52 protein-coding genes (2 of these 52 cut by a window edge) are annotated in these 57,671 nt (G+C 45.2%); 39 read left to right on the top strand and 13 right to left on the bottom strand.

Annotated elements, in window-relative coordinates; translation table 11 throughout:
• The 3 genes from MHI37_RS22640 to MHI37_RS22630 form a co-directional block, all read left to right on the top strand.
• A protein-coding gene (locus MHI37_RS22640; protein WP_076337991.1) for a COX15/CtaA family protein crosses the window boundary here: on the top strand, positions 1-765 show its 3' portion. The gene continues 171 nt to the left of window position 1, outside the view; the window shows 765 of its 936 coding nt (coding positions 172-936); the start codon falls outside the window, past its left edge; its stop codon occupies positions 763-765.
• Between the two features lie 243 nt (positions 766-1,008).
• Positions 1,009-1,722 (top strand): Cthe_2314 family HEPN domain-containing protein, encoded by a 714-nt coding sequence (locus tag MHI37_RS22635; protein WP_076337990.1) that lies wholly within the window; start codon positions 1,009-1,011, stop codon positions 1,720-1,722.
• A 21-nt stretch (positions 1,723-1,743) separates the two neighbouring features.
• Complete coding sequence (locus MHI37_RS22630; protein WP_076337989.1) at positions 1,744-2,526, top strand: SDR family oxidoreductase; 783 nt, start codon at positions 1,744-1,746, stop codon at positions 2,524-2,526.
• A gap of 117 nt (positions 2,527-2,643) precedes the next feature.
• Here the strand turns inward: MHI37_RS22630 and MHI37_RS22625 are convergent, their stop codons facing one another.
• Positions 2,644-2,889, bottom strand: coding sequence for a NifU family protein (locus tag MHI37_RS22625; protein WP_054026871.1), 246 nt, complete (start codon positions 2,887-2,889; stop codon positions 2,644-2,646).
• 86 nt (positions 2,890-2,975) lie between these two features.
• On the opposite strand from MHI37_RS22625, the gene MHI37_RS22620 reads away from it, so the two are divergent.
• Entirely contained in the window at positions 2,976-3,248 is a 273-nt protein-coding gene (locus tag MHI37_RS22620; RefSeq protein WP_076337988.1) for a YuzB family protein, read from the top strand.
• 15 nt (positions 3,249-3,263) lie between these two features.
• Here the strand turns inward: MHI37_RS22620 and MHI37_RS22615 are convergent, their stop codons facing one another.
• Together MHI37_RS22615 and mqnE are read right to left on the bottom strand one after the other, a co-directional pair.
• Positions 3,264-4,331 carry an FAD-dependent oxidoreductase gene (locus tag MHI37_RS22615; RefSeq protein WP_076337987.1) on the bottom strand — a complete coding sequence of 356 codons (1,068 nt, stop codon included), beginning with the start codon at positions 4,329-4,331 and terminating at the stop codon, positions 3,264-3,266.
• A 63-nt stretch (positions 4,332-4,394) separates the two neighbouring features.
• Positions 4,395-5,498, bottom strand: a complete 1,104-nt coding sequence (gene mqnE / locus MHI37_RS22610; protein ID WP_076337986.1) for an aminofutalosine synthase MqnE — start codon at positions 5,496-5,498, stop codon at positions 4,395-4,397.
• Between the two features lie 244 nt (positions 5,499-5,742).
• Here mqnE and MHI37_RS22605 point away from each other — a divergent pair, with 244 nt between their 5' ends.
• The 9 genes from MHI37_RS22605 (at position 5,743) to MHI37_RS22565 (ending at position 14,210) form a co-directional block, all read left to right on the top strand.
• A complete protein-coding gene (locus tag MHI37_RS22605; protein ID WP_076337985.1) occupies positions 5,743-6,105 on the top strand; it encodes an iron-sulfur cluster assembly accessory protein in 363 nt (120 codons plus the stop codon).
• 127 nt (positions 6,106-6,232) lie between these two features.
• On the top strand, positions 6,233-6,625 hold the full coding sequence (locus tag MHI37_RS22600) for a hypothetical protein (protein WP_076337984.1): 393 nt from the start codon (positions 6,233-6,235) through the stop codon (positions 6,623-6,625).
• 573 nt (positions 6,626-7,198) lie between these two features.
• Entirely contained in the window at positions 7,199-7,648 is a 450-nt protein-coding gene (locus MHI37_RS22595) for a GAF domain-containing protein (RefSeq protein ID WP_076337983.1), read from the top strand.
• 99 nt (positions 7,649-7,747) lie between these two features.
• The gene (locus MHI37_RS22590) at positions 7,748-8,404 is read left to right on the top strand and encodes a response regulator transcription factor (protein ID WP_076337982.1); all 657 of its coding nucleotides are present in this window, start codon (positions 7,748-7,750) and stop codon (positions 8,402-8,404) included.
• A gap of 88 nt (positions 8,405-8,492) precedes the next feature.
• Positions 8,493-9,518 carry a PAS domain-containing protein gene (locus tag MHI37_RS22585; RefSeq protein WP_083676378.1) on the top strand — a complete coding sequence of 342 codons (1,026 nt, stop codon included), beginning with the start codon at positions 8,493-8,495 and terminating at the stop codon, positions 9,516-9,518.
• Between the two features lie 29 nt (positions 9,519-9,547).
• On the top strand, positions 9,548-10,288 hold the full coding sequence (locus tag MHI37_RS22580) for a response regulator transcription factor (protein WP_076337980.1): 741 nt from the start codon (positions 9,548-9,550) through the stop codon (positions 10,286-10,288).
• Positions 10,285-11,382, top strand: coding sequence for a sensor histidine kinase (locus MHI37_RS22575; protein WP_076337979.1), 1,098 nt, complete (start codon positions 10,285-10,287; stop codon positions 11,380-11,382). The genes MHI37_RS22580 and MHI37_RS22575 overlap by 4 nt, the downstream gene beginning before the upstream one ends.
• 124 nt (positions 11,383-11,506) lie before the next feature.
• Entirely contained in the window at positions 11,507-12,283 is a 777-nt protein-coding gene (locus MHI37_RS22570; protein ID WP_076337978.1) for an ABC transporter ATP-binding protein, read from the top strand.
• Positions 12,258-14,210 (top strand): ABC transporter permease, encoded by a 1,953-nt coding sequence (locus MHI37_RS22565; RefSeq protein WP_076337977.1) that lies wholly within the window; start codon positions 12,258-12,260, stop codon positions 14,208-14,210. Before MHI37_RS22570 ends, MHI37_RS22565 begins: the two co-directional genes overlap by 26 nt.
• 109 nt (positions 14,211-14,319) lie before the next feature.
• Here the strand turns inward: MHI37_RS22565 and MHI37_RS22560 are convergent, their stop codons facing one another.
• From MHI37_RS22560 to MHI37_RS22535, 6 genes are all read right to left on the bottom strand, one after another.
• Positions 14,320-14,724: a transporter gene (locus MHI37_RS22560; RefSeq protein ID WP_076337976.1), complete on the bottom strand. Its 405-nt coding sequence runs from the start codon at positions 14,722-14,724 to the stop codon at positions 14,320-14,322.
• A 74-nt stretch (positions 14,725-14,798) separates the two neighbouring features.
• The gene (locus MHI37_RS22555; protein WP_144023729.1) at positions 14,799-15,551 is read right to left on the bottom strand and encodes a VCBS repeat-containing protein; all 753 of its coding nucleotides are present in this window, start codon (positions 15,549-15,551) and stop codon (positions 14,799-14,801) included.
• Positions 15,552-15,698: 147 nt separating this feature from the next.
• A complete protein-coding gene (locus MHI37_RS22550) occupies positions 15,699-16,370 on the bottom strand; it encodes a metallophosphoesterase family protein (RefSeq protein WP_076337974.1) in 672 nt (223 codons plus the stop codon).
• A 284-nt stretch (positions 16,371-16,654) separates the two neighbouring features.
• Positions 16,655-17,869, bottom strand: a complete 1,215-nt coding sequence (locus tag MHI37_RS22545) for an ABC transporter ATP-binding protein (protein WP_083676374.1) — start codon at positions 17,867-17,869, stop codon at positions 16,655-16,657.
• On the bottom strand, positions 17,866-19,548 hold the full coding sequence (locus MHI37_RS22540) for an ABC transporter permease subunit (RefSeq protein ID WP_076337973.1): 1,683 nt from the start codon (positions 19,546-19,548) through the stop codon (positions 17,866-17,868). Before MHI37_RS22540 ends, MHI37_RS22545 begins: the two co-directional genes overlap by 4 nt.
• A 3-nt stretch (positions 19,549-19,551) precedes the next feature.
• Complete coding sequence (locus MHI37_RS22535) at positions 19,552-20,664, bottom strand: extracellular solute-binding protein (RefSeq protein WP_076337972.1); 1,113 nt, start codon at positions 20,662-20,664, stop codon at positions 19,552-19,554.
• Between the two features lie 171 nt (positions 20,665-20,835).
• Between MHI37_RS22535 and MHI37_RS22530 the strand changes: the two genes are divergently transcribed.
• The 5 genes from MHI37_RS22530 to MHI37_RS22510 all read left to right on the top strand — a co-directional run bounded on the left by MHI37_RS22530 (position 20,836) and on the right by MHI37_RS22510 (position 28,828).
• The gene (locus tag MHI37_RS22530) at positions 20,836-21,738 is read left to right on the top strand and encodes a LysR family transcriptional regulator (protein WP_076337971.1); all 903 of its coding nucleotides are present in this window, start codon (positions 20,836-20,838) and stop codon (positions 21,736-21,738) included.
• 106 nt (positions 21,739-21,844) lie between these two features.
• A complete protein-coding gene (locus tag MHI37_RS22525; protein WP_076337970.1) occupies positions 21,845-22,432 on the top strand; it encodes an NAD(P)H-dependent oxidoreductase in 588 nt (195 codons plus the stop codon).
• Positions 22,433-22,621: 189 nt separating this feature from the next.
• On the top strand, positions 22,622-22,879 hold the full coding sequence (locus MHI37_RS22520; RefSeq protein WP_076337969.1) for a hypothetical protein: 258 nt from the start codon (positions 22,622-22,624) through the stop codon (positions 22,877-22,879).
• 128 nt (positions 22,880-23,007) lie between these two features.
• Positions 23,008-23,421, top strand: a complete 414-nt coding sequence (locus MHI37_RS22515; RefSeq protein WP_076337968.1) for a VOC family protein — start codon at positions 23,008-23,010, stop codon at positions 23,419-23,421.
• Positions 23,422-23,875: 454 nt separating this feature from the next.
• Entirely contained in the window at positions 23,876-28,828 is a 4,953-nt protein-coding gene (locus MHI37_RS22510; protein WP_076337967.1) for a family 43 glycosylhydrolase, read from the top strand.
• A 168-nt stretch (positions 28,829-28,996) separates the two neighbouring features.
• Here MHI37_RS22510 and MHI37_RS22505 read toward each other — a convergent pair whose 3' ends face one another.
• Positions 28,997-30,067, bottom strand: coding sequence for a helix-turn-helix transcriptional regulator (locus tag MHI37_RS22505; RefSeq protein ID WP_076337966.1), 1,071 nt, complete (start codon positions 30,065-30,067; stop codon positions 28,997-28,999).
• A gap of 288 nt (positions 30,068-30,355) precedes the next feature.
• On the opposite strand from MHI37_RS22505, the gene MHI37_RS22500 reads away from it, so the two are divergent.
• The 4 genes from MHI37_RS22500 (at position 30,356) to MHI37_RS22485 (ending at position 33,749) form a co-directional block, all read left to right on the top strand.
• Entirely contained in the window at positions 30,356-31,087 is a 732-nt protein-coding gene (locus tag MHI37_RS22500; protein WP_076337965.1) for a class I SAM-dependent methyltransferase, read from the top strand.
• Positions 31,084-32,202, top strand: a complete 1,119-nt coding sequence (locus MHI37_RS22495; RefSeq protein WP_076337964.1) for a saccharopine dehydrogenase NADP-binding domain-containing protein — start codon at positions 31,084-31,086, stop codon at positions 32,200-32,202. Before MHI37_RS22500 ends, MHI37_RS22495 begins: the two co-directional genes overlap by 4 nt.
• Positions 32,203-32,286: 84 nt before the next feature.
• Positions 32,287-33,396, top strand: a complete 1,110-nt coding sequence (locus tag MHI37_RS22490; RefSeq protein ID WP_076337963.1) for a hypothetical protein — start codon at positions 32,287-32,289, stop codon at positions 33,394-33,396.
• Between the two features lie 20 nt (positions 33,397-33,416).
• The gene (locus tag MHI37_RS22485) at positions 33,417-33,749 is read left to right on the top strand and encodes a protein tyrosine phosphatase (RefSeq protein ID WP_076338018.1); all 333 of its coding nucleotides are present in this window, start codon (positions 33,417-33,419) and stop codon (positions 33,747-33,749) included.
• 772 nt (positions 33,750-34,521) lie between these two features.
• Here MHI37_RS22485 and MHI37_RS22480 read toward each other — a convergent pair.
• Positions 34,522-36,132 carry a helix-turn-helix domain-containing protein gene (locus MHI37_RS22480; RefSeq protein ID WP_076337962.1) on the bottom strand — a complete coding sequence of 537 codons (1,611 nt, stop codon included), beginning with the start codon at positions 36,130-36,132 and terminating at the stop codon, positions 34,522-34,524.
• Between the two features lie 259 nt (positions 36,133-36,391).
• On the opposite strand from MHI37_RS22480, the gene MHI37_RS22475 reads away from it, so the two are divergent.
• The 5 genes from MHI37_RS22475 (at position 36,392) to MHI37_RS22455 (ending at position 41,055) form a co-directional block, all read left to right on the top strand.
• On the top strand, positions 36,392-36,880 hold the full coding sequence (locus MHI37_RS22475) for a hypothetical protein (protein ID WP_076337961.1): 489 nt from the start codon (positions 36,392-36,394) through the stop codon (positions 36,878-36,880).
• Between the two features lie 29 nt (positions 36,881-36,909).
• A complete protein-coding gene (locus tag MHI37_RS22470) occupies positions 36,910-38,196 on the top strand; it encodes a stalk domain-containing protein (protein ID WP_083676372.1) in 1,287 nt (428 codons plus the stop codon).
• A gap of 103 nt (positions 38,197-38,299) precedes the next feature.
• A complete protein-coding gene (locus MHI37_RS22465) occupies positions 38,300-39,313 on the top strand; it encodes an iron ABC transporter permease (RefSeq protein WP_076337960.1) in 1,014 nt (337 codons plus the stop codon).
• Positions 39,310-40,350, top strand: a complete 1,041-nt coding sequence (locus MHI37_RS22460; protein ID WP_076337959.1) for an iron ABC transporter permease — start codon at positions 39,310-39,312, stop codon at positions 40,348-40,350. The genes MHI37_RS22465 and MHI37_RS22460 overlap by 4 nt, the downstream gene beginning before the upstream one ends.
• Positions 40,351-40,392: 42 nt before the next feature.
• The gene (locus tag MHI37_RS22455) at positions 40,393-41,055 is read left to right on the top strand and encodes a hypothetical protein (protein WP_076337958.1); all 663 of its coding nucleotides are present in this window, start codon (positions 40,393-40,395) and stop codon (positions 41,053-41,055) included.
• Positions 41,056-41,309: 254 nt separating this feature from the next.
• Here the strand turns inward: MHI37_RS22455 and MHI37_RS22450 are convergent, their stop codons facing one another.
• Positions 41,310-42,458: a metallophosphoesterase gene (locus MHI37_RS22450; RefSeq protein WP_076337957.1), complete on the bottom strand. Its 1,149-nt coding sequence runs from the start codon at positions 42,456-42,458 to the stop codon at positions 41,310-41,312.
• A gap of 244 nt (positions 42,459-42,702) precedes the next feature.
• Here MHI37_RS22450 and MHI37_RS22445 point away from each other — a divergent pair, with 244 nt between their 5' ends.
• The 3 genes from MHI37_RS22445 (at position 42,703) to sda (ending at position 46,266) form a co-directional block, all read left to right on the top strand.
• Positions 42,703-44,877 carry a DNA topoisomerase III gene (locus MHI37_RS22445; RefSeq protein ID WP_076337956.1) on the top strand — a complete coding sequence of 725 codons (2,175 nt, stop codon included), beginning with the start codon at positions 42,703-42,705 and terminating at the stop codon, positions 44,875-44,877.
• 115 nt (positions 44,878-44,992) lie between these two features.
• Positions 44,993-45,664, top strand: coding sequence for a YheC/YheD family protein (locus tag MHI37_RS22440; protein ID WP_076337955.1), 672 nt, complete (start codon positions 44,993-44,995; stop codon positions 45,662-45,664).
• A gap of 458 nt (positions 45,665-46,122) precedes the next feature.
• Positions 46,123-46,266, top strand: coding sequence for a sporulation histidine kinase inhibitor Sda (gene sda / locus MHI37_RS22435; RefSeq protein ID WP_076337954.1), 144 nt, complete (start codon positions 46,123-46,125; stop codon positions 46,264-46,266).
• A gap of 260 nt (positions 46,267-46,526) precedes the next feature.
• Here the strand turns inward: sda and MHI37_RS22430 are convergent, their stop codons facing one another.
• Positions 46,527-47,528 (bottom strand): NAD(P)/FAD-dependent oxidoreductase, encoded by a 1,002-nt coding sequence (locus MHI37_RS22430; protein WP_083676371.1) that lies wholly within the window; start codon positions 47,526-47,528, stop codon positions 46,527-46,529.
• 330 nt (positions 47,529-47,858) lie between these two features.
• Here MHI37_RS22430 and MHI37_RS22425 point away from each other — a divergent pair, with 330 nt between their 5' ends.
• From MHI37_RS22425 to MHI37_RS22385, 9 genes are all read left to right on the top strand, one after another.
• Positions 47,859-49,052: an NAD(P)/FAD-dependent oxidoreductase gene (locus tag MHI37_RS22425; RefSeq protein ID WP_076337953.1), complete on the top strand. Its 1,194-nt coding sequence runs from the start codon at positions 47,859-47,861 to the stop codon at positions 49,050-49,052.
• Positions 49,052-49,315 (top strand): hypothetical protein, encoded by a 264-nt coding sequence (locus MHI37_RS22420; protein WP_076337952.1) that lies wholly within the window; start codon positions 49,052-49,054, stop codon positions 49,313-49,315. Before MHI37_RS22425 ends, MHI37_RS22420 begins: the two co-directional genes overlap by 1 nt.
• Positions 49,316-49,409: 94 nt before the next feature.
• Positions 49,410-51,503, top strand: coding sequence for a PRD domain-containing protein (locus MHI37_RS22415; RefSeq protein WP_076337951.1), 2,094 nt, complete (start codon positions 49,410-49,412; stop codon positions 51,501-51,503).
• Positions 51,500-51,799, top strand: a complete 300-nt coding sequence (locus tag MHI37_RS22410; RefSeq protein ID WP_076337950.1) for a PTS sugar transporter subunit IIB — start codon at positions 51,500-51,502, stop codon at positions 51,797-51,799. The genes MHI37_RS22415 and MHI37_RS22410 overlap by 4 nt, the downstream gene beginning before the upstream one ends.
• Before the next feature lie 11 nt (positions 51,800-51,810).
• A complete protein-coding gene (locus tag MHI37_RS22405) occupies positions 51,811-53,076 on the top strand; it encodes a PTS ascorbate transporter subunit IIC (RefSeq protein WP_076337949.1) in 1,266 nt (421 codons plus the stop codon).
• A gap of 209 nt (positions 53,077-53,285) precedes the next feature.
• Positions 53,286-54,350, top strand: coding sequence for an ABC transporter substrate-binding protein (locus MHI37_RS22400; protein ID WP_076337948.1), 1,065 nt, complete (start codon positions 53,286-53,288; stop codon positions 54,348-54,350).
• A gap of 41 nt (positions 54,351-54,391) precedes the next feature.
• On the top strand, positions 54,392-56,065 hold the full coding sequence (locus MHI37_RS22395; RefSeq protein ID WP_076337947.1) for an iron ABC transporter permease: 1,674 nt from the start codon (positions 54,392-54,394) through the stop codon (positions 56,063-56,065).
• A complete protein-coding gene (locus MHI37_RS22390; RefSeq protein WP_076337946.1) occupies positions 56,049-57,110 on the top strand; it encodes an ABC transporter ATP-binding protein in 1,062 nt (353 codons plus the stop codon). Before MHI37_RS22395 ends, MHI37_RS22390 begins: the two co-directional genes overlap by 17 nt.
• A 37-nt stretch (positions 57,111-57,147) precedes the next feature.
• On the top strand, positions 57,148-57,671 hold the 5' portion of the coding sequence (locus MHI37_RS22385; RefSeq protein WP_076337945.1) for an ABC transporter substrate-binding protein. It continues 490 nt past the right edge of the window; 524 of the gene's 1,014 nt are visible here — the first part of the coding sequence; it begins with the start codon at positions 57,148-57,150; its stop codon lies off the right edge, out of view.

Genomic DNA, 57,671 nt, shown 5'->3' with positions numbered 1-57,671 from the left:
GAATACTCACATCGTCTCGTCTCAGGCTTAGAAGGCCTACTTGTACTCGCTACAGCAATTTCCATTTTTTCGAAATTTAGAAGAGACAGATCAGGTTATAAGGAGCCATTATTTTATGCAGGCGGGGCGCTGCTATTCACCATTATTCAGGCGCTCATGGGAGCGGCAGCGGTCCTATGGCCGCAATCACCACCGGTTATGGCCATTCATTTTGGCATATCTTTAATTGCGTTTGCAGCGACGCTGCTGCTGGTCATCTGGACATTTCGGGCTAAGAATGGGCCGCCTACGGTATTCAAAGTACCGAGCTCCATTTTTCCACGTGTACTTTCTGTAGCTATTTATAGCTATGCCGTTGTCTATTTGGGGGCATTCATTCGGCATACCGAATCAGGCGGGGGCTGTATAGGCTGGCCATTATGCAATGGAGAGATCGTGCCAGAGATCAGCGGCGCAACGGGGGCCGTGTTCATTCACAGAGTGGCTGCATTGCTGCTCGGCATCAGTCTGGCGGGCTTATTCCTTCATATTCGCAAGGTTAGCGGTGGAGCAGGTTTAACAAAGCATGCTGGGTGGGCGCTCGCACTCGTGATTACTCAGATTTTCAGTGGTGCACTGCTTACCTATACGATTACAAATACGAACTGGTTTTTATTCACGAACCTTCTGCATAACTTAATCGTTACGGGCTTGTTCGGTATTATTATAGATTTATTAATTCAGTCCTGGCTCTTAAGAGAAGGGCGCGGCAAAAGCAAAGCTTAATAATGACTAGAAGTTATGTGAAGAGAAATGCTTCATATGGGACATGCTGTACGTAGGCTTGAAAAAAACGTCGTAATCCATGTACCGCTTAAAACAAGCCTGCAAACGAGAAAATTCGCTTGCAGGCTTGCTTGCGCATAGGGACTGTCAAATGGGCAGCCCCACTAAAATGCTGCTGCTTGCTGAAATTATGATAAAATATAACAAAGTTCATCATTCTATAGCAGAAGGGACTGTTCAAATATGCTGCGAATCCTGTTTAATGAGCCTCAAAGAGATGCGGAAGGAACACTTGCACAAACGTTTCGTCTGATGGATCAGTTTGTCGCGATACTGTCCGATAAGATGAAGGAAGGCAATGTTCGTGTTCAACAGCTGCGTAAATATGAGATTTGGACGCTTGGTCTTCGTTCGTCGTTGGATGAGCTTGAGCAAAGCCATTATGCAAGTCTGAAATTTCAGCATAAAATAAAGGCTGCTTCCGTTAAGCAAATGACAGATGAGGAAAGAATCCAGTATAATCGATATATCTACTTTGATAAAAACGCTTTTATTCGCGTTTTCTCTTTGCTTGACAAGCTAGGCACGCTGCTTAATGAGCTGCTTGATATGAGGACGGAGCGGATTAAGCCTCATTTTTCTTATTTCACGGTTTTGCGCAATATGCGTGAGAAGAGGGCACATCCGGAGCTGACTTGGAAGCTTAATGATGTGAAGGAGAAATATAAAGAACCGATGACTAGGCTGCGCAATCGCAGAAATACTGAGATTCATTATATGAATTCTGAAATGCAGGATGATCTCATTCAAAGCAGCCGTATGTATGGGGGAGAGGCTAAGCTTGAGAATTTAAGCGAACAATCTGCCGATTTGACGCAGGGCCTGTACTTGGCAATGGAATCATTGCTGCTTACGTTTCAATACGCATGCAAAATTATGCGAAGCAAGCAACGATAATTCCGGGGGGAGAGAAAATTCGTGGGACTCAATGGGAAAACAGCATTGGTTACTGGCAGTGCGAAGGGACTCGGTAAACGAACGGCGCTTCAGCTTGCTGAGCGTGGCTGCAATGTGGTCATTAATTACTATGAGAGCGAGCTTGAGGCCAGGCAGGTACAGGCGCAAATTGAACAGTTAGGCGTGAAAGCAATTACAGTACAAGCCGATATTGCAACGACAGAGGGAGCGGCGAAGCTTGCCGACGCAGCGGAGAGCTGGGCTGGCGGAGTCGATATTCTCGTCAATAACGCAGGACCTTTCGTGCGCAAGCGTCGTTTATTCAGCGAATATGACGAGGACACGATCATTAGACTGCTGCATGGCAATTTGCTCGGTGTAATGCTGCTTGATCATCGTCTGCTGCCAGGCATGCGAGAGCGCAAATGGGGACGTATTGTTCACTTTGGCTTCGGTCATGCGGGGGAAGCCAGGGCATGGCCGCATCGGGCGGTATATGCAGCGGCAAAAACAGGGCTCGTATCTTTTACAAAATCACTGGCTGTGGAAGAGGCTCCTCATGGCATTACGGTCAATTTAATCGGTCCCGGCGACATTCGGGGAGTTAACAAGGAACGGTCTATTGCTGAGGTAGAGGAAGAATACGATAATGAATCGCCAATTGGACGCCCTGGCGCAGGTGAGGACGTGGCGCGTGTCGTTTTGTTTCTATGCGATATACAGTCCAATTTTTTGACCGGCAATGTCATCGATGTGACTGGCGGCTTTGACCCCATTGTAGCTAATATTAAAGGAATGTTCTAATCGGCATAAGAACAAAAAAAAGTCTTATCGGGATGCTGAGGAACTAATTCCGCAGCGTCGATAAGACTTTTCGTCATTTGTCATGCAAAGGCATGCTTGATTCGTTCTATATAGGATCTAGAATACTTGAACGACTTCGATTACACCTTCTACTTCTTCAAGAAGAGCACGTTCGATACCCGCTTTAAGCGTAATCGTCGAGCTTGGGCAGCTTCCGCATGCACCCATTAGACGAAGCTTGATGATGCCGCCCTCGACATCAACCAATTCAACGTCGCCGCCGTCGCGCTGCAAAAACGGACGAAGCTTATCGAGTACGTCCAAAACCTCATCGTACATTGTATCTTGTACTTGTTCACTCATTGCATTCATCTCCTTTCTACCCTATTATAGTACAAAGTGAAGCAATTGAAAATGGATAGCAACTAAGTAAAGTTAGGTGAATCAAGATGTTTAAACCAATGATCGAATTTTGTGCCAGTAATATGCATCACGGCACTGATCGTATAATGGATTTATTTGAAAAGAATGATGACTACGAAGTAACCGAATACGGCTGCTTGGGAAATTGTGGCGAATGCTACTTGAATCCCTTCGCATTAGTGGACGGCGAGATCGTATCTGCGGAAACGGTAGACGAGCTGCATGCTAATATTTTGAAAGCGATTCTTCAGCAGGAAGCGGATAAAGAAGCGCTGGATAAGCTGCTGGATGATCTATAAGTAAGAATCGGTGAATTAGCCAAGGTGACGCTTTGAGCGCCAGAGCACTCCGCTCTTAACGAGACGAGGCACTCGGCCCAGTATAGCTGTACCGCCCATGACGCCGAAGCCGCTTTTTTTGCCGAGCGAGCCAAGCACGCCCTTAAGCTTAATTTTGCCGAGCCGCGGCGTTTTGTTATGCCAAATCGCTTGCAGCACCTCGGCAATTTGCTTGCCTTGTGCACCTGCGGCTTGGCCGCTTGGCGAGAGTGGAAGCGCCGCACAGTCACCAACGATGAACACATCGGTATGATCTGGCAGTTGATGATACTCATTAATAATGAGTCTGCCCTGATTGTCCTTAGGCAAATGGATTCGCTGAACGAGCGGTACGGGCTGAATACCAGCAGTCCAAACCGTCACATCTGTATAAATAGCTGTATTTGAATTGCCATCATGCAAAATGCCATTTTCGACCCTCGTTAGTCCAACATGACCACACATCTCTACGTGATGCTCCGTAAACCATTCCGCAACAAAGCTTTGAAGCTTGCTAGGGAATGCCGACAGTACCTTTGGACCGCGGTCCAAGATGCGAATATTAAGATCTGGCCTGCTCTCGCGCAGCTCAGCTGCAACCTCAACTCCGCTTAAGCCTCCGCCTACAATCGACACCTGACCATATGGCTTAATATCATTTAGCAGAGCATAGGTTTTTCTAGCGGCTGAGAAGGTCTGTATGCTTGTGGAGAATTGCTCCGCACCTTCAATATCATGATATTTGTCTGTACAGCCAAGACCGATAACAAGCCATTCGTATTCCATGGATTCTTGATTCTCGATATGGACGAGCTTCAGTTCCATATCTACATCCGTAACTTCACCATAGGCGAGTGAAATTCTTGGATCAACGGGGAACTTTACCCGAAGCTCCAAGTCTGAAACCGTTCCAGCAGCAAGCGCGTAATATTCCGTCTTCAAGCCTTGGAACGGCATTCTGTCAATTAATATAATGGATACGTCAAGTGGCAATTGCTTCTCCAGCAGCTCGTTTGCAATGGCGAGGCCTCCGTAGCCTCCGCCCAGTATAATAAGGTTTCTCATTTCTTTTCCATCTCCACATTTCTCGATGATAGGACTATTTTATGCTTTTGTGATGCGAATTACTCACTCGTAAACTTTAATTTCATTGTAGAACGTATCACGTTCGACAGGAATTCGACCTGCGCCTTTAATGAGCCAGATGAGGTCCTCACGCGTAATGCCTTCCGGTGTTAATGCACCAGCAGCATGACTGATTTTTTCTTTAACAATCGTACCGTGAGCATCCGAAGCACCCATTGTAAGGGCAACTTGCGTTAGCTGAACTCCGATGTTGATGAAGTAAGCTTTAATATGCTGGAAGTTATCGAGCATTAAGCGGCTGATCGCAATCGTCTTCAAATCCTCGAAGGCCGAGTTGCGCCGGCGAATTCCAGCATTAGGATTAATCGGCTGCATGGAAAGCGGGATAAACACAAGGAACCCATTTGTTTCATCCTGCAGCTCGCGCAGATGCATTAAGTGGCGAATACGATCTTCCTTGGTCTCGATGGAGCCATACAGCATCGTTGTATGGGTCCGCAGGCCAAGCTCATGCGCGGTGCGATGAACCTGCAGATACTGGGTAACATCCGCTTTGTTTACCCGCATTTTTTTGCGATAATGATCAGATAAAATTTCAGCACCGCCGCCTGTCAACGACTGAAGTCCTGCTTTCATAAGCTCCTGTAATACTTCGCGGTAACTAAGGCCGCTGATGCGTGAGAAAAAGTCAATTTCTGCTGCCGTATAGGCTTTAAGCGTAACCTCAGGGAAATGCTCTTTCAGAGCTTTTAGTGAATCCACATAGTATTGAAAAGGAACATGTGGATTATGACCGCCAACAATATGAAATTCACGAACACCAGGGTGGAAATGCTTCTCGACGTATTCGATCATTTGTTGACCGCTCAGTGTGTAAGAGCCTTCATCTCCTTCATCCTTGCGGAAATTGCAAAATGCGCAATGTGCTTCACATACATTTGTGAAATAAAGGCTCATATTCTCAATAAAGTAAACCTTTTTCCCGTTTTTACGCAGGGCTACTTCATTTGCCAGCTGTCCAATCGTAAGCAAGTCATCAGATTGATATAAGAAAACGCCATCTTCAAGCGATAAACGCTGCCCATGACGCACTTTTTCAATAATTTGCTGCATTTGTTTATCCTCAGTAGGTACAATGACACTCATGGCGAGCCTCCTCTAAATTTAGTAGTTTGTGAAAAAAATAACTTTCTTTTTCGATTAAGAAGCTGTAACTATTATAAACCTCATACGTAACAGGGGCAATAAGAAAAGTGAATATGCATTCTTAAATTAGAATTATAATCAGTGGGCATGCTTCTATTGAGCAAGTGCTCAAACTGGAGTATACTACAATTAAGTAAGTGAGATACAATGAAATGATTAAACTGATAAATTGGAGGGATGTAGCATGATCACAATTAGTGATACAGCATCTGACAAAATAAAAGAAATGCTCGCAGAAGAAGGCGGACCTGAGCTATTCCTGCGACTTGGTGTTAAGGAAGGCGGCTGCAGCGGCTTCTCCTATGGTATGGGCTTTGACGATGAAGAGCATGCGGGCGACAAAGCGCTTGATATGGAAGGCTTAAAGGTTGTTGTAGACGAAGAAAGCATTAAATATTTACATGGATTGGTTATTGATTTTAAGGAATCAGCAATGGGTGGCGGCTTTACGATAGAAAATCCTAATGCGAGTGCAACTTGTGGCTGCGGGTCTTCGTTCCGTACCGCCAAAGATGCAGGCAAACCAGCTGCCGCTGGCGAGTGCTGATCTTGGGTATTACTTGATTTCTTCCGAAATGCGTATGAGGTTCATATGCATTTCGGAAGTTTTTTTTGTTCGAATATAAATTTCAGCTTGCAGTCTATGAATCGATCATCTTGGAGGATAATGACAAATGGAGTTTATTCGTGATTATAGACATTTTATTGAAGTTGGGTGTTCAGCTTGCGGAAGAAAGCATACTCTTTCAAAAGGTCAGTATAATATTACCTTGCAGGGCTATGAATTTCACTCCGAGATTTCCTGCTCTTGCGGACAGGCATCAAGCAAAGCCTATAAAGGAAACAAGTCATGGACATTCAAGTCTGACAATAATGAAATGATGAAAAGGAATAAAGCGACATCATTTAAATTGATGCTCGTAATCGGCTTCACCATTGTTTTTATCGCAAGCGAGATGGTCTATATGTTCAGCACGAAGGATGCGGAGCAAGATAGTGCTGCACATGATGTGAACATCACAGGAGCTTCTAGTTATTATGCTAATCAGAGCTTGATTAAGCTTTAAAATAAAAAAATAATAACAAGTGTATAAGCTCCAAATAAAATGTGCATATTAGTATTGACGGTGTGAAGAGAGGTGTGGTTCCGTTGGACCAATTGGTGCTAGGGCTGCTTGAGGAACTTATTTAACCACTAAGCTTTTATGAAAGCGAGGGGTTGTGTCGCAGAGTACTTCTGAACACACACGCAACGAACGAACCATTAAAACGGATCGTAAACGAGCGGTGCCCGAGTTATCTTAATAATGTGAAGTGTTAGATGTGTTGAGACTCATTCGATCAAACACCGTCAAGGAGGAGCCTGTAAAAGGGCTCCTTTCTTCAAATATAGGAAAGTCTATCATTTCGCCATACGATCTCTATATTTCTCCGGAATGAAACGCGCCACCGCCATAAGGACGGCGACAGCCGTTTCACCTTGATTTACAGCTCCCTAGACTTATGCGCATATTGCATAAGACTAGGGAGCTTTTCTTTTTTCCTCACATTAATTCAGGGAATTCCCTGACATACAAAGCAGAAACATAGCTTTATAATAAATTTAAAGATGGCTTGTAATCCCGGAAGGAGGAACAAGAATGAAGATGCTCGAAGCGAATATCGCTGATATGATAGAGCAAATGAAAAGAGACACGGATAGCGATATCGCAATTCTTGGCTCAATAGATACAAGCAAACGCAAACTGCGCTGGTCTTTTGCAAACGGCAGCATTAGCGAAAGGACGCTGCAAGTTGAACAAAAGCCGAACGCAGGATTATCCGGAACTGCAATTCGTTCCGCCAGATTAGCATGCACAGGCAAACCGCTGACAGATGCGGAGCGCTTTAAAATAGGTGAACCTATATTATTAGCGGAGCAGTTGCGAATTGCAGCGAGTATACCCATTCTTATGAATAGCAGTATTTATGGTGTCGTATTAATGGGCAGACGCTCCGAGCAAACTTATTCGAGAGAGGAGCTTGAAATCGCAACTCATCTGGCGAAAGAGCTCTCCTTTATATTGTTCAAACAGCAAGTATTTGATTGAAACTGACGCTAGATGGCGTAAGTTGCGCTATAATAATGGGATGGACATCATTGTTGGACTCATAGGGAGTAAAGGGCAGTCCGGTGGAAGGAGAAAAAAATGATAAAGCTGATGATTTGCGATGACCATGCGATGGTCAGATCCGCACTAGCCATGCTGCTGCACGGGAAGCATGATATTGAGGTGGTAGGTGAAGCTTCTGAAGGAGATGAGGCGATTCAGCTGGCACAGCAGTTGCTGCCGGATGTTGTCTTAATGGATCTAAGCATGCCTCACGGCAAGGATGGAATGACTGCGACGACAGAGCTTAAGAAGCTGCTGCCGGATACAGCCGTTCTTATCTTAACGATGCATGACGATGATGAATATTTATTCCGAGCGATTCATATTGGTGCTTCAGGCTATATTTTGAAAAATGCGCCTCATGACGAGCTGATTTCTGCTATTCAGTCGGTTGCGCAGGGCAATGCTTATCTATATCCTACAGCTACTAAGCGGCTGATGAGCGAATACCTCGTGAAGCTAAAGCAGGGCGGCGAGGACAGCGGTCCTTATGAGACGTTATCTGAGCGTGAAAAGGAAATACTGGGCTGGATCGCTAAAGGCTACTCGAACAAGGAAATTGCTGAAAATTTGATTATAAGCGTCAAAACGGTAGAAACACACAAGAGCCATCTCATGGGTAAGCTTGGTCTAAGAACACGGCCAGAGCTTATTAAGTTTGCGCTGAAGAAGGGACTGCTGAACTTTGACTAAATATACGGAAGAGAAATATCGGCAAACGATAGGTGCGGACGTGGACTATCTTTTGTCTGTTCTAGAGAGTGAAATTGATGATAAGTCGATGCTTGCAAGGGTGAACCAGTCCCTCAAGGAGCTTGCTGATGTAAAGTTTGCTCTGGATGAATCGTCTATTGTAGCGGTTACAGATGTAAAGGGTAAAATCGAATACATTAATGATAAGTTTTGTGAAATTTCAAAGTACGACCGCGAAGAGCTGATCGGCAAGGATCATCGTATTATTAATTCAGGCTTTCATGGAAGCGAATTCTTTCGCAAGCTTTGGCAGACGATCTCCTCAGGCGAGATATGGCGCGGTGAAATAAAAAATCGCGCAAAGGATGGAAGCTTTTATTGGGTTAGTACGACGATCATTCCATTCCTTGATGCGGAGGGGAAGCCTTATCAGTATCTTGCTATCCGCAGTGAAGTAACCCAAAGAAAGCTGGCAGAGCAGAAGCTGAAGGAAATGATGGTAAAGGTGCTTGAAATTCAAGAGGATGAGCGCAAACGAATTTCTCGTGAGCTGCATGATGGCATCGGACAAAGCTTGTTCTCATTGCTCATTCAATTGGATCGCTTGATTGGGGAGCATGATCATATTAAAGAGCTGAGCGCATTGCGCACAGATGTGTCAGGCGTGATGGAGGACATTCGAGGGCTTGCATGGGAGCTGCGGCCATCCGTGCTTGATGATCTTGGCGTCGTTCCGGCAATTCGAACTTATGTAGACAATTACTCCCAGCACTTTGGCATTCGCCTGAAGCTGGAGAGCAATTTTAAGGGCAGATTGGGCATTATGAAGGAAACCGCGATTTATCGTGTCATTCAAGAGGCACTGACGAACATCGCTAAATATGCTGAGGTAGCGGAGGCTGAGGTTAGGCTGGAGGAGCGTGAGACAGAGGTTGAAGTAGGCATTATCGACTTAGGCCAAGGCTTTAGCAGTGAGCGGATAGGGCGCGGCGTTGGCTTATTCAGCATGGAGGAGAGAGCACGCAGTGTGGGCGGACACCTAGAGGTTGTATCGAAGCCAGGGCATGGTACGACAGTGAGGTTTGTCGTTCCGAAGGAGCAGCCTGCGCAATAATTAAGGCGGAATTCGAGAGGAGGCGCTTCATGTATCGGATATTCATCGTAGAGGATGACGATAAAATTGCGTCTATTTTAAAAAGTAATATGGACAAATATGGTTTTAAAGCGACCTGTGCTGTACAATTTCGTGAAATTATGCCGGAGCTTGAAGCGTCCGAGCCTCATTTGGTGCTGCTGGACATTAACTTGCCATATTATGACGGTTATTATTGGTGCAGACAAATTCGGACTCGCTCAAGCGTTCCGATTATTTTTATTTCTGCTCGAGCAGGAGAGATGGATCAGGTGTTGGCTATCGAAAACGGCGGCGATGACTACGTAACGAAACCGATTCATTTAGATTTAATGATGGCCAAGGTGAAAAGCGTGCTGCGTCGTGTATACGGTGAATATGCAGGCTCAGAGCTTGCTGCCTTTGAGGCTGAAGCGGGTACAGATTTAGCGGAGATCAGTGCCAACGGGCTGCGGCTTTACTTAAGCCGAAATAAGCTGGAATGGGAAGGGCGGCAAACCTCGCTGACGAAGAACGAACAGCTGCTTGCTGAATGTCTAATGAAGCAGCCAGGCAAGATTGCATCGCGTGAGCAATTGCTGGAGGCGCTTTGGGATGATGTGCAATTCGTTGATGATAATACGCTTACGGTCAATGTGACGAGGCTTAGAAGGAAGCTTGAGGAGCTTGGTTTAACGAAAGCCATTGAAACGGTGCGCGGGCAAGGCTATAAGCTGGTTATAGGTGAACAAAGTGGGGAAACGTCGCGATGAAGGGCTTATCGCTGGCGTTCTTTTTGCGTGATCGGCTGTTGTTTATAATGATGGCTCTGTTGATCATTGGATTGTCCATAATGATGCTGCTGCTTGAACGCGAACGTTACGCATCCTTTATTGAGCTGAACACGATTTATTATTTTATCGTGCTCTCTTTATTTTTTTTAGGTTTATGGCTAGCCATCGACTATTTGCGACAACGTGCTTACTTTAATCAGCTATTAGACGCTATTGAAAGATCTGATGAGCTGCAGTCAGCTGAAATCGTGCAATCGACCGTAACGAAGGAACAGAAGCTTGTTGCAAGGCTCCTTGCGGAGCAAAATCGCGCTTATTTGAATGAGCTTGGCAAATATCGTCGACAGCAGGAGCTGCATAACCATTTTGTACTGCAGTGGGTGCATCACATGAAGACACCTTTGTCAGTTATTGATCTGCTTGCGCAGCAGACGCTGCAGCAGGAGCTAACTGAGCAGGAGGACCAGAAGCAGCTAGCACTCAGCTTGCAGGAGGAGACGGATCGAATGACGCGCGGGCTGGAGATGATGCTTTACACAGCTCGTCTGGACAAATTCCAAATCGATCTGTCTATTAAGCAGGTTGCCCTGCATGAGATTGCACGAACCGTAATAAATGCCCATAAGAAGCTATGTATTCGCCATTCTATTTTCCCGCGAATCGATGGTGAGCTTTGGGTGGAGACGGATGAGAAGTGGATGGCCTTTTTATTCAATCAATTCATCAGCAATGCTATTAAATACAGTAAAAGCAAGCCAGGCGCGAAGAAGCTGAGCTTCCAATTGGAGCCTACTAGTGAAGGGGGAGGCAAGCTTGCAATAAAAGACGAGGGTATTGGAATAGCCGCGCATGACCTTCCGAGAGTGTTCGACCCCTTCTTCACTGGAGAGAACGGACGTACAACTGGAGAATCGACGGGAATGGGGCTGTATTTGGCCAAGCAAGTATGCAATCGTCTGGGACATACGCTGTCTATAGCTTCTATACTCGGAGAGAGCACGACGGTTAACCTTGCGTTTCAGCCTCGGGGCATTCATATTTTGAGCAAGTCAGATGATCAGAATGAAAGCTAAGTGACAATTTTGTAAGCAAGACAATGTAACTTTGAAAGGGAAATCGATGGGTTCAACGTCTCCTTCCCGTCTATACTAATGCTATTGAAGCAATAGGAATGGCATTTTGAGGAGGAACATGGCAATGAGTGTACTACATGCACAAGGGCTTGGCAAAATATACAGCAGCAAAGGAAACGTTGCTTACAAAGCGCTTGAAGATATTGAGCTGAATGTGGAGGCAGGGGAATTTGTAGGTGTTATGGGTCCTTCGGGAAGCGGGAAAACAACGCTGCTTAATTTATTATCTACGATTGACCGGCCAACCTCTGGTCAAATCGAAATTAACGGCGTCAATCCAAGTAAGCTAACGGATAAGAAACTAGCATTATTCCGCCGCCGCGAGCTTGGTTTTGTATTTCAAGATTTTAATTTGCTCGACACGCTGTCCATGAAGGAAAACATTATTTTACCGCTCGTATTAGAAGGCTTGGCGCCTAAAAAGATCGAACAGAAGCTGGACCCGCTGGCAGAGCTGCTGCAAATAAAGGATATTTTAAACAAACGGACGTACGAGGTGTCTGGCGGTCAGAAGCAGCGCGCCGCGATAGCACGGGCGATTATTCATCAGCCTTCGTTAGTGCTTGCAGATGAGCTGACTGGCAATCTTGATTCCAAATCAGCGAAGGATGTAATGGACTCGCTCAAGGATATGAATGAGCGTTTCAAAGCTACCGTGCTGATGGTCACGCATGATCCGTTTTCAGCGAGCTACTGTCAGCGCATTGTGTTTATAAAGGATGGAAGGTTTTTCTCGGAAATTCGACGAGGCTCCAACCGCCAAGCCTTTTTTCAACAAATATTAGACGCTCTCAGCGTGCTGGGAGGTAATTTCGATGACGTTCCGTTCGCTCGCGCTTAGCAATATTCGGGGCAACTGGCGGTCATACAGCGCATTTTTTCTGAGCAGTGTGTTTTCTGTTATGATCTTTTATATCTATGCTGCTTTCTTGTACCATCCCGAAGTAGAGAATGGAAGTATCATGGCTGCATCTAAAATCCGCTCAGGCATGATGTTTTGTGAATATATTATTATCATTTTTTCATTTTTATTTGTACTTTACTCAAACTCTGCCTTTCTAAAGACGAGGCAGCAGGAATTTGGTTTGTTCTCCTTATTCGGAATGACAAAAGCCCAGCTCCGAAAGCTTGTCATCTATGAAAATGCAGCAATTGCCGTTCTCGCGATAGCTGTAGGCATATTGCTTGGCATGCTGTTCAGCAAGCTGTTTTTTATGGCGCTGGCGGTGCTGCTTAAACTGGAGGAGACCATCCCGTTTGCAGCTCCGCTAAAGGCTATCGGGATAACCGCAGGCGGATTTTTTACTTTGTTTATGGTTATTTCGATATGGACAGCACTTAGAATCGGACGGACAGAAATTGTTGATTTATTGAAAGCAGCACGAAGGCCAAAGGGACAGCTTATATTCTCACCTTGGCTGGTAGCTGTTTCTGCCGTTTGCTTAGCAGCGGCTTATGGGATGGCAGTTATGATGGATATCGACTCATTTGTAGTACTGGCGCTGCCGATATTGATTACAGTCGTAGTTGGTACTTATTTTCTGTTTACACAGCTTAGTATTTTGCTGCTGAGATTAATTCAGAAACGTACTTCTGTTTACTATAAGCGTACCAATATGATGATATTCGCTCAGCTTGGCTATAAAATAAAAGATAACGCACGAATTTTATTTATCGTTTCAATTTTAAGTGCAGTCATCATGACAGCACTCGGCACCGTTTATATTATGCAAATCTCTGGTAAGAAGGAGATACTTGAAAGTAATCCATTTACGATAGCCTATAGAGAAACAGGCCTGAATACACATGAGGTTATCGACCCTGCTCAGATAAAGCGCATGGTAGCCGAGGATGGCTTCGAGATTGTAAAAGAAGCTAAAGCAGTAGGCGTTGTAATTAATCGTTTTACTGTTAAATGGGAAGATGGAGCCTTTTACGAGAATAAATATGATATGGATGCTTTGATCATCTCGGCAACGGACTACAATAAGCTTGCAGAAATGACCGGTAAACCGCTTATTCATCCTGATGCTGGGAAGCTGACGCTCACGTCCTCTTTCTATGGTGAGTCCCCAAGTAAGAATGGAATCGTCAAAGGCTATATTAACGGGAAAGAAACAGAATACGTGATCAACGACGCAGTTGATTCGAAGCCTATGAACTTGCTGGATAATAATTATTATATGTTTATTATGGATGATTTTTCCTATGTTAAGCTTGCAGCCAGCATCCCAGAGGATCAAATAAATGTGATGTATGGCTTTGAACTCAGCGATTGGGAGACATCAGCCGCTACGGTAGAAAAGCTTAATCAGCTAGTAGCGCCTGAGAAGCTTAATTCCCAAACCGATTTTAGACGTGCAGCTAGATTCAACGAAATGCAGGAGTCAATTTCGTTAACGCTGTTTATCGGCTTGTTCATTAGCTTATTATTTTTTATCGCCTCCGGAAGCATGATTTATTTCAAGCTGTTTACGGAGCTTCAAGAGGATCAAGCACAGTTTAAAGCTTTGTCTCGAATCGGTATGACCAAGGGCGAGATTCGTAAAATTGTCGTTACTCAAATAGGCATTATATTTTTTGTCCCTGTTGTTGTCGGCATCTCACATGCTTTGTTTGCCATGAAGGCACTGGACAATATTATGGGCTCGTCCAATTGGTTTTATTCTTTCATCGTTATTGGCATTTACATTGCGATGCAGACCTTGTATTTCTTGATCGCTTGCAGCAGCTATATGAAAAGCATGCTGCGTAGCGCGAGTGCCTAGTTAAAACGAATACGGCTTCCTTCTCCATTACAGAGAGGGGAGCCGTATTTTTGCGAGAAACTTGTTGCCCTTAGATAAGGACGACGTAGTCGTTTCTGCTTAAATAAAGTTAAAAACAGGTAAAGGTACTGATTTGTCGCAAATCAATTCCCGTATACATCCAAAACCTTCCATTCCAGCGAAAGCCTGCGGTTGAGGTGCGACCGACGAATATCGGGAAAAACCAGAAGTTTTGACCGTTCTGGAGCCATATATAAGTGTTGCGAAATAGGCAGCCGTTAATTGCGCCTGGATCAACGGCGAATAGTGAAGCAGAAGGCTGCTGAGGTGTAAATTGTGGGGGCGGCGCTGATGGTCCAGCACCCATCGGTCCCATCGAACCTGGTCCCTGCGGTCCTTGCGGCCCCATCGGTCCCATTGAACCAGGCCCTTGCGGTCCTTGGGGTCCGAGCGGTCCTAGAGGTCCTAAAGGTCCCATTGGTCCCTGCGGACCGAATGGTGGAAATAATGCCATACAAAGATCACTCCTTATGATTTAGGCTAAAGCATCGTATGCTAGAGTGTATCGCATGGATTGGGCGATTTTGTTTATAATTTGCTTCCAAGTATGGCAACGGTCAGTCTGGAGGATAGGAAAGTGATTCCATTCCAGGAAAGAAGATTCTCCACATAGCCGAGCGTATCTGCGTTTGTAGTGCCAATGATACGCTGTAGAGCCAGCAAATCAAAAGAGCCGCGATTTTCATTGCTCACAATTGGATTTAATGCAGCCAGTGCAAGCACCTCACCTTGAATAGGTTTCTTAAGCACACCATTATCATGGTAATAAGTCGATAAATAAGTATAGCCTTTGCCGCTAATATCAATGATAAAGCGCATACCCAGCTGAGGACTCGTTACGGCTACCTTATACATGTCTTCATATTGGACATGAAATTGGTTTTCTTGATTGTATTGATCGGAGGTAAACAGCAAACGAAGCTCATTATGCGCAAAGGAGTAGACATAAAAGGTACCATAGCCGCCGCTGCCTCCAGAGTCGATACTGATTAGAACATCACTGATTTTATTTTGATCAAAATCACCGAGGAACAGCGAAGCATTATAACCGACATTGTTCTGGAGAGGTACGACAATGCGCTGCTGGGAATAACCATCAAGGATGACTAGTGTAATTTGCTCTGCGAAAATACCGGATGGGCCGTCAGGTTTATTTCCTAACAGGTATACATTATCTGGAATGCCGTCTCCGTTTATATCCCCTTGCTTCATATCCAAAATGTATTCTTTTCCGTAAACGCTGCCCGGCCCTAACCTGTGTGTATGAAAAGACGAGTACATAACCATACCTCCAAGCGTGAAGAAACTATGCTCTTGTCTATACCTATGCAGAACCGCTTGTATTTGATTGTGCGAATGCCTATAAGGGGAAGGAGGGAGGATCGGCGTTTCATACGCGACTGCCTCCCTTTTACTGCTATTGAGGAGTTAATAAGGCTTTGGGATGGTTGTTATTTGAAGATCGCCGCAGCGCTCATGAGGGGCAGTTGAGCACGAATAGCTAATATGATTGCTGACATCTATCAGAGACAAGCGATAGCCATGCTTAGCGCCAGTGTCAATCGCGATTCGACGGCTGCCGAGCCAAGGCTCTCCTGCGGGAGCATGAAGCTTAAACGTGGGCGTGTGACCGAATATAATAATGTATTGCTGCGCTTCGTCTTGTACGGATAAAGGCTTCGGAATAAACTCGTCGCGAATTTCAGTCAGATCGATCGGACTTTGCAGGGACAATGGAATACCTGGGCGAATACCGGCATGAACAAATAAATAGCGACCATCAATTACATACAAGGGAAGCTGTTCGAGCCACTCCACAGTATCTGGATTCAGCGACTCCCTCTGCTTTGTTGATGTGAGCAGTCGCAGTTCTTGATTTCCAAGCAACGCCTGAGCACCTCCGGCAACGAGCTGATAAATCAGATCCAATGTGTCCCAGGTAGAAGGTTTATCAGCATCGATATAGTCGCCTAATAATATAAGTCGATCTTGCAGCGGATCATAGTCTGCCTCTTTAAGCAGGAGCGACAGTTCTTCCTTATAACCGTGAATGTCTGCTGCTGCTAGAAGTCGCGAGTTCTTGTTTGTAGGGTTAGACAAATGTATCGACTACCTTTCTTGAAATATAGGGAAGTATATCATTTCGCCATACATTCTCCGAACCTGTTGATCGTGATGCTGAGTCAGCAGCCGGAGGGCGGAGAACAGATAACGAAAGCTAACGGAAACCAGAGACTCTATTCCGCAGGAATGAAGCGATAATGGGTAGATAGGGTACAAATAGAGGCCCGTGTTTCCGTTACAATTTTGAAACGAACAATAAAGGCGATTTAGCGTCTCTGATTTCCGTTAGAAGCGAGAGCTGACGCGTCTGCGATTTCTAATCAACCGTATGGTTGATTTTGTTCTTCATTCGGATAAATAAAGGCTGAGCTTATTGAAAGCTTAATCGAAACCTGCTCGCCAGCCTCTAGCGGAAGGCTGAGCACTAGGTACAGCTTTTGACCGCAGCTCGTTTGCGCGACCGTACGCCAGTGATTTCCTTCGAAGGTGCAGTGGAGCACTTGTAAGGACAGCAAATTATCGCCCTTCAGCAGCTGCTCGTTTAATGAGGGAGCGATATCGCTCATGGCTTCTCTATGGCGATTTACGACCTCGACCTCCTCGGGACGAAACATCAGAATCGCTTCAGAATGTTCAGGCAGGCTTGTTTGCTCTGGAGCTAGCAAGCCTCGGATAAGCGAGGAGCCGATGCGTACGGCAATACCTCCATCCAAGTGGATGACTTGTCCGCGCAAGCCGTTAATCGCACCGAGCAAGGAAGCTGCCCAGCGGCTGGCGGGTCTAGTAAAGCATTGCTGAGGCGTGCCGATCTGATCGATTTGCCCGTTGCGAAGAATAAGCAGTCGATCAGCCATAGCGAAGGCTTCATCTGGATCATGCGTAACGTGAAAAACACTTATGCCCAGCCTGCGGAACAGATACGCCATTTCAGTACGCATCTCTACACGCAGCCGCATATCCAGATTTGAGAGCGGCTCGTCAAGGAGCATAAGCTTAGGCCTTGTTGCAAGCGCTCTTGCAATCGCAACGCGCTGCTGTTGTCCCCCAGACAGCTGCGGGGGCAGGCGATGCTCCAGCCCTTCAAGATGGAGCATCACGAGCAGCTCTTGGACTCGCTGCTGGATGTCGGCTTTTGCCATTTTGCCTCTGCGCAGTCCATAAGCAATATTGTCCAGTACGTTCATATGCGGCCATAGCGCATAATCCTGAAACACCATATTAACCCCGCGCTTCTCGGGCGGCATCATGACGGATGAGGAAGCAATGACCTCCTCGCCTAATGACAGCTGACCGCTGTCAGGCTTGGATAAGCCAGCTACAAGCTGAAGCAGCGTCGATTTGCCGCAGCCTGACGGACCGAGCACGCTAATAATCTCACCTTCACGCATTTCGAAGGAGATTCCCTTCAGCGCTTGAAATGAACCGTAGCTTTTGGTTAAGGCGTTCGCTGTAAGCAGCGGCCTGGTTGCCGCAACAGCTAACTGTTCGGGCTTATGTGAAGGACTCTGGCTGTATTTTAAGGCAGTCGATGTCATACTTTAACCTCCTTGCGGCGGAGCAGAAGCTCAATCGCCAATATAATTAAAATAACGATGCCTGATCCTAGTACGGTGGCGGCCGAAGCATAACCAAAATCCAGATCCTCAAATGCTTTGTTGATTGAAACCGGCAGTGTCAAGAAGTTAGGCGGAAACAGGATGGAATTGACTGCTAAATCAAATACGCTGGAGCCGAAGGCAGCTAAGCCTGCTGAGAGTAATGCACCTCGTATTAATGGAACAAGGATATAGCGCAGCCGGTTGAAGAATGTATCTCCCTGAAGCTGTGCTGCCGTTAGCAAGCTGTAAGGCACCTTTGCCATAGCACCGACCATTAGTCTCGTAATGATGGGAATTGCGCCTGCAATAGCAGCTAGGACGAGAATCCACGGCGTACCATATAGGAGTAGTCCAATTGAAGCCAGCCACTTCTGATTCCAGACGAATATATATCCGATGCCGAGCACGACGCCGGGTACAGCTAGCGTGACAATCGAGAATACCTCAATGGTGCGTTTGAATTTGAACTGTGAATAGGTAAGCACATAGGCGACGCAGAGTCCAAACAACAGGCCTAGCAGGGCAGCGCTTCCCGCAATCATGAGAGAGTGGGAAAGGCCTTTAAGCAGCATGCTAGAGCTATCGAATAAATCGCGGTAATGCGCTAAGGTCAGATTGTTTAGCTTTAAGCCTCCAGACTGTGTTTTGAAGACAGACATGAGCAGGTTTGCACCTATCGGAATGCCAATAACGACGGCAAGAAATAACAAGTTTAGTGTTGTGAGCAGAACACTATATTTGCCCGCTGGCTTCGGCATGGAACGCTCCGCTCGTGCGGATAAGAAATCGAAACGTGAGCGGCGCATAGCATAAAACTGTACAAACATAGCAATGCCGATTAACAATACAAGGTAGAAGGAAAGCACGCCTGCCATATCAAATCGGATCGGCGATGTATAAATAGCTGAGTAAATAGAGTAAGGAAGCGTCGGAAAACGGTAGACCGCGGCGATCGAGGCTGGAAGCCCGAAATCACCGATCGTGTCCATAAACACAAGTGCAGCACCGGCAAACACAGCTGGCATCAGCAACGGGGCTTGAATGGTTCTCCATACGGTGAACGCCGATGCGCCAGATAGCCGCGCTGCATGGGAGAGCTGATCGACCTTCCATTCCATTGCAGCATGAACGCTCAAATAAGCGAATGGAAACTTGCTCAAGGTCATAATGAAGATGAGTCCGGCAGGCTGAAATACAGCACCTGTTATCCAGTTCCAGCCAAGCACGTTAACGGCGATTCCACCGCCTGCCGCAAATAAAACCCAGCCCTGCGCCAAGATGAACGATGGCGTAATAATAAGCAGCCAAACGGATGCATCCAGCAGCTTCGCTGTAGGAAAAGCCCAGTTGGATCGTATCATAGCCAGCACGCCCCCGAGCATCGTAGCGAGCAGTGTTGTACCTAGGCCGAGCATAACGGAATTTTCTAGCGATTTTTGCCATAGGGGACGATTGAATATTTCAAGCAGCAGCCTAAGGTCCCCGAGTTGCCAGTTTCCGAAGAAAACCCCAGGCAGCAGTACTTGAATTATGACTGCCGCCAAGGGATACAGGACGAGGACGAATAGGATGAGACTGACGAACCAGCCTAGACGATCCTTTATTAAGCTTTGCATCGCTTATTTAACGGACTGATCGGCGAACCATTGCTTGATCGCCGCTTCATTCTCGGATGCCCAGGAAGCATCGGCTGCAACGAGCTTCGCATCGGCTTCGCGATCGGCTTTAGCGTTTACACCGTTCACGGAAGGTTGGAAATAGCTTTCGTCGCCTTGATCGATTAAAGCTTGCTGTGTTTTTGGATCTAACAAAAATTCAATAAATGCTTTTGCGGCATTCGGATTTTTGGTGTCTTTTTGAATGGCCGCTACACGAACTGAAGCGGGCGCACCTTCGGCTGGCCAAATGATTTCAATCGGCTCACCGTTGTTTTTCATCGAGTAGGCATTGCTCTCTTGCAGAGCAGCAATAGAAATTTCACCAGCGGCAAGCGCTTTGACGACATTTGGATTTTTCGGATATACACGCAGACCATTGTCCATCAGTGAGCTGAAGAAGGTTTGTGCGCCATCGATTTCCTTTTGATTAAAGAACCAAGAAACGAAAGGATACGCAGGAGCTGCGATAGCCGGGTCAGCCATGCCAATCATATTTTTATAGTTGGCGTTCGAGAAATCCTCCCATGTTTTTGGAGCATCCTCGGCCTTAACCTTATCCTTGTTGTAGACGATAACGCCTGCTGCATGAGCACCAGTCGGCATATACCACTGCTTCTCAGGCACAAAGCCTTTGGAAAAATCGGTCAGATTAGCAGCATTGCTAGGCAACCAGCCCTCTAGCAGCTGACCGCTTGCACCCAGGCCATAAATAGAAGGCATCGCATCCAGCCATAAAACATCCCAGTGCGGATTGCCTTTCTCTGCCTCGACGCGGGACATAATTTCAGCGCCGTTGCCAGCAACGACCTCAAGCTTGTACCCGGTTGCTTCCTCAAACAAAGGGGCGATGATGCTGTCAAAATCATTTAAGTAAACGGTCAATGTTCCTTCATCTTCAGCTGCAGCTGGTTCAGTCGTTTGTGCAGCTTCAGTAGGAGCTGTAGTTTGTGTATTTCCTGAATTTACTGAAGCATTGTTTGTATTGCCTGTACTGCCGTTGCCGCAAGCTGCGGTCAGTGTGACTAGTCCAGCAAGCACAATCGTTCCAAGCCAGCGTTTCCCATTTGTTTTCATCGTTTTTAATTCCCTCCACTTTCTGTTTTGCTTACTCTCTCACTTTAGCAATCGATTGTCAGCCGATTGTTAACGTAATGTCGAGAAATTATTAAGTATATTCAATAGATATTGATATACGTATAGATTTCATCTATATTACTAAGCAATAAGCAGGGGAGGCGGAATGATATGAACGTACAGCAGCTGCATGTATTTATGGAGGTTTGTGGAGGACGGACACTTGCTGAAGCAGCTGGCAAGCTTGGCTTGAAGCAGCCGACGATCAGCTTTCATCTCAAAAAGCTCGAGGAGGAGCTTGGTGTTGAGCTGTTTCGGAAGCAATCCCGCAGCTTGCAGCCAAGCGAAGCCGCTTTGGAGCTGCTTCCTTATGCGAGGCGAATCGTCTTCCTGATGGAGGAAGCAAGACTTGCTATGCTGGAGCGCCGCGAGCTGGGTGAAGGACGCCTTCGGCTTGGGGCAAGCTATACGCCAGCAACCTACGTGCTGCCACCGCACTTTGCGGCGTACCGACAGCTAAATAAGGGAGTAAGCCTGATGCTTACGGTCAAGCAAGCAGGAGCTGTACTTGCCATGCTTCGCAGCAATGAAATTGATGTAGGGATTGTTTCACTGGGAGATGCAGTGGAGGATGGGCTTATTATTCAACCCTTAATCGAAGATGAGCTGAAGCTGCTGCTGGCGCCTGAGCATCCCCTAGCCGACTATGCGCAAATCGAGGTGGAGCAGCTGAGAGAGGAAACATTTTTGCTGCACGAGGTTGGCTCGACCTCACGAACCTTGTCTGACGAGTGGGCGAGCAAGGTTGGATTGCAATGGGGAAGCGTTATGGAGCTGGGTGCGATTGAAACGATTAAGGAGGCGTTAAAATGCAATATGGGCATCGGCATCTTGCCGCGTCGGAGTGTCATTCGAGAGGTCGAGGCAGGCGAGCTGGTCCTATGCGACTTGCCTGAATATATCAACCGCAGACATATCTGCTTGGCATACCGGAATGAGGAGCAATTATCTCCTCATGTGCGATCTTTTATTGAATTTGTACGACATACCTTTCTAGTCCATGATAAGCAGTAAAGATCAAATACATGGAGGAAGCTGGGTTTACATAAAGCAAATGAATTTGGCAACACTAATGCGGAGCGTTATTTTTATAACTGTACTGCGGAGGTGTCGCCTTTTCATGAATCACTTAATCGTCTATTGTCATCCTAATCCAGACAGCTTTAATAATGCGATTGTCGACGCGTTTATTGGATCGTTGAAAGGGCATAATCATGAGGTCGTCGTACGTGATTTGTATGCGATGCGATTCGATCCCGTGCTGAAGGCCAGTGATTTTGCAGCGATGCGCGAGGGGAATACACCAACGGATATAAAGACGGAGCAGGAGCATGTCAAATGGGCGGACGCCTTTACGATGGTCTATCCGATTTGGTGGACGGGCTTGCCTGCGCTCATTAAAGGTTATATTGATCGGGTGTTCTCTTATGGCTTCGCCTATGCTTATGGCGAGGATGGCAGCATAAACAAGCTGCTTACTGGCAAGAAAGGACTAATTATTAATACACATGGCACTCCCTCGGAGATTTATAGTAAAACCGGCATGTATGAGGGGCTTAAAATAACGTCCGACACCGGTATATATGAATTTTGCGGCATTGATCCAGTTGGACATCTGTTCTTTGGCAGTGTACCGCAAATTGATGATGATGCCCGCAAGCAAATGCTGGAGGAAGTTAAAGAAAAGGCAGTGGGGTTGTTTGGTTAACAACATATTTGAAGGGGCAGCTCATGAGCAATAGAACGAGCTTGTCCTCGGATTATAAAAGTGCGTCATCAGGTTCGCAAAAATCTGATGGCGCACTTTTGCATGTAGGCGAGCCGAGAGGGGCTATTTTGACGAAAAGAAGGAGAGAATGGATAAAAAGGAAACTTAGATCGATGGGAATGATCAATTATGATGGATATTCATTGGCGTCTTGCCGAGCTGTGGCTGCTGCAGCAGAAGCGGCGGCTGACAGAGGCTGAAGCGTCTGAATTAAATGCCTGTATGACCTTGAACGCCAAATATGCGCAAAGGGTTGCCGAGCAATATAATTATGGGATCATGGCCAGTATGACGAAGGATTGGAGCTGGCTCCATGAAATATCGAGTGAGCTGGATAAGCTGGAGAGTCTATATGTGAGCAAACGACCTTCTTTTTTTGAAATATAGGTAAGAATAGAATAGACACCAAGCCGGTGAAAAATAGCAATTAAAGGTAGAAAAAGATGGTAGAATAGAGTAGCATAAGTAGTGAACAAGCAAGCTAAACAAACAAATTATTGATGAGGTGATTGGTCATGGCATTTCAATCCAAAAATATTTTTGTTAATTTACCGGTTAAAAATTTGAATGAATCCGTCGACTTTTTTTCAAAGCTTGGTTTTGAATTCAATCCTCAATTTACGGACGAGAATGCTACCTGTATGATTATTGGCGAAAATATTTTTGCTATGCTGCTGGTTGAAGACTATTTCAAATCATTTATTAAAAAAGAAATTGCGGATGCAACCACAACGACTGAGGTTATCGTGGCGTTGTCTGCGGAGAGCAGAGAGCAAGTAGATGAAATCGTAAATAAAGCTTTTGCTGCGGGCGCAAAGCATTACAACGAGCCTGTCGATCATGGATTTATGTACAGCTGGAGCTTTCAGGATATTAATGATCATCTATGGGAGCTGGTCTATATGGATGAGAATGAGGTTCAGCAATAGGGTAATGTCAATAGCGAAGATCAAGCTCCTGCTGTGATGCAGGGGTTTTTCTTTTGTGAATACCTAATGATGAGAGAGCGCTTGCGTAGCATGCAAGGAGTCAGGGGGGCGATCCCCTTTGGCTCTATACAAAAAAAGGAACGTCATCGCATATCGTGATGGCGTTTTTTTGTATGGTTTGCCTAGGGGGGCGATGAACCCCCTATTAATTCGCCCGTGCGGACGGAATGAAGTGGTTAACCATTAAGTGCATATCTCATGTCAATAATATCGTTATATTATAAAATATTACTGAATTTTACAAATACTTACGGAATCGAATCGAAGTACAATAGTTCAATGAAGGGGAGGGGGATGCAATGGAACAAAAACTGAAGCATGAGAAGAGCAGAAGAATGTGTGAAGATGATTTATTTTGTAATTTTACTATCACAAGAGAAGAGGTTAGGGATTAATGAATATCAAAAAAAATCTCGGAGTGCTTCTAATCGCAACATTGATCATATCAACTTTTGCTGGAATTCCTGTATTTGAAAATAAGGTTTCTGCTGACCCAGCAATCGAAAGCACTTCTTATTCAGCTAACTTTGATGACGGAAATATCGATGAATGGACATCATACATCTCTAATAATGCAACGTACCCAGGGGACTGGTCAGTTAATGCGAATGGTCAATATAGTGTAGCCGACAAGAAAAATGGAACTGCAGGGAGTCCTGGAAGTAAATCTATTGTACATAACACAAGCTTCGATAACTTGATATATGAAGGAGATGTCGCTGTTAATGGCGTCAATAGTGACAGTTCCGGATTTCTATTCAGAGTAACTAATGTATCACCAACTCCAGTGCCAGACGGTTTCAATGGCTATTATGTTTCCATAAGCATCGATGGTTATTCAACATTAAGTCGTGTGGTTGGAAATAATTACACATTTAAATCACTTGTTAAAGTGAAAACGGGGATATCTGCAGGTCATTTGAAAGTGATAGCGATCGATAATAATATTAGAGTATACGTTAATGATATGGTCAACCCCGTTATAGATTACACGGATAGTGATGGGCAACAAATAACGAGTGCTGGGGCAATAGGACTTAGAACTTTTTGGGGAAGATCGACTTTTGACAACCTTACTGTTAGAAGTATACAGGTAGCTGAGGCCCCGACATTCACTCCTGCATCAGGTAAAGTTTTCAAAAATCCATTGGAAGTTAGTATAGCCTCACCTGCTGCGGATGCAGTAATACGTTACACGATTGACGGTAGTACGCCAACGTCATCATCACCCGTGTATAGTGGACCCTTTACAATTACTGAGCAAACAACAGTTAAAGCTTATGCAGCCAAGGAGGGTGTATTGGATTCCTTAATCACAAGCGCAACTTATTTCAAACAAGATGATAGTTTGTTCTCTAATCCTATCGTTCCAGTAGGTAGCAGTGGCGGTTCTGCTGACCCTTGGGTCATTTTTAAAGATGGATTTTACTATTATTGCAAAAGCGATGGAGATAATTCTATACAGGTAGCTAAGGCTGAGAGGCTTCAGGATATCGGGATTGTACCTCGAGTTAGCGTTTATACTCCGCCATATGGAGAGCCTTATTCTAAAGAAATCTGGGCACCTGAATTGCATTTTTTAAATGGTAAGTGGTATATCTATTTCGCAGCAGATGATGGCAAAAATGAGAATCACCGTATGTATGTATTAGAAAGCAACACAGATGACGCACAAGGCTCATATACATTGAAAGGTAAAATTACCGATTCAACTGATAAATGGTCGATCGATGGCACTGTCCTTGAGACTGAAGATGGGATGTATTTCGTGTGGTCAGGCTGGGAAGGCGACGTGAACGTCAGACAAAATCTTTATATAGCACGAATGGCAAATCCATGGACAATTAGCGGGGAGAGAGTATTGCTCTCTACACCCGACAAATCATGGGAGCTTAACGGAGATCCTAAAATTAATGAAGGTCCGCAAATACTAAAAAGGGACGGTAAAATTTTCATCATCTATTCGGGAAGTGGAAGCTGGACGGATGATTATGCTTTAGGCATGCTAACGAATACAGATGGTAATGTTCTAAATCCTGCTTCGTGGACCAAAGCAGGCCCGATATTTTACAAAACAGATACAGCGTACGCACCTGGTCATGCCTCATTCACAAAATCTCCTGATGGAACCGAGGATTGGGTAGTGTATCATGCCACTGAGAAATCTGGAGATGGTTGGGCCAACAGAAGTGTAAGGGCACAGCGGTTTACTTGGTTTGGGGAAGGGTCCCCTGATTTAGGAACACCGATTAATTATGGTAAATCATTGAAGGCGCCTTCTGGCACGCCTGAGGTTACAACCTATAAATACGAAGCCGAAGGAGCAGAAATGGGTGGTGCTGTTTCTGTGGTCTCTAGGTCTAACGCATCAGGAGGCAAAGTTGCAGGATATATTGATGCTCCAAATGACTATGTGCTATTTAACGTAGACGTGGAAGAAGCAGGCACATACAGACTTACGGTGATGAATGACAATGGCACAAGCGGCGACTTTGCGCCTGCCAAACATCGTGTGGAGATTAATGGACAGGATAAAGGAATAATTACGTTCGAAAAATACGGTTGGAATAATTTTAACCCTGCTACGATGATCGTTTCCTTAGATGAAGGGGTCAATAAGGTTAAGCTGTCAAAGCATGTAGGTAATGCTGAAATTGATTTTATTCAGTTCGTGCTAATCCCTACTGATCATATGGTTACTCATATTTCTGTCAAGGCAGAAAACAATGAGAACTCAATTGCAATAGACAAGGGTACACTGCAAATGAATGCATCGGTAAGCCCATCTAATGCAATGGATTCCTATGTAACTTGGAAGGTTACGAATCTTGATGGGTCAGCGACTAACAAGGCAACGATTAGTGAAAACGGAACGTTGTCGGCACTGGAAAATGGAATTGTTCAGGTGATAGCCAGTGCGGCAGATGGCTCAGGAATTATAGGTGCTTATAATGTCAAGATTACGAATCAAGTACGTGTTTTAAGAGTGATGCCATTAGGTGCCTCTATTACGCATGGATTAAATGTTCCAGGTGGTTATAGAATTAAAATGTGGGACGATATCGTCAATGCAGGATTAAGAATCGACTTCGTTGGATCTTCCTCTAATGGGCCGGCAAGTCTAGGGGATAAAGATCATCAGGGTCAACCAGGTTGGCGCATCGAGCAGGTTGATTTGGAAACAAAGGAATGGATGCGTCAAAGCATTCCTGATATCGTACTTGTGCATGTTGGGACAAATGATATTAATCAAAATTTTGATCGACCTGGAATGATTAATAGATTAGAATCACTAGCCAGAAATATTTTGAAGGATCTTCCGGAAGATGGGAAGCTCTACTTGTCTAGTCTCATGACAGAAACGAATACGGAATGGGATTCCGCAATAAAGGTTTATAATAATCAGATCGTGGGTTTAGTAGGAAGGTTGTCAAATGAAGGGTTGCCAGTTTATTTCGTAGATATGTACGGTGCGGTTACATTGGATGATATTTTTGACGGCACGCATCCTACTAAAACCGGCTATGATAAGATGTCAGATGCATGGTTTGGTGCAATTAGAGGAGTTTTAGAAGGCCATAATGAATCAGAGAATGTATATCAGAATCAGCTCACTGCTACCATATTAGAGGTAGAGAAAGCAGAGGCTTCAAAACTCGAGGCTGATGTAGATCGTGCAAGACTTCTATTTGATGAGCTTAGAGCCGGTGATAAGGAGCTACTAGAGGCAAGGCTTGCAGCGATCATAGTAGAAGATGAAGAAGATAATTTATACCAAACTCAGCTTGAAACGACCATATTAGAGGTAGAGAAGGCAGAGGCTTCAAAACTAGGGGCAGATGTAGATCGTGCAAGGCTTCTAGTTAATGAGCTTAGGGAAGCTGACAAAGCGCTTCTAGAGGCAAGGCTTGCAGCGATCGTAGTAGAAGATGAAGAAGAAAATTTATACCAGACTCAGCTCGATACTGCCATACTAGCGGTAGAGAAGGCAGAGACTTCGAAGAAGAAGGCAGATATCGATCATGCAAGGCTTCTAGTTAATGAGCTTAGGGAAGCTGACAAAGCGCTTCTAGAGGCAAGACTTGCAGCAGTAGTGCCACTGGAAGAAGGAGGTCCAGGTGGAATTCAAAATCCAGATCCAGTTCCAACAACAGGCGGCGAAACAGCTTCTTCGACGATTGAGGTTAAATCTGCAACAATTGGCTCTGACAAAATTGCTAATGCTGCAGTAAGCTCATCTGTCATGCAGAAGGCATGGGAAGCTGCTAAAGCTGACAATGCAGGAACGAAAACGATTACTTTGAATGTGGCTGGTGTTGAAGGTGCGGACACTTATGCCATTGAAATTCCAGTTGCAGAATTGGCATCCAATGAACTTAATAGACAAATAATGATTAAGACATCTGTTGGAACTATTGTTGTACCGAGCCACATGTTACAAGGCGAAAACATTAGTGAGGATAGTGTAAAAATTATAATTAGTCTAGCAGATACGACAGCTGTGAAAGCGTCAATAAATGATGCGGATAAAGTTGAAAGTATCGGGAATAGACCTATTATTGAGCCAACCATTGTTGTCGGTGATCGTACGCTCGAATGGAATAACCTAAATGCACCAGTAACGATATCAATTGATTACGAGCCAACCCAGGAAGAATTGAATAATTCGGAACACATTACTGTTTGGTATATTGATAGTGAAGGGAATGTAACTGCAGTTCCGAATGCGAGATATGTTGAGTCAAGTGGAAAGGTTACTTTTACAACGACTCACTTTAGTCATTATGCAATTGTATATGTGAATAAAACTTTCAGTGATATCGCATCATACGGCTGGGCTAAACAAGCGATCGAAGCGATGGCATCCAAAGGTATTATTAATGGAACATCACAAACGACCTATGCGCCAGGACAAGATATTACGAGAGCTGATTTTATGACGCTTTTAGTTAACACGCTTGAGCTTCGGGCGAAATCAACTAGTAACTTCGATGATGTAAAGGCAGGAGTATACTATTACGATGCCGTTGCAATAGCTAAGGAGCTTGGTATTACAACCGGGGTAGGAAACAATAAGTTTAACCCTACGGACAAAATATCACGTGAAGAGATGATGGCATTTGTCTCTAGAGCAATGAAGCTTACTAAGAAACTATCGGTACAAGGCTCGTTTACCGATATAGTCTCATATACAGATGCAGGGCTCGTTTCTAGTTATGCGGTCGATGATGTGGCAACTTTAATTAAAGCAGGAATAATTAAAGGCAGCAATAACATGATTAATCCGCGAGGTGCAGCGACAAGAGCAGAAATTGCAGTACTGATATACAGATTATACAATCTTTAATTCATGAAAAGGGTGCTTCCAAGCCAGTAAAGTGGCGAGGAAGCACCCCTTTTAAATGTATAGGAAAGTCATAGAAAGCGATATTCCAATACGAGCAAGGAGGCTGGCTATAGCGCGCAGCCTCTTTGCTTTATGTGGAAAGGCGCGCAATCGGTACAGAGCATGAAATCAGCTGTGTCTAGAAAACAATTCCCAAAGCAGCTCTCGTCTGCTGCTCACGTTAGTTTTGGAGAAAATTGATTTTAGATGGTCTTGTACGGTATAAGCAGAAATATGCAGGGAATGAGCCATCTCTTTGGTGGAAAAACCTCTGATGATCCGTTCAATGATTTGGTTCTCGCGTGCCGTGAGAGCGTACGCCTGTGCGATGAACGGCAAAATTTCAGTGGGTTTGGCGGGCTCAATAGAGACAGCTAGCTGAATTTGGCCTTGTACGCCTGCAAGCTTGCTGGCGCGAATAGATAGATACAAGCCATTAGGCGTACGAATACATACCTTTGCGAATTTCATAGAATCAGCTTGCAGTCCGTCTGGGGTCAGCGCGCGCGAGCAAACTGCCAGCACAGGTCTTGGCAAGACATGGTTATCCATATTTTCCATGCTCCTCAGCTCCTGAAGCCAGTGCTTTGCTTCTTGATTTAGAGAGCAGATTTCAAGCTGTTCAGACAACACGATGATACCTGTCTCTTCTTTCCAAACGCTTGCGTTTGCGGAAGGCAGCTCCAAGCCTCTTCGTTTCAAGGCCTTCGCCATAATAGGAGCAAGCGATGCCATAGAGCGGCATTCCTCCTCGGCAAATAGCGGCTCGTCTGCTTTGCGAAACAATGTTATATAACCCCAGCATGCTCCCTCGATAACCAAAGCCGTACGTAGCTCGTCTCGAAATCCAGCAGGTGCGAGTACCTCGCGATAACGGGCGCTTCGATCCAATTGGCCTTCAGTCGCTTCGCTTAATGCTGCTGCAGGCATTGCCGACTGTGCCAGTTTCTCGAAGCTGTTGTAATCCTCATGCCAATATTCATATTCAAAGAGCTGATGATGAATTGCTTCAATGTCTTCATCGGTAGAGGAGCCTGTCGACAGCAGTGTGATCGGATCAACGGAGGTACAGCAAGCGGCAGAGAAAGGGACAGCCTCTCTTAAAATAGATAAAGCGGCCTCCCGATAAAGCTGCGAGGACTGTGGAACGACGTCTAGTTTGATTAATTGCCGCTTGATCGAATCCAGCTTGTTAGCCATAAATAGAACTCCTTTATACAAAACCCCATATTTGTGGGATAGCGGTTTATTTGTCGATCTCTATAATGAAGATTAATTCTTTGTTTATTCTAAAATATAGGAAAGTATATTATTACGCCATACTTTCTCTATATTTCTGGGAATGAAACGCGCTGACGCCACCAAAGAACGGCGATAGCCGTTTCACCTTGAAATATAGGAAAGTATATCATTTCGCCATACTTTCTCTATATTTCTGGGAATAAAACGGAAGATAAATAGAGCTTATAGAGATAGGGGCATGCAGCTATGAAAGAATTAAATTCGCCAATGGATTGGAATCATCCGAGTGCAGCTGGTTATGGGCAGAAGATAGCTTTGAAAATACCAGGGTATTCTTTTTTATACGATATGATGGAGCGCATAATGACAGCGCAGCTTGCTGAAAGCAAAATCGAAGCTGCTCGTATTCTTGTCATCGGCGCCGGGGGTGGCGAGGAGATTGTAACGCTAGGAGCCCGTCAAGCGCATTGGAGCTTTACAGGAGTAGATCCCTCTCAGCCTATGGTTCTTGCCGCGCAGCGTCGTATTGAGGAAGCTGGCCTTCTAGAGCGGGTCAAGCTCATTACTGGGGAAATTGACTGCGTTGCAGATGATGAGCTCTTTACAGCTGCTACCTGCATGCTCGTACTGCATTTTGTCAAAGGCATTGATCATAAGAAACAGCTGCTTCGAAGCATAGCCGGACGTCTGCAGGATGGTGCCCCGTTTGTTCTAGCCTCAATAAATGGAAGGCTTGGTACGGCGGGGTTCTCCCTGCAGATGCAAGCTTGGAGGAGCCATATGCTGGAGAACGGCATTTCTTTGTCGGAATGGAACAATTTTGAGAGCTCGATGGGAAAAGAATCAGATCCTATTCCGGAAAGCGAGCTGGAGGCATTGCTGACGGAGGCTGGCTTTGAGCATGTTACTCGTTTTTTTGGCGCCTATTTAATCGACGGCTTATTTGCAGTAAAGAGAAAGAATAGCGTGTCACTATGAAAAGGGACATTATTGTCGTAGGCGGTTATGGTCATGTTGGCGGACAAATATGCGAGCAATTAGCGATTCAATTTCCTGGCAGAGTATACGCTGCGGGCAGGAGCTTGGCGCGTGCGGAGCAATTCTGCAGCAGGCTGGGCGGTAAGGTGAAGCCGCTGCGCATAGCGGTAGGGGAGCAGCCGCAGACGGAGCAATTAAAGGATGCCAAGCTCGTCGTCATGTGCTTGGATCAGACGGATACCTCATTTGCAAGAGCCTGTTTGACTGCCGGTGTTGATTATGTAGATGTATCGGCAAATGGTACGTTTTTCGAGGCTATGGAGCAGTTGAAGGAAGAGAACGCGGGGTTAAACAGCACTGCCGTATTAAGTGTCGGCCTTGCTCCCGGGCTTACCAATTTGCTTGCGCTCAAGGCGTTTCAGTCTATGGAAGAAATAAGCCGTATCGAGATTGCGATCATGCTTGGACTAGGGGATGCCCATGGAAAAGCGGCGATTGAATGGACGGTCCAGAGCCTTGCGGGATCGTTTGCGATTACTGAGAATGGGAGCACTCGGAGGGTAAGCAGCTTTACAGAGGGCATCTACACGGATTTTGGTTTTGCGCTAGGTGAGCGGAAAACCTATCGATTCCCCTTCTCGGACCAGCAGACGCTTGTTCGGACGTTGAAGGTTCCGACCATTTCTACTCGTTTATGCTTTGATTCCCGAATGGTGACAGGTGTAATGGCATTGCTTAAGGCAGCAGGCTTTGGTCGCCTATTAGGCGTAAAGCGGATAAAAAAATGGACGATACAGGCATTCAGCAAGCTGCGCTTCGGCTCCGCCCGGTATGCGGTAAAGGTCGCGGGATACGGCAAGAAGGCAGGAGTTGATGCCATCGTAGAGTACGGGCTTCAGGGAACTAAGGAAGCTGAAGTAACAGCGATGACGGCGGCTGCAGTAGCAAAGATGATGTACGAGAGCAAGCTGCCGCGAGGTATTTATCATGTGGAGCAGTTATTCGAGCTGGACGTATGCGACCAGCACTTGCTTCTGCAATTAAAAGGGGAAAAGCTAGAGTCTTCACGCTCGTTGATTGCTAACATTGAAAGCTGGTCCCGCATACAAGGCTAGTCTATCATTGCTTCCATTTGGTATAATTAGTATTAATTTACCATTCGGCTAAGCGGTCGTGAGGATAGGGAGCAGATGCGGATAATGGATAAACAGGAGATAATATTGTTCATAATGGAGGAATACGAGTACTTTAAGGACGAGAGCGGTGAACAATTAAAAGCGGGGCTGCTTCGTATTTTTAATTATAAGGGCGGCTTAACTGCTGAGGCTTTGCAGTGCTGGAACGACTCCGACCTAAGCCAGCTGTACCATATAGTTTCGGGAATGAGACTGACCCGTCTTTATGTGCCGAACATCATAGAAGTTTATGAAGGCATGGATAGGGATGGGCTGCCCTCGCGTGTATCCTTCGGGAGCATCGTAAATAGCGAGCCGCTCCAGAAGGAGCCTCGCATTCATCGGCAGTACGGAAAATACGATGTGCCGCCTACAATTAACCGTCTCTATGAGCTGGAAGCAGAGCTTGGGAGAGATATGGACATGGAGCTCGGACTCCTTATGCAAAAATATGATTTCCGCTACCATTGTACGCCGCCCGATTTCATCCCATTTGCAAGCCCAGGTGTGGATGGCATTCATTATTGCTTTGTTACCGATTTTGGAACGGTAAAGGACTTGGAGCAAGCCTATATAGCGGCTGTATCGCCTATGGATATTGATTCCGAAATATGGATTGTTGCTAAAAATATAACCGATTTTCTTCGTATTTTATGTACGGACCGGAGTGTTTTGTATTACAACGGTTCAACGCTGGATGTTTATTTTCAAAGCGCGAAGGAACAGGAATTGCAGCAGGAAAAGCAGCAGCTGTCGCCAGCGCTGCAAAGATTGAAAGCAGTATTTGAATTGAACGAAATTCCGGATTTATTCGAATATATGCAAAGTGTACGTGAAGCAAGGAATAAAGAGATTTGCATTCAGACGCTTGATACGATAGGTGTTATGCCGCTGTTGTTGGAGCAATCGAGAGCTTCTGCTGCGGAGCCCTTCTTTCTGGACTGGGAGGACGAACAGAGCATAATGCAGCTGCTACTTGATGCGAGCCCGGAAGTTAAGCTCGCTATTATTCGCGATGCGCAGCATATGAAGCTGTTGATGAATGACAATAGGCTGCTTAAGAGCTGCGAGCGCGCGTTAAAGGAGCTTGGACTCTATCATGAGCTGTATAATCTGAGAGAGCTTATTGACTAACGATTAAGGAAGTGAATGCTATTCATCTTTTATTTATTTGCAGCCGAAACAAATGGCGGAGCTTAACAGCAGAAACGATTTTTCAAGGTGTTGGCGGTCATGAGGTAAGGTCAGCGGGCACAGAAGAGAATGCCCGAATTAAGGTGACCGCAGGCCAGATCGGCTGGGCAGATCTGATTTTTGCTATGGAGAAGAAGCATGTCCGCAGGCTGCAGGATAAGTTCCGTCATGAGCTTGCGGGCAAGCAGCTTATCTGTCTTCATATTCCGGATGAATTCGAATATATGAATGAAGAGCTGATCGGTCTGCTTCAGTCGAGTGTGGCCATGCATGTCTCCCTTCCAGACGAATAGTGTGCTTTTCACAGGCTTGATGATTATCCAGTAACAGGGAATGTTATTTGAAAAGAGGTCATACAAGAAACGTCGGGTGCCAATGGGGCACGGAATAATGTCGATCCCCAAAGCGGAACCAGCTATCTCCTGGCAAATGGGCACATAATGCCCTCTCTACGGTGAAATAGGTCTAATTTTTAGATCTAACCGCTCCGAATTAGCTTAAACCGCTGGAATAGGTCTAATAAATAGATCTATGCACACGCGTTCCTGCCAAATGGGCACATTATGCCCTCTCTACGGTGAAATAGGTCTAATTTTTAGATCTACCCTCTCCGAATTAGCTTAAACTGCTGGAATAAGTCTAATAAATAGACCTATGCACAACAGATCCGGCCAAATGGGTGCATAATGCCCTCTCTACGAAGAAATAGGTCTAATTTTTAGATCTAACCGCTCCGAATTAGCTTAAACCGCTGAAATAGGTCTAATAAATAGATCTATGCACAACCGATTCGGCCAAATGGGCACATAATGCCCTCTCTACGGTGAAATAGGTCTAATTTTTAGATCTAACCGCTCCAAATTAGCTTAAACCGCTGGAATAGGTCTAATAAATAGACCTATGCACACGCGTTCCTGCCAAAGGGGTATAATTTTCTTAAACCCAATACTTGGATAATCAATAGGCCTGTACTTTTCACAATAGATCACAGCACAATAAGCAATATAGCTACGCTGCACAAATTGCATTCAAGCCACCGGCTATGGAGCCTATTAAGTTTTTTATCTAACTATCCACTGCATTTTTCGTAAAATACCGCGTCATCGCTCGAATCATATGTTCTCTACCAATAGGCCCCCACGGATCCCATTCCCTCGTATCTGGATAATAGACCCGATTTTCCTGTACAGCACGAAGATTTTGCCAAGCCTCATTGCTGGCAAGCGCATTTACCTCAGTCTCTTCGCTCCAAAGGATAACAATATTTTCAGGGTTAAGCTCAATTATTCGCTCCAGTGCATCGTTTATATAAATAGAGTGAGTTACGCGCTCATCAGGCTGGAATTGCAGACGGCGGTAAAATAATTCGGTAAAGGTATGGTCTGAGACGCCATATAGCCGGCAGTTGCCCGGAAGGAGCCGGATGATTACCCATTTGCCTTTTTTCGTGACAGGGGCAAGCTTTTTTCGTGCATCCTGCTCCAGCAAGGTCATGCGGCGAATGATGCGCTCAGCTTCTTTTTCCTTGAGTACACGCGCAGCAATACTGCGCAGATATTGCTCCCAGCTCGTAGAATGGTCAATAAAGATGGTTGATTTTGCTTCATTCCAAAGGCTGTCGTTCGGATTTTTACAAAATTCAGTTTTAAGTATCATGTCGGGTGCTAATCTCAGCACATCACTTGTCATAATGGTTCGTTCTGCATTTAGCGGAACCGTTCCAATTAATCGGTCATGCAGATAGCTTGGAAAGCCAGAAGGCGTGTTGTAATATTTTGGAAAGCAAGGTGCGGCAATAGGCAAAATGCCAAGGGCAAGCAAATGATCCTGCAAAAAGAAACTGCTCACGACGGCAATTTTCCGATCGCGGCGCTTGAGGTACACGGAGGGGGATATCCCCTCTATTTTTTTGAATACTCTGCTGAAATATAGCTCGTCCTGAAAGCCGACGGCAATTGCGATATCGCGCAATGCGGCTCCTTGCTCGGTCATGAGCTCCTTGGCGTGCATGATACGCAGCTGCGTCAAATAATTGCCTGGTGTTAAGCCGGTTATTTTCTTAAAGGCTCGGCAATACGAGCTGGGCGTCATCCCCGCAAGCAGCGGGAGCTCGCTTAGGGGGAGTGCTTTCGCATATTTTTCCTCCATGTAGGCAATGGTTTGCTGCACGGATTCATTAACCGTCAGAGTAGGTGCTTTCTGCTGTGCATGCAGATGAAGAAGCAGCTCGTAGAAGACAAGCTGCTTCTTCATATCGCTAAGCTCGCTCTGCTCCTTGAAGGCTTGCAGCAGATCCATAAGCAGCGCGTCAGTAATTGCTGGAGAAGTATGCCGAACAGGCATGGCTCCGTCAAAGAGTGTAGATGGATAGAGTGATGCTTTGCAGTTGTCCTCAGAGAAAGAGAGCTCGGCCGTACGGAATTGCAGCAGATGAAGCCGAAGAGTGCTGTTGGAATCGTTCATCAGTTTAATTTTCATCGCAGGCTCAAGAATAAAGAAGGCTCCAGTATGAAGGGGATAGCGTTTGGAACCAATAAAGAGAATTCCGCTGCCCTTCTGAATGAAGGCAATGGAGGAGCGCTGGATGTTTACCGACTTGGAACGAAAGCCGGGACTATATTCGTGAAGCTTTAATGAGATGGGAAAATAGGAAAAGAAATGAGTTTCATTTTGCAACAGCAAACATTCCTTTATATGCATTTGGTAGAAATCGTCAATGTTTGAGAACGATTATCAATTACAGTTTACCAAGGATAGCGTATAGAATACAACCTGTTTTATAACTATTTTCTCGAATTTGATTTTTTTGTCCATATGAATCGGACAATAGCGTGTATACAAATTAGAAATGGTCATATGTAAAATGATGTTGAAAATGATTATCATTCACAAGGGCGGAGGTTGCAGCATTATTCGTTACATAGGTGGATTCGACATGGCGGGAGGAGATCGGAAGCTTCGTGCGATATGTATAGCTTTTGCATTAAGCATAACTGTCTTATTAACGGGGTGTGGAGCTTCGGATAGCGGAAACAAGCATACAGATATTTCCGGGGAGGCTCAAAGCAAAGAGGCTGCAACTGAGACCGACCCTTTCGCTAATATTCCATCAGTCGATATTGCTGATTTGGGAGAAGCCATTTCAGGCATGAGCAGCTTGATCAAGCAGCTTAAGCAAGCGGTGGAGGCAGACCAAGCGGATGAGGCAAAGGAGCTTGCGGCTCAAATGGCTGGCTTATGGAATGCGATGAAGGAAGAGGTTAGAGCAAACGATGCAACGAAGCATCAGCTGCTGCATGACGATTTGAGCCTGCTGATCAAGGAAACAAAGGCAAGCAAATGGAATAAAGAGCTGATTGTTCAGCTCGACTATAAGCTATACCAGAGCTTCCGAGATATGAAGCAGGAGCTGCAAAACCAATAAAAAAAGAAAAAGGGATAGGTGATTTTTAAATGTCTTCGGTAAAAAAACGTTTGTTAAGCATGTTATTAACGCTAGCGCTTGTCATTGCCATTATTCCAGCTACAGCAGCAACAGCTGCATCCGCTCCAATTTCGGTAACGGTAGATGGCAAGAAGGTAGCCTTCTCGGTAAATCCTCAAACGATAAATGGCCGGACGATGGTTCCTTACAGAACGATCGCTGAAACATTGGGCGGTAAAGTTAAATATGATGAGAAAACGAAAAAAGCGACAATTACAAAAGGCAGCCAAACGGTTGAATTAATGCTTGGCAGCAAAACTGCAAAAATCAACGGAGCATCCGTAGCTTTGGATGCGGCGCCTGCAAATGTGAAGGGCAGTGTACTTGTGCCACTTCGTTTTGTAGGTGAATCGCTTGGTGTTTGGGTGAATTGGAATAGTAAAACGTCGACTGCCGTGCTTGAAACGAAAAAAACATTCAAGCATGCGCTGGGCAGTACAACGTTAAGCAGCGTTCCGAAGCGCGTCGTCATTTTGTTTAACGGTGGTGTAGATATTTCTGTACTGCTCGGTGTTAAACCAGTAGGCGCGGTTGAGTCCTATGTTCAGCAGCCATTTTATGAATATATCCGTTCCAGCTTGATCGGGACTAAGACGTTAGGTGACGAAACTCAGCCAAATATTGAAGCCATCGTTGGCTTAAAGCCTGATGTCATTATTGCTACGAAAGATCGCCATGAGAAAATTTATGATCAGCTTAAAGCAATTGCCCCAACGATTGTAACTACGGATTTAGCTGATTGGCAGGATAATCTGAAAGTGACATCGGAGGTGCTGAACAAAGAAGAAATCGCAACAAAATTTATTGCGGATTGGAAAGTAAAAGTAGCAGATTTCAAGAGTAAGCTTGCTGCAAAGGATAAAGGAGCAGAGGTTTCAATTATCCGAATTAACCCGAACGGCAGCGCTCGCGCTTATAACACAGGCTTTGCTTATAAAATTTTCCAAGAGCTAGGGTTTGCCACGCCGAAAGCACAGCTTGGAACGAAACAAGAAATAATAAATGTTACGTCCAAGGAGCAGGTAAGCTTGCTGGACGGTGACTATATCTTTGACTTTACAACCGATTGGGACGGTGATGGCGCAATCTTTAAGCTTCAGAAGGAATGGATCGACAGCCCGCTTTGGGCAAACTTGAATGCGGTTAAGAACAAAAAATATTATAAAGTAAATGCTGTAACCTGGAACCTATCAGGGGGAGCGATGGCAGCTAAGCTGATGCTCGATGATTTGTATTTCTACTTTGACCTTGACTAAGGACAGAATTCATAAGCACAAACAAACGAAGAATGAGCCTATGGCTCATTCTTTTGTGCAGATATATGACTAAACAGGCTGATTTTTGGGAGCGTTCAATAAGATGAAAAATAGGATGGACAGTGTCGGAATGAGAGCAGGTGGACTGGCTGCAAGCGTTCTCCTCTTGCTTTGCTGTTTCGCAGCGAGCGTACGGTTTGGATTTACAACGATCAAATGGGAGGATTTAACAGATGCTTTTACCGATTATGACGAGAGCTCCATGGAGCAGGTAGTCGTTATGACAACTCGCTTGCCGCGAGCGCTAATTGCAGCTGCTGTCGGGGCAAGCTTGGCAATGGCAGGCGCTATTATGCAGGCGATCACACGGAACCCGCTCGCTTCGCCATCTGTAATGGGGATAAACGCGGGCGCAAGCGTAGGCATCGTCGCGGCGATTACAATTTTCAAAATCACAGCAACGGTTACGCTTGTATGGATATCATTCGGCGGAGCTGCGATTGCGGCTGCATCTGTATATTTGCTCGGATCGCTGGGGCGCGATGGGTTGTCGCCGTTAAAAATTATAATGGCTGGCTCTGCGATGACGGCAACGTTCGCTTCTCTAACGCAAGGCATGCTCGTACATAACGAAAATGGGCTTCAGGATGTGATGTTCTGGCTAGCTGGCTCGATTGCCGGTCGTGATGCGCAAACATTATCTACTGTTATCCCTTATTTATGTGCAGGCTGGGTGGCTGCAATACTGCTGTCAAGGCAGCTTAATATTGCTCTAATGGGCGATGACGCAGCTAAGGGTCTCGGACAGAGGACGGTTTTGATCAAGCTTGCTGCCGGCATCATCGTAGTTGTGCTTGCGGGAGGAGCAGTGTCAGTTGCCGGTCCAATCAGCTTAATCGGCATCGTCATTCCCCATGTTGCTAAGTATATCGCAGGGCTTGATTACCGCTGGCTCATTCCTTATAGCGCAATTCTAGGCGCGATATTGCTGCTTCTGGCAGATTTGGCTGCTCGATTTGTGATCTTTCCTGAGGAAGTGCCTGTTGGCATAATGACAGCGGCAATCGGTGCTCCTTTCTTTATTTACATTGCTCGCAAGGAGCTGATGAGAAGATGAAGCCTTCATTCATGACGAGGAGCGCAGGCAAGGGCTCGTACACATTTCATCGTAAAACAGTTCGCGCTTCAATTCTTCTGCTTGCGGCAGCCATCATCGTTATTTTGGCAAGCCTTGCAATGGGGGAGCAGGTAATTAAGCCAGCTCAGGTATGGCTGGCGCTGCTTGGCAAGGGTGAGCCTGATCATATTCTAATTGTACAATCGCTAAGGGCGCCGCGAGTGATTGTGGCTTTTTTAGTTGGCGCATCGCTGGCTGTTTCCGGTGCGATATTGCAAGGGGTCATTCGAAATCCGCTTGCTGCACCTGACGTTATAGGCATTACAGGCGGCGCATCGGTTGGAGCGGTTGCTTTCATCACGTATATGCCTAGTACAGTGAGCATTCATTTTCTACCTGTAGCTGCTATTATTGGAGCATTCGGAGCAGCACTGCTTGTCTATGCTATCGCTTGGAAGAAGGGGGTAAACCCGTTTCGACTTGTGTTAGTGGGAATTGGAATCGCCTCCTTATTGTCGGCTATAACAACGTTTATGCTCGTTTTTAGTCCAGTCTATTCTGCTAGCTCCTCTTATATTTGGTTGACGGGAACGATTTATGGCTCATCTTGGAACTATGTTTGGAGTTTTTTTCCATGGACATTCGTCTTAATGGTTATCGTGATGCTTTATACGCGGCAAATGAATATACAGCTTCTTGGCGACGATATTGCCATCGGGCTCGGAAGCAGCTTGCAGCGGCATCGCTTCATTCTTATTCTCCTAAGCGTTGGCCTTGCCGGTTCCGCGGTGTCGATTGGCGGTGTTATCGGTTTTGTCGGTTTAATCGCCCCGCATGCGGCGCGCCGATTAGTAGGGCCGGTCATTAGCCGACTCCTGCCGATCTCGGCTCTGTTTGGAGGAGTTATTGTCGCTTTGGCGGATTTAATTGCTAGAACTGCTTTTCCTCCGCTTGATATTCCGGTTGGCGTATTTACAGCGGGAATTGGGGGGCCATTTTTTATTTATTTGCTTTATCGAACTAGAAACAACAGGTAGCAAGGCTGTAAAGTTTTAAGGAGGGGAAGGGGGAAAGCTAAGTTGAAGCGCAGCTATATGATGGTTATTGGTTTTTTAGTTCTGGCTGCTGCGGTGCTGCTGTTTCTATTTCGGGTTAGTGAGGGGCAAGTTACCGTGCAGCGCATGATTGATTTTGAACAGGTCGAGCCGACATCACAGGTCGTATGGAAGGATCGATCGTCTGTAAGCGCGTTCGAATACGCCTTTCGATTTGGGAAGAAGCTGGAGGGGAAAGTTGATATTGCCCATCCTCCTGAAGAGCTGCCGTCTCCTTTCATAGAATCACCGACACCTATTCCAGTGCCGTCATCAAGCTTGCCAAGTGCTGAGGCTTATACACCTGCCTATTTGGACAGTGCCTCGTTCTCCAGTGAGGAGCAGCCGCTTATTGCTCTCATTAATTTACGTATTAAGGCTGTTCATGAGGGCGACTGGGAGCAATTTGTTTCTTTGTACACTGAATTTAAGCGCAAGGAGTATGAAGCCTCAGGCAGCTTTAATGGCATGACAACGACGAGCATTAAGGTGGATGGGGATATCTCCATTAAAGAGCAAAAATCGTTGTTTGAGGCCGTTGTATGGGTGAAGGAATCTAGGAATAATGGTGAAGGAAGCGCGGGGATGTATGTATTCCATAAGGGGAAGCAGCAAGGAGACGAATGGCGTATTGCTGATGTGGATTAAGAAAGAACTCAAAGAATCTGACTGCAACAGCGAGCGTAAGGATGATCTACTCGCGCAGCGACCAAAACGTAAATGTTTAGTTCAACTTATCTAGACGGTAAAAAGCGGCAGTCCATGACTTTCTCACAGTGTATAGCATCGATACGATGCTAACGCGATGTGATAGGTGCATAGGCTGCCGCTATTTATTATTGTTATCGAAGCTTCTGTGAAAGCACAGCACAGCTTATTAAGCAGACGCCCGCAAGTTACGACTAGGCGCTAACGAACTCTATTTCAATATGAATAACCTCGGAACGGCTGCCGATCCGAATGGGCGGTCCCCAAGTGCCGAAGCCGGACGACACAATAGCGTGCAGTCCCCCTTTTTTTAAGTAGCCAAAGTCAAGCTCAAACAATTTTCTAGTAATCAAATGATTGGGCATCATTTGGCCGCGATGAGTATGACCGGATACGGAAAGGTCGATGCCGTTCTCGGCTGCATTACCAATATCGGAGGGCTGATGATCAAGCATTATGAGCGGCCGCGATTGATCTAACGGAGCGATAAGCTCCGAAATTGGGAGCCTTTTGTCTGCTCCGAAGCCTGCGGAGGCTTTATCCTTGCGACCGATGAGATAAAAGCTGTTCGCAATGAGTGCCGCTTCGTCCATGAGGACGCGAATGCCTATGGCATCCATGGCGGAGATAAACTCCGGCACCTTCCTGCCAATATATTCATGATTGCCGGTTACCGCATAGACACCGAGCGGAGCTTTGAGCTTCCCTAGCACACGGGACATGTTTTTGCGCAGGAACGGTTCAATATCATCGTCCAAAATATCGCCAGGAAGCAAGATGAGATCTGGCTTAATCTGCTCGACTTTATTGACCAGCCGCTGCAAATGCCGATTACCGACGATGTTGCCTAGATGGAGATCGGATGCCATCGCAATGCGCAGCTTTTTCATTTTACCCGCAGTCTTCGGTACTTGTACGTGATAGGTTCGAATAACCGGACTCCATGCATTCCATGATCCAAGTATGAGGAGAATAATCATAATGAAGCAGACAATGCTCCCTATGGCCACAATATAAACGTCTTCACCGGTACCAGCGGCTTTAAGAATAAGAGAGACGATATTTGCAACCGGTAAAATGAGTACAGCGTATTCAAGTACGGCAAACCAGTAGGAGCCAATCAGCTTCATTGCTTCAGCAACAGGTCGAATCGGAGTGTTGTAGGCACTGCGGCCTATAATATACGCACACGCGAGGAGAGCAAGGGCAGACGTATACCAGCCGGCAGCTTCCCAGTGAAAAAGTGTAGAAAAGAACATCCAACCATTCCAGCCGATATAGATGGAGATACCGCTGTATACGAGTAATACAACAAAAATTATAGCAATAAACCTCAGCTTCATTCTTCAACGCTCCCCAGCTCTTAATCTGTTTTCATTTAAGCTGAAACTACTATATCATACAGGGATTGCCGCAGCAAAAAATGCAAGAGTAGACGGAATAGATTACAGGTGGAGAGGCATGCAGACGTGTAAGGCGTTGCGAAGGCTTCTAGCCTATGGTATCGTTTCGACATAGTGAATGATGCGCTTTCTTAAACTATAGAAGAAAAGGCTGCATCAAAAAAAGAATGGAGCGAATAATCGGATGAAATCGCTTGTACTAGCAGAAAAACCAAGCGTGGCTAGGGAAATTGCCCGCGTCCTTGGCTGTGGACAGAAGCATAAGGGCTATATGGAAGGCCCAAAATATGTTGTAACCTGGGCGCTGGGTCATTTGGTGACGTTAGCTGAGCCAGAGGAATATGATCCGAAATATAAAACCTGGAATTTGGAGGATTTGCCTCTGCTTCCACCGAAAATGCACTTGAAGGTAATGAAGGAAACGTCGCAGCAGTTTCGCGCTGTAGCACAGCTATGCAAACGGCAGGATATTAGCGAGCTTATTATTGCTACGGACGCTGGGCGTGAAGGCGAGCTTGTCGCACGCTGGATTATGGAGCTTGTGCATTGGCGGAAGCCCTTCAAGCGGCTTTGGATTTCGTCTCAAACAGACAAGGCGATTAAAGATGGCTTTAGCAGCTTAAAGCCAGGCAAGGACTATAATAATTTGTATGCCTCTGCTGTTTGCCGCGCAGAGGCAGATTGGCTGATCGGTCTAAACGTAACTAGAGCATTAACGACCAAATACAACGCTCAGCTTGCTGCAGGACGTGTACAAACGCCAACGCTAGCGATGCTGATGGAGCGGGAGCAGGAAATTCAGTTATTTCAATCACAGCCCTATTGGATTGTATCCGCTGATTTTGGCAATTTCACAGCGCATTGGCGGGAGCAGGATGCGCATGATGGCAGAGTATGGAGCCGCGCCGATGCTGATGCGATTGCCGAACGATTGAAGCGGGCGAATGCGAAGGTGGACAAGCTTCGCACGATAGAGAAGTCAGAGCCGCATCCGCAGGCTTATGACCTCACAGAGCTTCAACGGGATGCGAATAAACGTCTTGGCTTTTCTGCCAAGCAAACCTCTAATGTGCTGCAGAAGCTGTATGAGCAGCATAAGCTTGTTACGTATCCGCGTACGGATTCGAGATATTTAACGAGTGATATGGTTCCAACCTTAAGAGGGCGCTTGGAGAGTATTGCCGTCGGACCTTATGCGCAGCTTGCAAGAAAGCTGGTAAGAATGCAGCTTCCAATCACGAAGCGGATTGTCGATGACAGCAAGGTAACCGATCATCATGCAATTATTCCTACAGAGCAATTTGTTAATTTGTCGGCACTAACAAACGATGAGCGCAGATTGTATGATCTGATCGTGAGACGGTTTATTGCTTTATTTTATGGACCGTACCGCTACGATGAGACAAGCGTTGTGCTGGCAGCTGGGAAGGATCGATTATATGCGAAGGGCAAAATCGAGAAGGATAAAGGCTGGAAGGAAATTTATCAGTTAGCGTCTAATGCTTCGAGTCAAGATGATGAGAACGATGATGATAGCGATGATAGCGTCTCAGGACAAGGCAATGCTGATCGTCAGCCATCGCAATTGCTACCGCCACTTGTCCTAGGGCAAGCATTGCCTGTCAAACAGGAGAAGGTGCGGGAGCTTCGTACGCTGCCGCCTGCCAGATATACGGAAGCGACGCTGTTGACCCGTATGGAGAAGCATAGCCTAGGCACACCTGCGACAAGGGCGGATATTATTGAGAAGCTGCTCGGAACAGATACGATTACGCGAACACAAAATAAGCTGATGCCTACAGGCAAAGGCAAGCAATTGATTGAAATTGTCGTTACTGAGCTCAGAAGTCCGGATTTGACTGCAAAATGGGAGCAGGAGCTGGAGCGAATTGCAAAGGGCAAGGGTGACCCGGCAGCCTTTATGAAAAATGTTCGTCAGCAGGCAGCCAAATGGGTGTCCGAGGTTATTGCGGTATCCAAGGAATATAAGCCGCATAATCTGACTCACTCGCGTTGTCCTGAATGTGAGAAGCCATTGCTTGAAATTAATGGAAAGCGCGGTAAATCGCTCGTCTGCTCCGACCGTGAATGCGGCTACCGACGTTCAGCAGAACCAACGCTCTCCAATATGCGTTGTCCGCAGTGCCGCAAAAAAATGGAGATTAAGGACGGCAAAGCAGGGAAATTCGCTCAGTGCAAGCCTTGTAATGTCATTGAAATGCTCGGCGACAAGCAGGGCGGCAAAGTCAATCGCAAGCAAAATCAGAAGCTGATCGAGCAGTTTAGCGATAATACATCGTTGTCCAATAGTTTAGCTGATAAGCTTAAAGCAGCATTAGAGAAGCAATCGGAAAAATAATTTAGTGAGAAAGCAGTATGGGAATAAGGGCTCCTAACCTCCATCATTCATCCAAGAGATAGATAGTACTCTGTCATATACTATAGATGAATCGATAGGAAAGGGAGAGATTGCATTGGGTGAACATCAAGGAAGGCAGCTGGCGAGCAAGTGGGCCAAAACTGCAGTATTACTTACCCATCCCAGCATAGCGCCGCATATTCCCCCCACTAAAAAATTTACACCGAATCATCTCAAAAGCATGCTGGATGCGCATCAAATGGTAGTAGTAAAGCCAGTGGTAGGTGCCGGCGGGCATGGTGTTATTAAGGTGACGCAAAATGAATATGGGTATGCTTATACTTATTATTCGCAGACGAAACGATTTGCTAGTTTTGCAGCATTAATAGGCGCGCTAAATAAACAACGCAAAGGTCGAGCTTATATTATTCAAAAGGGTATTTATTTGGCAACAGTGAATGGCAGACCTATTGACTACCGTGTGAAATATGTGAAGACGGAGAAGGGCTGGGTTTATCGCGCGATCGTTGGACGAATTGCAAGAAAAGGACTGTTTGTAACGAATTTATGCCGTGGCGGTACATTAGTTACAGCGGCGCAGGGCATCAGCAGCTCATTGTCATCTAGTGCTGTGTCAGAGAAAAAAGATCAGATGAGACAGCTTACTGTCTTGTCAACAGGAGTGCTGGAAGCCAGATATCCTGGTATTGGTCAGCTCGGATTCGATTATGGCATTGATAAGCAAGGGAAAATTTGGATATTCGAGGTTAATACGAGGCCGCAATAGCTGCAAATCTGCAAATAAGGACGAGATAAAAAATAGTGGCGCAGAAGTTATTTCTGTGCTGCTATTTTTTTATTTTCTTGCTGATTGTCCATCCAACAGGGTGGGTATAAGCATAAAAAGATAAGCTTGGTTGATGTCTTGGCGTGAATGGAGTGATGAAAAAGGAGTGGCTTGGTCTTTCGCTGGATAGCGTGTATGCATAAGAGAGTTAATATATTCCATTAATAGATTTGTAGATTGTGATTAAAGTTTTTTATAGAGCTGAGGTAAAAACTGGGGTGTGGATAACTATATCCACATTATACACGCTGAGTTTGCTTTGCGTTTGATGTATATACACATGCTATACACATCGTATCCACAACATCTTGTGTATAACTGGCGTTGTTGTCCTTCTATTAGTGCCATGCTACTATGATAAAGAAATAACCAAAGGATGGAAGAAAGGGTGTGTAGTAATGGAGCTGCTGTCTGACGAAATGTTAGTAGATACTTATTATGCAGCTATGCATTTTGAATTAGAGCCTGAATTTATTCGAATGTTAGCTATTGAATTAAAACGTAGACACATCAATCCGGAAACGGTAAAGATCACTGCATAAAGCAAAACGAAACTGAGATTCATGATCCCATCGTTCCATGCTATTCTGTAATCGTTACTTTTATGCCACAATTACAGCTGCGCTAGCGCAAGAGGAGCAGATTACGTGCAGAGACTAAAGTTCATGGCAAGAATTACAAAACTTAAGGGTATCCTCCTTGGCACACCTAGCATATGAATGCAATAGGTGCATGAACAAATGAGCCATGGATGGAATACCCTTATATTTATTTTATTGATGTGTATAGTGCTGACAGCGCATTAAAGCTTCATGTTGCTGCTGTGACCGGGAGAGAGCTTAGCGCTTGGATCAACATAGACCTTCGCATTATTGACAGCTGTAGGCGCTTCGCCGAAGCCAACTGCAATAAGCTTAAGCTTGCCTGGATATGTCGTAATATCTCCAGCAGCGAATAGTCCGGAAATATTCGTCTCCATCCGAGTATCTACAAGGATAGAATTTCCTTGAATGTTTATTCCCCATTCTGCAATAGGTCCTAGAGAAGAGATGAAGCCGAAGTTCACGATGACGGCATCTACCTCAAGCTCGGTTACCGCTTTTGTTTTGACATCGGATAATGTAACCTTTGTAATACTCTCTTCGCCATGAAGAGCTGTAATTTCTACAGGCGTATGTACGTTTACTTTGCTGCTCATTAAATTCTCCACGCTATGCTCATGCGCACGGAACTTATCACGGCGATGAATAAGCGTCACGCTCTCGGCTATAGGCTCCAGCATTAGCGACCAATCAACAGCTGAATCGCCGCCACCGCTAATCAGTACCCTCTGTCCTTTAAAGCGCTGTAAATCACCTACAAAATAATGCAGGTTGCTTTTCTCGAATTTAGCTGCTTCCGGTAATTCTAACCGACGAGGCTCAAACGCTCCTACGCCCGCTGTAATGATTATAGCTTTAGCATAATGTATAGCTTTATCAGTTATAATTTTAAATAGACGTTCGTCTTGCTTGATGACGCTGACGACTTTCTCCTCGAGACAAATTTCCTGTTTAAAATGGGATAGCTGTTCCTTCAGACGTTCGACAAGCTCTTGCGCAGTCACTTTTGGAAAGCCAGCCACATCATAAATATATTTTTCAGGGTATAGTGCCGCTAGCTGACCGCCCAGCTGAGGCATACTCTCGATAAGTTTGACTGATGCTTGCCTCATTCCGCCATAGAAAGCCGCGAACAATCCTGCAGGCCCACCTCCGATGATAAGAATATCGACAGGGTTAATTGTTGTTTCAGGGTTAGACAATGCAGCCACCTCCACTTTTTAAGTTTACAATTATAATTATAGACTTTCGTGCGAGAAGAAGGAAATAAATAATTTGTATAGAACTCTAAACAATTTCGTACATTTTGCTCTTGAACTTTCTATGAAAACTATGTAGAATTTCTGATGTATGTTGTTTACAGAACGGCATGTGTCCAGTGTCGAAAAATGTCGCTTATAAGCGACGAAATTATTGATAAAATGGTTTTAAATAGTAGAGACTATTCTAATAATAATAAATACTTGGATTGTCTTGTGTAATTTTTCACAATATTTAAATACAAAGATAAGAGGAATGGATGGGATCATACGATGAGCAACATACCTAAAATCGTCATTCTTGGCGCAGGGTACGGAGGAATTTTGACTGCCTTACGTCTGCAAAAAGAATTAAATTACAATGAAGCTGACGTTACACTAGTTAATAAGCATGATTATCATTATATTACAACACATCTTCATATGCCTGCAGCAGGTACGGACAATCCGGAAAATGCCCGAGTAAGCATTTCCAAATTGATTGATGAATTTAAAATAGATTTTGTTAAATCGACCGTGGTACAAATTCGTCCACAGGATAAAAAAGTTATTCTTGAGGACGGCACACTATCGTACGATTATTTGGTCATTGGTCTAGGTGGCGAGCCTGAAACCTTTGGTATTCCAGGTTTGGGCGAGCATGCGATGAACATTCGCAGCATTAACTCGGTTCGTTTGATACGTGAGCATATCGAGTACCAATTCGCACGCTATAAACGCGAGCCGCACCGTACGGACTATTTGACATTTGTTGTAGGCGGTGCTGGCTTTACGGGAATCGAGTTCGTTGGTGAGCTCTCCGATCGTATTCCAGAGCTCTGCAAGCAATTCGACGTAGATCCGGCGCTAGTGAAGCTCTACAATATCGAGGCAGCTCCTACGGCGCTTCCTGGCTTTGATCCTGAGCTTGTTGAGTACGGCATGGACGTATTGACGAAGAAGGGTGTTACGTTCCGTATTGGCACGGCGATCAAAGAATGCTCACCTGAGGGCGTTATTGTCGGCGAAGGCGAAGAAATCAAATCTGCAACTGTTATTTGGACTGGCGGTATCCGCGGTAATCGCTTGATTGAAGAGGCTGGCTTCGAAACGATGCGCGGCCGCGTCAAGGTTGATGAATATTTGCGTTCGCCAAGCAATGAAAATATTTATATTGTCGGTGACAATTCGCTGATGTTCAATGAGGAAGGCCGTCCGTATCCGCCGACTGCTCAAATTGCCATGCAGCAAGGTGTAGTTTGCGCGCACAATCTGGTTGCTTCCATTCGCAATCAGCCGCTGAAAAACTTTACGTTCAGCAATAAGGGAACCGTTGCCTCGCTTGGCAAAGGCGAAGCGATCGGTGTTGCTTTTGGCAAAAAATATAAAGGCCGCACGGCTGCTTGGCTGAAAAAAGCAATCGATTTGCGCTACCTGTTCATTATCGGAGGCATTCCACTCGTTCTACGAAAAGGAAAATTTCTATAATGAGACACTGCAGCGTACAAGTTCGAGGCTTGCTGACAAGAGATGAGCTGGATCGCTATAACGCTTTGATGGAGGTCGGTTCCTTCCTTGAATCACAAACACGTTACGACTTGGCTTATACGGTGCAGAAGGAAGTTGACCTGCTCATTCAGCCGGCAATCGAACGGTTAAAGGACAAAGGCCGTGAACGCGACCGGGCTACTCAGCAATATTTGGAAGCCAAGCGTCTTGGCTTGGACGAAGATGAGGAAGAAGACATTTAAATTGTATAAGGCTTTCGTCAAACAGTAATGAGTTACTGCTTGTCGAGAGCCTTTTATGCTATCATAATGACATAAATGACAAAAGGTGATGAAGATGATCACAAGCAGGCAGCAGCGCATTCTTAAGCAGCTTATGGAAGCAGACGATTATATATCGTTTCATCAGCTTATTGATCAATATGGGATATCCGATCGTACAGTACGTCATGATTTACTCCAGCTGGAGGATTGGCTGCGAAGCCATGATGTGGTACTTGAACGGCATCGTACGAATGGCGTAAGACTTAACCATGCACCAGAGCAGATGCAATTGCTGGAGGATAAAATACGCCAAAGGCCTGTTTTCATGGATGCGAAGCAGCGTGTTACTTTGCTATTAAAGTTATTGCTGCAAGAAATTCATGTCACCATGGATATGATTATGGCGGATTACAGCATTAGCAAAAGTACGCTTTTAGTTGATTTGCAAGATATTAAAGAATGGCTTGTGCAGCGTAATCTGGAATTCAATAAGAAAAAGGGGGATTTATCGGTTTCGGGAAGCGAGCAATCGAAGCGAAGCGCCTACTTGGAAATTCTTCGTGCTGAAATTACGGAGGACAAGCTTCTTCGTTACATGTTTGATCGGAAGGATAGTCAAGAGCAGCCGTTATCAACTGAAAATATTTGGTTTAGAGTTGATGACGTTAAAGTGATTTTTGATGCTATTCAGAGGCTGGAGCAATTGATGAAGATGCAGTTTGCGGATGCAGGCTATGTAACGGTTACGCTTCATATTCTTATGGCAATGGAACGTATCAAGCATGACCATTCCATCGACATTGATTCGAGCCTATTGCAGGAGCTTGAACGAACAGAGATGTTTCATTTAATCAAGCAGCATGTCATTCCGGCGATCGAGCAGCAGTTTCAAGTCGAATTGCCGCATTCGGAAATTGGTTATATCACCCAGCATATTCTTGGCGCCCAAAAGCAGCAATTGCCGACTAGGGATACATTGTTCGTTGAGCTGGCGAAAGAAATTATCATTAGAGTGGAGAAGGAATCGGGCTACAGGCTGCAGCTAGCGGAGCAAGTCATTCAAGGATTGTCGATTCATTTGAAGCCCGCGGTTTACCGTGCGAAGTTTAACCTTCAATCCAAAAATCCGCTTCTCGGTCAGCTTCAGCAGCAATATGGTTCTTTAATGAAAATATTAGAGCGTGTCGTGAACGATGTGATGAGCAGCATATCCATTACGTTTGACCAAAACGAGATCGGCTACATTATGCTGCATGTGGCGAGTGGGATTGCTCCGCATTTAACTCATGCCAATAAACGAGTCATTATTGTTTGTGGTTCAGGCATTGGTACATCAGCGATCATAAAACGGAGACTCTCTTATATTTTTCCGCAATTAGAGATTGTGAGAACATGCTCCTATAAAGACTCTACATTATTGACGTCCTCAGAAACGGATGCCGTTCTGACGACTATTGATATCGGTCATACGATTGCTGTGCCATGGTTAAAGGTATCGCCTTTGCTCGCCGTAAAGGATCAGCAAATCATTGCCAACTTCTTTGGAATTACGTACAGAGCAGAGACGGTAACAGCAACGGCTATACAATCCGTCAATGATATTATAAATATTGTGGAGCGTAACGCGGTTGTCACCAACCGAAATAAGCTATTAGAGGAACTGTTGCTGCTGCATCAGGGCGGGAGCATCAGCGAGGATGAGACGGATTCGGCACTTTTATTGACTTCGTTATTGCCAAAACCATCGATTCAATTGCAATTACAAACGATGGACTGGGAAGCAGCCGTTCGTTTCGGGAGTCAATTATTAATCGAAAGAGGAGCATCTGGTCTGCAATATGAGCAGAAGCTTATCGATATGATCCATTTAAATAAGCACTCTTTTCTTATTCAACAGGGCATTTATTTTCCGCATGCCTATATGCCGGAGGATGTAACGCAAACTGCCTTTAGTCTGATTACATTTAACGAGCCTATCTTATTTGGTCCCTCTAAGCATCCGATATGGCTTATGATAACCCTTGCTGCAGTCGATAAGGAGAAGCATATTGCAGCACTCAGTACGCTTCTAGAAGTGCTGAGTGATACTAACTTTATCAGCTACTTAAAAACGGCGAACGATTCAAATGATTTATGGGAGCGGTTACAGAATATGGAGGGTAAATGAGACAAATTATAGTTGCTTGCAATAGTGGACTTGGTACAAGCTTAATGATAAGAATTAACATTGAAGCTATCCTTGTCGAACTAAATGTTAATGTTTCTATTGTGCATACAGATTTATCATCTTTAAATTCGTATCAACCACAATTAATCGTTTGCTCGTCATTCATTAAGGATTCTATTGAGGATGTAGGAGATGTTGAAATTATTGGATTAGATGATATTATGAATCGACAGTATGTGAAGCAGGAATTGATGAAGAGTGTTGTTTTTCAGCAATGGCTATCCGAGACAGAATAAGGTGAGTGGACATGAACGTCTCCCAGTGGTTTAACAATGGCTTATTTGGTGAGCCTGCAATCATGCTTGGATTAATTGCTTTTATCGGGCTTTCTCTGCAAAAGCATCCGGTTCAAAAGCTGCTAAGTGGAACGATAAAAACAATGATTGGTTTTAAGCTCATGCAGATCGGAGCCAATGAGACGGGCTCCTCCTTGTCAAATTTATCTGCGGTTATTCAAAATAGCTTTCAAATTATTGGCATCATTCCGCATAACGAAACGATTGCTGCGATGACGCAAATTAACTATGGCAAAGAGATGGCCGTTATTTTACTCATAGGAATGATCGTTCATTTGGTAATTGCAAGATTCACTCCAGTTAAATATATTTTTTTATCCGGCCATCATATGCTGTTTATGGCAGCACTGCTTGCTGGCTTGCTGGTATCGGGCTCGATGGAAACATGGGAGACGATGCTTTTCGGCGGTATTATTTTGGCCGGAAGCATGTCTGCCGCCCCCATGTTATCGCAGCGTTATGTTAGAAAGGTTATTGGGGGAGATCAATTTGCAATTGGACACTTTAACAGCGTCGGTTATTTAGTGGCAGGTTTTGTAGGCTCACTCCTAAAAACGAAGAAACCGCAGGAGAAGCCTTTAAAGAAGACGAAGCTGACGGTGTTATTTCAAGACCATATGGTCGTTATCTTCTGCTTTACTTTCATCCTCTTTGTGATTGCTAGCATATTTTCTCCTGCAGGCAGCATTGAAAATATGTTTGCAGGGCGGCATTTTATTATAGTATCCGTTATTCAAGCGACTTGGTTTGCTGGTGGCTGCTTTATCGTGCTCGCAGGCGTACGCATGATGCTCTCTGAGATTGTTCCTGCATTTAAGGGCATAGCTGACCGTATCGTGCCAGGTGCCATTCCCGCCTTGGATTGCCCGGTGCTATATAGCTATGCTCCAGTAGCAGCGGTTACAGGCTTTCTCCTTAGCTTTGCCGGTGGATTTGCGGCTATGATGATGATGATGCAGCTGCAATATACCGTTATTATACCTGGAATCATTCCGAATTTTTTTTCTGGCGGAGCTGCTGGAGTTATTGCTTATCAGATGGGTGGAAAAAGAGGGCTAGTTGCCGCATCGCTCATCCATGGCTTCATATTGACGCTGCTGCCTGTATTTCTTGTCCCCTTACTATCCAATTTGGGCTATTTAAGAACGACGTTTGCAGATAGCGACTTCTCTATTGTCGGCATCATAGTCAGCAATCTATTGAATTGGATTTTTTAGATGCTGCTAATTCCCCTGAAAGGGCTCCCTCTGGAGCCCTTTTTTGCTGTGTCCACTTAAGCGTTGGGTGTGGCCGAGATTAAGGGTTTACGGTCTGCGCAATTGTGTACTTTTTTGCCGAACGAAACGGCAAAACGTTAATCTACCAATACTGTAAGCGGAACCAATATAATAGGTCTTGTTCAAACAAATAGAGGAGGTCGTCAGTAATGAAGAAAAGTTGGATTGGGAAATTAGCGACAGTTGCATTAGCAGCGACAATGTTCGTAGGTTGTAGTTCAAATGGGAACGCAGGCAATGCTGCGAACAGCACAGGCCAGCCTGAAGCTTCGAAACCAAAAGGAAAGCTGACCGTTTATATCGGATTCCAAGAGGATCATGCCGTTAAAGCTATTGATCAATTTACGAAAGACACAGGCATTCAAGCTGAAATGATTCGGATGTCCGCTGGTGAAATTTTAGCTAAAATACGTGCGGAAAAGGATAATCCCCAAGCAAGCGTTTGGTACGGCGGCCCTGCCGATACTTTTGTACAAGCTGTAACGGAAGACCTGCTGGAGCCTTATGTATCTCCTGTAGCAGATAAAATTGAGGCCAAATATAAAGATCCAGATGGTTACTGGACAGGCGTTTATGTAGGGGCGGTTGCTTTTGCATCCAACAAAGAGTTTTTGGCAAAGAAAGGGCTTGAAGCTCCAACCAAATGGTCTGATTTGACTGATCCGAAGCTTAAAGGTGAAATTGTAATGGCTTCTCCTGCCTCATCAGGAACAGCGTATACAGCGATTTACAGTATTCTTAAAGCGTTTGGCGATGAAGAGAGGGGCTTTGATTATTTGAAACAGCTTCATCCCCAAGTACAGCAGTACACAACCAGCGGAGCGGCACCTGGACGTATGGTCGGCATGGGCGAAGCCGGCGTAGGCATCTTGTTCGCACATGACATTATCAAGTACCAAGAAGAAGGCTTCGATAATCTTGTTATGTCATTCCCTGAAGATGGTACGGGTTATGAAACAGGCTCGATTGGCATCATCAAAAACTCGAAAAACCAAGATCTTGCTAAAGCGTTCGTTGACTGGGCTTTGTCGCCTCCGGCACAAGAAATCGGTAAAACAGTGGGCAGCTTCCAAAATATTACGAACCGCGATGCAGTAGGTCCTGAACAAGCTGTGGACATGAGCAAAATCACTCTCATCGATTATGACATTGCAGAGGCTGGCTCGCAGCGTCAACGTATCATTGATAAATGGAATTCAGATGTAAGCAAATAATAATTAGCTAGTTTAACATCCTGAAAGGGGAGAGAGCTTGTATGAGCGCAATGTTTAAAAGATTCAAGCGCGAGCCGCTCCTGCCGATTTTAATCGTGTTGGTCACGCTCAGTTTAGTTGTATTTATAGTATTCCCTTTGTTTCAAATACTAAAATCAAGCTTTGCGGGGAACGATGGGCAATTCGGGATGGAAGGCTATGAGAGGGTGTTGTCAGGCGGGGGGCTATTTCGCTCCCTGACTAACTCTTTACTATTAGCCACGATTTCTGCAACGTTGTCTACTGCAATTGCCTATATGTTTGCTTATACCTTTGCTTATGTAAATGTTCCTTTTAAAAGGTTGTTTAATGCCATTGCTATCCTGCCGGTTATTTCACCGCCATTTGTAATCGCACTATCCGCTATGCTTTTGTTAGGCAAACAAGGTTTAATAACGAAACATTTATTCGGATTTGAAAATGCCAACATTTATGGTCTGCACGGTCTAGTACTTGTTCAAACGTTATCTTTCTTTCCTATAGCCTTTCTTACGTTATCTGGACTGCTACGTTCGATCAGCCCTTCGCTTGAAGAAGCGAGTCAAAATATGGGCGCAGGCAAATGGAAAACGTTCGTTTCTGTCACGCTTCCGCTCTCCATTCCGGGGATTGCCAATGCGTTTCTGCTCGTTTTCGTCCAATCGCTTGCCGATTTCGGCAATCCGATGACGATTGGAGGAAACTATTCGACGGTTGCTCGTGAAATCTATCTGCAAGCTGTCGGAAGTTATAATATGCAAGCAGGCGCAGCGCTCGCAATGCTTCTGTTAACGATTACGATTATTATTTATATTTTGCAAAACTTCTGGGTCGGCAAAAAAAGCTATGTAACGGTTACGGGGAAACCTACGGGTGCTCGTCGCATGATCGAGTCAGGGCCCATTAAAAATGTTCTGTTCGTTATTTGTTTGATCATTACGGTTGTCGTTATTGCTTTCTATGCATTAGTTCCAGTAGGATCGTTTATCAAGCTTTGGGGGATAAACAACAGCTTTACGCTGGATCACTATAAATATGTTCTAACCCTCGGTGAGAAAGCGATTAAGGACACATTGATGCTTGCTTTAATTGCGACTCCGATAGCTGGATTGCTAGGTATGATATTTGCTTATTTAATCGTTCGTAAAAAGTTCGTCGGCAAGAAGGCACTCGAAGCCGTAAGCATGCTGTCTATCGCAGTTCCAGGTACGGTAATCGGTATTGGCTACATTCTTGCTTTTAACAAAGCTCCTTTGGCACTGACGGGGACTGGTATCATTATCGTCGCAGCTTTCGTTGTACGTGCAATGCCGGTAGGGATAAGATCTGGTGTAGCCGCATTGCAGCAAATAGATCCGAGCATTGAAGAAGCGGCTACTAATTTGGGGGCAGGCCAGACGAAGGTATTTACAAGTGTGGTATTGCCGTTAATAAAATCTGCTTTTTTCAGCGGGCTAGTGAACAGCTTTGTAAAAAGCATGACAGCTATGAGCGCGGTAATCTTTCTAATATCAGCTAAATACAACCTAATTACAGCATCCATTATGGCTCAAGTTGAAGCCGGACGTATTGGCGCTGCCAGTGCTTACTGTACCATTCTTATCATTATTATGGTGATCGCGCTAATATTGTTGAACTTGTTGGTGAATTGGCTGAGTGGAACGAATAGGAGGAAACAATATGGCAAAAACAGTTAGTTTAAAAAACATTTGCAAATCATATGGCACAGATCAAGGTAAATCGAAATATGCGGTTGAGGATGTCAATCTTGAAATAAAGGCTGGTCAATTCGTTACGCTGCTCGGTCCTTCTGGCTGTGGTAAAACGACAACGCTCCGCATGGTAGCAGGCTTTGAGGAAATTTCCGATGGAGAAATTTATTTTGGTGATGAGAAAGTAAATGATATTCCACCTAACCAGCGCGATTGCACGATGGTATTCCAATCCTATGCGTTATTCCCGCATATGAATATTTTTGATAATATTGCATATGGCCTTCGAATTAAAAAGTTATCCAAAGATATGATTTTATCGAAGGTTAACGGTGTGCTGGATATTATGAACTTAGGGGATTATAAAGAGCGGATGCCGTCTCAGCTGTCTGGCGGTCAGCAGCAGCGTGTTGCGTTGGCACGCGCGCTTGTTATGGAGCCTGGGGTGCTTTTATTCGATGAGCCCTTGTCCAATCTTGATGCAAAGCTTAGAGTTGTCATGAGGGATGAAATTCGCAGAATACAGCAGCAAATTGGCATTACAGCCATTTATGTAACGCATGATCAAAGCGAAGCGATGAGCATGAGCGATTTAATTATCGTTATGAATAAAGGGAAAATTGAGCAGTATGGCAGTCCGATGGAAATTTATCAAAGACCTAAATCAAAGTTTGTAGCGGACTTTATCGGCACAGCAAACTTCATTGATGGAGTCGTAAAGGCTGTAGAATCGGATCATATACTGGTTAGCTCAGCATCTGGAGTGTTAAAGGTGTTCCGAACCGGCTTTAAGGTGAATGATCATGTAACTGTCGTTATTCGTCCTGAGGCCGTATCGCTAACAAGAGGTCAAACTCATATTGGAGTCGTGCAAAAAAGTGTATTTATGGGTCGTTCCCAGGAGTATGAAGTGGAATATGACGGACAGATCATTCAAATTTCTGAGCATAATCCGGTTCAAGAAAATGTTTTCAAAGAAGGCGAACGTGTATCTCTTCAATTCGCTGAACATTCTTTGCACGTCATTTAAATGATAAGGCCATAAAGAAAGAGGGGGAGGGGAAGCAATGATACGTATGATACGAAGTGTGTTGCTGCTTGCTATCCTTACTCTCTTTCTAGCTTCTTGCAGCATGAAATCTTCAGGAAGTCTTGTTATTTATGCAGGCTTGTATGAGGATCATGCCATTAGAGCGATAGAAATGTTTCAGAAGGAAACGGGGATCAAAGTATCCTACACCAGATTGTCTGCTGGAGAGGTGCTGGAGCGCATACGCAAGGAGAAGGATAATCCGAACGCTAGTGTCTGGTTTGGCGGAACAGCGGATACTTTCGTTCAAGCTAAGCAGGAAGGCTTGCTTGAGCCCTATGAATCAATAAATGCACGAATGATAGATCCGGAATACAAGGATGCCGAAGGCTACTGGACGGGTATTTATATTGGCTCGATAGCATTTATTTCTAACAAGACATGGCTTCAGCAGACCGGGCTTAGTGTACCGCAATCATGGGAGGATCTATTAAAGCCTGAATATCGTACAATGATCGCAATGGGTTCACCGAATTTATCCGGAACAGGATATACGGTGCT

It is taken from the genome of Paenibacillus sp. FSL H8-0548 (assembly GCF_038630985.1).
GTDB lineage: Bacteria > Bacillota > Bacilli > Paenibacillales > Paenibacillaceae > Pristimantibacillus.
The sequence above is the reverse complement of the archived record's forward strand: the minus strand, read 5'-3'. Positions and strand labels throughout refer to the sequence as shown.

What these genes read in the sequence shown, in the direction of transcription:
- MHI37_RS22635 (WP_076337990.1), top strand. Translation starts at nt 1,009, where the DNA reads ATGCTGCGAATCCTGTTTAATGAGCCTCAAAGAGATGCGGAAGGAACA.
- MHI37_RS22625 (WP_054026871.1), bottom strand. Translation starts at nt 2,889, where the DNA reads ATGAGTGAACAAGTACAAGATACAATGTACGATGAGGTTTTGGACGTA.
- MHI37_RS22620 (WP_076337988.1), top strand. Translation starts at nt 2,976, where the DNA reads ATGTTTAAACCAATGATCGAATTTTGTGCCAGTAATATGCATCACGGC.
- MHI37_RS22615 (WP_076337987.1), bottom strand. Translation starts at nt 4,331, where the DNA reads ATGAGAAACCTTATTATACTGGGCGGAGGCTACGGAGGCCTCGCCATT.
- mqnE (WP_076337986.1), bottom strand. Translation starts at nt 5,498, where the DNA reads ATGAGTGTCATTGTACCTACTGAGGATAAACAAATGCAGCAAATTATT.
- MHI37_RS22605 (WP_076337985.1), top strand. Translation starts at nt 5,743, where the DNA reads ATGATCACAATTAGTGATACAGCATCTGACAAAATAAAAGAAATGCTC.
- MHI37_RS22600 (WP_076337984.1), top strand. Translation starts at nt 6,233, where the DNA reads ATGGAGTTTATTCGTGATTATAGACATTTTATTGAAGTTGGGTGTTCA.
- MHI37_RS22595 (WP_076337983.1), top strand. Translation starts at nt 7,199, where the DNA reads ATGAAGATGCTCGAAGCGAATATCGCTGATATGATAGAGCAAATGAAA.
- MHI37_RS22590 (WP_076337982.1), top strand. Translation starts at nt 7,748, where the DNA reads ATGATAAAGCTGATGATTTGCGATGACCATGCGATGGTCAGATCCGCA.
- MHI37_RS22585 (WP_083676378.1), top strand. Translation starts at nt 8,493, where the DNA reads ATGCTTGCAAGGGTGAACCAGTCCCTCAAGGAGCTTGCTGATGTAAAG.
- MHI37_RS22580 (WP_076337980.1), top strand. Translation starts at nt 9,548, where the DNA reads ATGTATCGGATATTCATCGTAGAGGATGACGATAAAATTGCGTCTATT.
- MHI37_RS22575 (WP_076337979.1), top strand. Translation starts at nt 10,285, where the DNA reads ATGAAGGGCTTATCGCTGGCGTTCTTTTTGCGTGATCGGCTGTTGTTT.
- MHI37_RS22570 (WP_076337978.1), top strand. Translation starts at nt 11,507, where the DNA reads ATGAGTGTACTACATGCACAAGGGCTTGGCAAAATATACAGCAGCAAA.
- MHI37_RS22565 (WP_076337977.1), top strand. Translation starts at nt 12,258, where the DNA reads ATGACGTTCCGTTCGCTCGCGCTTAGCAATATTCGGGGCAACTGGCGG.
- MHI37_RS22560 (WP_076337976.1), bottom strand. Translation starts at nt 14,724, where the DNA reads ATGGCATTATTTCCACCATTCGGTCCGCAGGGACCAATGGGACCTTTA.
- MHI37_RS22555 (WP_144023729.1), bottom strand. Translation starts at nt 15,551, where the DNA reads ATGTACTCGTCTTTTCATACACACAGGTTAGGGCCGGGCAGCGTTTAC.
- MHI37_RS22545 (WP_083676374.1), bottom strand. Translation starts at nt 17,869, where the DNA reads ATGACATCGACTGCCTTAAAATACAGCCAGAGTCCTTCACATAAGCCC.
- MHI37_RS22540 (WP_076337973.1), bottom strand. Translation starts at nt 19,548, where the DNA reads ATGCAAAGCTTAATAAAGGATCGTCTAGGCTGGTTCGTCAGTCTCATC.
- MHI37_RS22535 (WP_076337972.1), bottom strand. Translation starts at nt 20,664, where the DNA reads ATGAAAACAAATGGGAAACGCTGGCTTGGAACGATTGTGCTTGCTGGA.
- MHI37_RS22530 (WP_076337971.1), top strand. Translation starts at nt 20,836, where the DNA reads ATGAACGTACAGCAGCTGCATGTATTTATGGAGGTTTGTGGAGGACGG.
- MHI37_RS22525 (WP_076337970.1), top strand. Translation starts at nt 21,845, where the DNA reads ATGAATCACTTAATCGTCTATTGTCATCCTAATCCAGACAGCTTTAAT.
- MHI37_RS22520 (WP_076337969.1), top strand. Translation starts at nt 22,622, where the DNA reads ATGATGGATATTCATTGGCGTCTTGCCGAGCTGTGGCTGCTGCAGCAG.
- MHI37_RS22515 (WP_076337968.1), top strand. Translation starts at nt 23,008, where the DNA reads ATGGCATTTCAATCCAAAAATATTTTTGTTAATTTACCGGTTAAAAAT.
- MHI37_RS22510 (WP_076337967.1), top strand. Translation starts at nt 23,876, where the DNA reads ATGAATATCAAAAAAAATCTCGGAGTGCTTCTAATCGCAACATTGATC.
- MHI37_RS22505 (WP_076337966.1), bottom strand. Translation starts at nt 30,067, where the DNA reads ATGGCTAACAAGCTGGATTCGATCAAGCGGCAATTAATCAAACTAGAC.
- MHI37_RS22500 (WP_076337965.1), top strand. Translation starts at nt 30,356, where the DNA reads ATGAAAGAATTAAATTCGCCAATGGATTGGAATCATCCGAGTGCAGCT.
- MHI37_RS22495 (WP_076337964.1), top strand. Translation starts at nt 31,084, where the DNA reads ATGAAAAGGGACATTATTGTCGTAGGCGGTTATGGTCATGTTGGCGGA.
- MHI37_RS22490 (WP_076337963.1), top strand. Translation starts at nt 32,287, where the DNA reads ATGGATAAACAGGAGATAATATTGTTCATAATGGAGGAATACGAGTAC.
- MHI37_RS22475 (WP_076337961.1), top strand. Translation starts at nt 36,392, where the DNA reads ATGGCGGGAGGAGATCGGAAGCTTCGTGCGATATGTATAGCTTTTGCA.
- MHI37_RS22470 (WP_083676372.1), top strand. Translation starts at nt 36,910, where the DNA reads ATGTCTTCGGTAAAAAAACGTTTGTTAAGCATGTTATTAACGCTAGCG.
- MHI37_RS22465 (WP_076337960.1), top strand. Translation starts at nt 38,300, where the DNA reads ATGAAAAATAGGATGGACAGTGTCGGAATGAGAGCAGGTGGACTGGCT.
- MHI37_RS22460 (WP_076337959.1), top strand. Translation starts at nt 39,310, where the DNA reads ATGAAGCCTTCATTCATGACGAGGAGCGCAGGCAAGGGCTCGTACACA.
- MHI37_RS22450 (WP_076337957.1), bottom strand. Translation starts at nt 42,458, where the DNA reads ATGAAGCTGAGGTTTATTGCTATAATTTTTGTTGTATTACTCGTATAC.
- MHI37_RS22445 (WP_076337956.1), top strand. Translation starts at nt 42,703, where the DNA reads ATGAAATCGCTTGTACTAGCAGAAAAACCAAGCGTGGCTAGGGAAATT.
- sda (WP_076337954.1), top strand. Translation starts at nt 46,123, where the DNA reads ATGGAGCTGCTGTCTGACGAAATGTTAGTAGATACTTATTATGCAGCT.
- MHI37_RS22425 (WP_076337953.1), top strand. Translation starts at nt 47,859, where the DNA reads ATGAGCAACATACCTAAAATCGTCATTCTTGGCGCAGGGTACGGAGGA.
- MHI37_RS22420 (WP_076337952.1), top strand. Translation starts at nt 49,052, where the DNA reads ATGAGACACTGCAGCGTACAAGTTCGAGGCTTGCTGACAAGAGATGAG.
- MHI37_RS22415 (WP_076337951.1), top strand. Translation starts at nt 49,410, where the DNA reads ATGATCACAAGCAGGCAGCAGCGCATTCTTAAGCAGCTTATGGAAGCA.
- MHI37_RS22410 (WP_076337950.1), top strand. Translation starts at nt 51,500, where the DNA reads ATGAGACAAATTATAGTTGCTTGCAATAGTGGACTTGGTACAAGCTTA.
- MHI37_RS22405 (WP_076337949.1), top strand. Translation starts at nt 51,811, where the DNA reads ATGAACGTCTCCCAGTGGTTTAACAATGGCTTATTTGGTGAGCCTGCA.
- MHI37_RS22400 (WP_076337948.1), top strand. Translation starts at nt 53,286, where the DNA reads ATGAAGAAAAGTTGGATTGGGAAATTAGCGACAGTTGCATTAGCAGCG.
- MHI37_RS22395 (WP_076337947.1), top strand. Translation starts at nt 54,392, where the DNA reads ATGAGCGCAATGTTTAAAAGATTCAAGCGCGAGCCGCTCCTGCCGATT.
- MHI37_RS22390 (WP_076337946.1), top strand. Translation starts at nt 56,049, where the DNA reads ATGGCAAAAACAGTTAGTTTAAAAAACATTTGCAAATCATATGGCACA.